The sequence below is a fragment of the Streptomyces sp. NPDC002446 genome (assembly GCF_053595675.1).
In genome coordinates this window covers 1-42,874 of sequence record NZ_JBSFYC010000067.1, presented here as the reverse complement: position 1 = coordinate 42,874, position 42,874 = coordinate 1, and the positions used below count along the sequence as shown (strand labels likewise).

Sequence of the window (42,874 nt, the reverse complement as noted above, 5' to 3'; positions counted from 1 at the left end):
CGGCGGAGGCTGGGCCCGCCCGCGGCATACGAGCCGCCGGGCCTGGTCGGGTGCGTGGGCCGCCGGGGCGAGACCCGGGCCTGGTCAGGCCCGCGAGTCGCCGGGCTGCCTGTGAGCCGTCGGCCTACGGCACCTGTCTAAGCCCGTGAGTCTGTCCAAGCCCATGAGCCGCCAGGCGGAGGCCGGGCCTGGTCGGGCCCGCGAGCCGCCACGCCTTGCCAGTCCTGCCCGCGACCCGCCGGGCCTGCACGGGTTCATGGTCACCGGGGTGAGGCCGAACCTCCTCGGGTCCGCGAGTTGCTTGCCCCTGCCCGCGACCCGCCGGACCGAGGCGTCTGCCCGGCGTACGTGCTGCTCGGGTCCGTGAGTCGACGGGCTGCCCGCGACCCGCCAGGCCGAGTGTGAGCCCTACTCGCCGGAAGACGGCCGAGCCGTCATCACCCTCAGCCCCCGGTCCGCGAACTCACGACGGATTGCCTCCTTTGCGCCGCCGTCCGTGATGAACGTGTCGAAGACGTCCGCATCGCCGACCCGGGCGAAGCAGCGCTCGCCGATCTTCGACGAGTCCGCGACGACCACGGCACGCCGAGCACGTTCGGCCATGAGCCGGTTGACCCGGGCCTCCGCCTCATCGTGGACCGTGGCGCCCATCATCGGGTCCATTCCATTCGCCCCGATGAACGCGATATCGATCGAGATCTGTTGCAGCACCAATTCACTGAACGGACCGACCAGTTCAAACGACCGCGAGTGTGCCACCCCGCCCGTGAGCACGATCTTGATCTGCGGCCGCACGGCCAGCTCATTGGCAATGTTGAGGGAATTGGTGACGATGGTCAGGTGCGGTTGCGGTCCTGCCTCCGCGAAGTCCGGACGCGTGGCCAGCACCCGGGCGATCGCCGTGGTCGTCGTGCCACCGCTCAGCCCGACCACATCCCCCCGCTCGACCAGCTTCGCCGCGGCCTTCGCCACTGCCTCCTTCTCCTCCGACCGGTGCGCATGCTTGTAGCGGATCGGCAGGTCGTACGCCACCGAGCTGAGCACCGCCCCGCCCCGGGTGCGGGTCAGCAGCTGCTGCTCGGCGAGGGCGTCCATGTCGCGCCGCATCGTGGCGGCCGAGACCTCCAGAGCGGTCGCCGCCTCCTCGACATCTACCCGACCGCGGTCCCCGAGCAGCTCAAGCAGTGCGTTCATCCGTTCATGGCGCTTCATGGCGCGAGCCTAATTCGTTTCCTGTGACCACGGTGACGCCCGCTAGGGGCCCTGGTGATCCACCACCTTGCTTCCTTTCTGCTCGTTCTTGCAGACGTGGGAACGGCTGTCTCAAGCGGGGGGGGGCCTGCGGCGGTCCGAGCTTGTTGTTGCCTCACCCCCGAGCTGGTGCCTGGGCCGCGAACTGAACGGGAACCGTCGCCGGAGCGCCCAGGACGTCCAGCAGCCTCGCGGCTTCCTCGGCCACTGCCTCGCGGGCCGGCTTGACGTACTTCCGGGAGTCGATGAGTGACGGGTCGGCGCCCAGTGACTGCCGTATTGAGTGGGTGAAGACGGAGACCAGATGAGTGGAGATGTTGATCTTTGTCATCCCGGCGGCGATGGCGCGGCGCAGCTCCTCGTCCGGCACCCCGGAGGAGCCATGAAGTACCAGCGGCACCGGCAGGGTGGCGTGCAGCGTCGTGATGAGTTCCTTGTCGAGTACGGCCGTACGCTCGTGCATCGCATGTGACGAACCGACGGCCACGGCGAGGGCGTCCACACCGGTCGCACGGACAAAGGCCAGAGCCTCATCGGGGTTTGTACGTGCCCCTGGTGCGTGCACGCCGTCCTTGCCGCCGACCTCGCCGAGCTCAGCCTCGACATAGGCACCCCGGTCGTGGCACCAGGCGGTGAGCTCGGCGGTGGTGGCGACGTTCTCCTCGTACGGGAGCGCGGAAGCGTCCACCATGACCGACCCCACTCCGGCTCCGATGCCTTGGTGGACAAGTTCCGCATCGGTGATGTGGTCGAGGTGTACCGCGATGCGGGCGGTGGAGTCCTCGGCGAGAGCGAGGGTGGCGCGGGTGATGGGCAGCAGGCTGCCGTGGTAGCGGATGCAGTTCTCGCTGATCTGCAGGATCAGCGGGGTCCCGGTGCGTTCGGCGGCGGTGACCAGTGCCTCGGCGGTTTCCAGATGGATGACGTTGAATGCCGCGGCGCCGACTCGGGCCTCGCGTGCGGCGTCGACGATGGATGAGGTGGGAACGAGTGGCACGGGAATCTGACTCCCTTGCGGGCGAGGCGGGTTGAAGGGGTTGAAGTGGTTGAAGCGTGGGGTGAGGTGCGGAGGTCAGCGGAGAGCGCGGAGGTAGTCGCTATGAGGCGGCGGCCGAGGGCTCGAGCATCACCGAACGGGTCAGGCTGCGTGGGTTGTCCGGGTCCAGGCCGCGGGCGCGGGCCCGCTCCAGCGCGACCCGTTGGACCAGCACCAGATCGGCCAGCGGATCGCGCGCGTGGCAAACGAAACGCGCTCCGGTCCGCACCACATCGGCCTCCAGTCCTTCCGGAGCCCTGCCGAACAGCCAGGTCACCCGGCCGGGTGCGGCTATCGCGATCGGACCGTGGCGGTACTCCATCGCGGGATAGGACTCCGTCCAACTCTGCGATGCCTCCCGCATCTTGAGCGCCGCCTCGTTGGCCAGGCCGAAGGTCCAGCCGGTACCGAGGAAGGAGAACTGCTCGGCGTCCACCCATTCCTTGTCCAGCGGCGCGGCCAACGCCTCCCGCGCGTCGCTCACCGCCTGCGAAACGTCCTCGCCCAGGTGCGCGCGCAGCAGCGTGAGAGCTGTTGTCGCGAAACGGGTCTGCACCACGGACTTCTCGTCGGCGAAGGGCAGCGCGACCGTCTTGTCGGAGGTCGCCACCGCGGGAGTCTCGGGGTCGCCGATGATCGTCACCGTCGGGATGCGCCCCTTGACCGCATCGAGCACGCGCAGCACCTCGGTCGTGGTGCCCGAGCGGGTGATGGCCACCACAGCGTCGTAGCCGCGGTCGCTGCCGAGGAACGCTTCGGATGCGGCGAAGGGATCCGTCACGCCCAGTCCCGCGCCCTCGCGCAGCGCCGCATACGACTGCGCCATGAACCATGAGGTGCCGCACCCGATCACGGCGACCCGCTGTCCTGCCGTGGGCAGTGTGTCGACGGCCGCGCCGATCCGCGCTGCCTCCTGCCAGGTCTCCGGCTGACTCAGCAGCTCCTGCTCCATGTATGAGGTCTCACTCATGACCCACCCTCCCGTGACGCATGAACCGGTTCCGAACCGAGATGCTGTCGTGTTGCGAGAAACTGCAACTTTTGGCTTCGTTACAATCGACTGTACGCAGACTCTCGCTCGCAATCCATCCCTCGTACGGGTGGATGCGCCATAGGGGGTGACGGTTGGATCTGTGCTGGCGGGGCGGGGTGAGGGCTGATCGAAGCCCGTTTGCGGGCCTCTGGGTGCGGCCGAGTGTGGCGGACGCGGAGGTAAGGGCCAGGGAAAGGGAGGGGTGGGGATGTGCTGTTGACAGGTGCGTGAAAGAGGCGGGATATTCGCAAGATCACGCACACAAGTCCACCACACTGTCAGCAGTCCCGCAGTCCCGCAGTCCCGCAGTCCCGCAGTCCCGCAGCACTCATGCGCCTTACGGACATCGGTCAGCCAGGCGCCCGCCGCTCCGCCGCACAAAGGACTTCCCATGTCCATTGCCACGCACTCCGCGACGCCCCCGCCCCCGCCGCCGTCACCCCGGACCGCAGGCCGTACCGGCAGGCTGTTCGCGCTCACCGGCGCCGTCGTCGGTGTCATCTATGGCTACGACACCGGCAGCATCTCCGGTGCCCTGGTGTTCCTGAGCAAGGATTTCCACCTCACCGAGGCCGAGAAAGGCCTGGTCAACAGCATCCTGGTGTGCGGCTCCATCGTGGGCGCGCTGATCGGCGGCAAGCTCGCGGACGCCCTGGGCCGTAAGGCCGCCATGCTGATCGTCGCCGGCTCCTACGCCGTGTTCGTCGCACTCTCCGCCCTCGCGCCCAACGTCGTCGTACTGGACGCCGTCCGGTTCCTGCTCGGCATCGCCATCGGCATCTCGATCGTCGCGGCTCCGCTGTATGTCGCCGAATCGACCCCGGCACGGATCCGGGGCGCCTCCGTAGCCGCCTATCAAGTGGCCACGGTCGCCGGCATCGTCATCACGTACTTCGTCAACTGGGGCCTGTCCGATGGAGGCCACTGGCGCTGGATGCTCGGCCTCTCCGCGCTTCCGGCGGCGCTCGTCCTGATCCCGCTGCTCCGGTTGCCGGACACCCCGCGCTGGTATGTGCTCAAGGGGCGTACGGATCGAGCCGTCGAGGTCATGGCGATGACCGACCCGGACGTCGATCCGCGCGCCGAGGTAGCCGCCGTGAGTGCCGCACTCGCCGAGGAGAGCGGCGGATCGGCGCGCTCCCTGTTGCGCAGGCCGTACGCCCGCGCCGCCTTCTTCGTCGTCGGCCTCGGCTTCTTCTGCCAGATCACCGGCATCAACGCGGTGACCTACTACAGCCCGCAGATCTTCGAGGAGATGGGCTTCACGGGCGACGGCCAGAACTTCCTGCTGCCGTCCTTCGTCCAGCTCGCCTCGCTGGCCGCGACGGTTCTCGCGATCCTCGTCGTCGACCGGCTCGGCCGCCGGCTGGTGCTGCTCTGCGGCATCGGCACGATGGTGATGATGCTCGCCGTCCTGACCGCGGTGTTCGGCGCCGGGGATCTGCGCGGTGCCACGACCTGGATCGGCTTCGGTGCCATCCTCCTGTTCACCGCGGCCTTCAATTTCGGCTTCGGATCACTGATCTGGGTCTATGCCAGCGAGGCGTTCCCCGCCCAGCTGCGCTCCACCGGGGCGTCGGTGATGCTCACCGCCGACTTGGTCGCCAACCTCCTGATCGCCCAGTTCTTCCCGTCCGTGATGGCCTGGGCCGGTGCGGCACTCACCTTCGCGGGCCTCGGTGCCCTCGCCCTCGCCGCCCTGCTCTTCGCCTCCGTCACGGCGCCCGAGACCAAGGGGCGTCAGCTGGAGGAGATCAGGGACTACTGGCAAAACGGGGGCCGCTGGCCCGAGCCGCCCGAGCCCGGCACCGCAGACCTCGTCCCGCTCGGGACGTCACCGGCGTCGACGACTACCTCTTCATAGACTCGGCCCGTGGGTGTTTCCTGAGCTGACGGACAGCGAACGAGAAGCCCGCCCGGCGGCGGAGAGGCAGCTAACGGGGGGTGTCCGTACCTCGTGTCCGCACCTCGACCCCTGCCTCTGATGCCCGCTCGGGCATCGACCGTCGGATTGAGCGGCTACGGCAGCTGCTCCCGGTACGCCTCCAGGGCAGGTGCGGTCGACGTCGCCACGAACTCGGTGATCCGGTACTCGCACACCCCGGCAAGGGTGAACGGGTCCTCGGCCACGATCCGCTCCACGGTCGCCCGGTCCACTCCGGCGGCGAGGATCACGCCCCCGTTACGCGGGACCTTGCGGCCGGCCGCGATGAAATGCCCAGCGGCGTACTCCTTCTGCAGCCACTCCACATGTTCTTCAAGGGCGGCGTCGACGCGTTCGATGGGCGCGGTGTAGGTCAGTTCCAGTACGAACATGGCTGCAATATATGCAATGGGGGTGGCACCGGGGCGGGTCAGGATATGGGCAGGTCGGGGCGGCGTCGGCCGTGCTGCGTGGCGCGCTCGTAGGCATGGCCGGCCTGGAGGACCGTGAGGTCGGCGCGCGGCGCGCCGACGAACTGCAGGCCCACGGGCAGGCCGCCCGGCGTGAACCCCGCGGGGACCGAGAGGGCGGGCACACCGAGGAGGGAGATCAGGTAGGCGGACCGCATCCAGTCCAGATACGTGTGCGTGGGCCGGCCCGCGACCTCCCGCGGGTACTCCAGCTCCGCATCGAACGGCGTGACCTGGCTGACCGGGGCCAGGAGAAGGTCGTACCGGGAGAAGAAGTCCAGCGCGTCGAGGTGCAGTCGACTACGGGTCGCGGTGGCGGCGTTGAGGTCGGCTGCGGTCAGTCGGCGGCCCTGCTCGATGTTCCAGACGAGGCTCGGCTTGAGGGCTTGCCGATCGGAGTCGAGGAGGTCGCCGAGCGCCAGATCGAAGCTGTGCGCCCGCAGTGTCCGGAAGGCCTCATCGGCTCCGGTCAGGTCCGGGCAGGCGGAGTCGACCTGGCAGCCGAGCTCCTCCAGGACGCTCACCGCGGGCTCCAGTACGGCGAGGACGTCCGGGTCGGCCGGTGCGCATCCGCCCAGGTCGGGGGTCCATGCGACACGCAGTCCGCGCAGGTCGCGGTCGAGCGGTACCCGGAAGGCGTCGCCGGGAGTCTCCAGGCTGATGGGGCAGCGGGGATCCGGGCCGGCCATCGCCGACAGCAGCAGCGCGGTGTCCGCGACGGTCCGCCCCATGGGGCCGGGGACCGTAAGGGTGTCCCAGAGGTTGACACCCGGGTGGGGCGGGACGCGGCCCGGTGTCGGCCGCAGTCCGACCACGTTGCAGAAGGAGGCGGGGTTGCGCAGCGATCCGCCCATGTCACTGCCGTCGGCGAGGGGCTGCAGCCCGGCCGCGAGCGCCGCGGCGGCGCCTCCACTGCTGCCGCCCGCCGAGCGCGTGGTGTCGTACGGATTGCGGGTGGTGCCGAAGACCCGGTTGAACGTATGCGAACCGGCGGCGAATTCGGGGACGTTGGTCTTGCCGAGGCGGATGGCGCCGGCCCGTTGCAGCCGGTCGACCAGCAGGTCGTCCTCGTCGGGGATGTGCTCGGCGAAGAGCGGTGAGCCGAAGGTGGTGCGCATGCCGCGCGTGAGGTGGGTGTCCTTGAACGCGATCGGCAGGCCGTGCAGCGGCGGCACGGCGTCCCCTCGGGCGAGCCGTTCGTCGGCCTGCGCGGCAGCGGCGAGCGCGCCCTCGGGGTCGAGGGTGACGATGGCGTTGAGGGTGGGATTGACCTCGGCGATGCGGTCCAGATGGGCCTGCACGACCTCCCGGGCGGAGATGTCGCGACGGCGTAACCGGGCGGCGAGGTCGGTGGCATCGAGCTGGTGGAGAGCGTCGGACATGAGGGCCTCTGGTGGTCTCAGGGGGCTGGTGGTCTGTGGTCGGTGGTCTCCGGGGCAAGGGGATGGGCGGGGTGGCCGTACAGGAGTGTTCGGGTCAGTCAGCGTCGTCGGATCGGCCGGCGCGGATTCAGCCGGTTCGCATGCGGCTTGGTTGAGCGTCTGCCGGGTTCGATTCGGCCGGAGCAACGTCGGCGGGGTCCACGCTCCTCACCGTACCGACCGCCACTGACAGTGAGCGGCGCGCTCGGCGAACGGGGCGTGCAGCGCCGGACGCGGGCGCATCGACCGGCGGATCATCGCCCGAGCACCGGTTCGGTAGCGTTGTGGACACCATGGACACTTCCCGAACGATCTCCTGCGACGAGGAACTGCGGCACTGGCCGACCGACGAGGCCCAGGCGCGCGCCGTCCAGGACCGGTTGCGGTCCCACGTACTGCTCGACGAGTCGGGGCCGGAACCGGGCTTCGAGGGCATCGTGGCCGGGGTGGACGTCGCCTACGACGACGAGCGGGATGTGGTCGCCGCGGCCGCCGTCGCGCTGGACGCCCGCACCCTCGCCGTCGTCGACGAGGCCACCGCCGTCGGGCAGGTCTCCTTCCCGTACGTCCCGGGGCTGCTCGCCTTCCGTGAGATACCCACCGTGCTCGCCGCTCTCGACCGTCTCGCCCGCACCCCCGACCTCGTGGTCTGCGACGGATACGGACTCGCGCACCCGCGCCGCTTCGGGCTCGCCAGCCATCTGGGGGTGCTGACCGGGCTGCCCACCATCGGCGTCGCCAAGAACCCCTTCACTTTCCGGTACGCCCCTCCGGGGCCGGAGCGCGGCGCGACCTCTCCGCTGCTGGACGGCGACGAGGAGGTCGGACGCGCCCTGCGCACCCGAAAGGGCGTCAAACCGGTCTTCGTCTCCGTGGGGCACCGCGTCGACCTGGACCGGGCCTGCGTGCATACGCTCCAACTGGCGGCCGCATACCGGCTCCCGGAGACGACCCGGGCCGCCGACGCGCTGTGCCGCAGGGCGCTGGCCGCCGCCTGACGACGGCACGATGGGGGCCCGGGCACCGGGTCACTCCTCGTGGACCACGCGGAAAGTGAGGCCTGCCTTTTGGAGGCGGGCCGTCAGCGCGTCCCCCATGGCCACCGCGGTCGTCACCTGGCCCGAGACCTCCGGGAGGTCGTCGAAGGCCAGGCTCAGTGCCGATTCGGCGAGCATCTTCGCCGTGTCCTCGTAGCCGGGGTCGCCGCCCGAGACCTCGGTGACCAGGCGTTTTCCGCCACCGGAGGCGACGAAGCGGACGGCGAACCAGCTGCGTGCGCGACGCTCCGGGCTCGGGCCCTCGCCCGGCTCCAGGCGGCCGGAGATCCAGCGTCGTGCGGGCGGCACCTGGGCGAGCGCACACAGCGCGCCCAACCCCAGGGCCCCGCCGACGGCGACCGGAAGCCTCCGCACGCCGGCGTAGTGGCGGTAGCGGAAGTCGGGCCCGTAGCGGTCCAGCGCGGCGGCCGAACGGGCGACGATCTGCGGGTCGAGGGTCGGCAGCGGCACGCCCCAGGTGCGTGTCTCGGCGCTCCGGACCGGCGGGCCGAACGGCGCTCGGACGGTACGGCCGGCCGGTCGGGGCTCGGTCCGCTGGCGCGCGCGGGCGGCTTGCGCCATGGCGACCGGGCGGGACACGGCGGTCAGTGCGGAGGCCAGCGTGCCGCCCGAGAACGTCGCGTTGGTGCGGACGAAGCCGTCGATGCGCAGCGGGACTCCCTCAGGGAGCAACCCCACCGTGTAGTGCACACCCAGGTCGTGCGGGACGGAGTCGAAGCCGCTGGCGTGGATGAGGCGCGCGCCGGAGGAGCGGGCCGTCGCGTGGTGCCGCACGTACATGCGGTCGATGAACTCCGGCTCTCCGCACAGGTCGAGATAGTCGGTTCCGGCTTCGGCGCAGGCGGCGACCAGCGGCTCACCGTGGATCACGTACGGGCCGACCGTCGTCGCCAGTACCCGGGTGCCGGCAGCCAGGGCGCGCAGCGCTTCCCGGTCGCCGCTGTCGGCCTGCAGCAGCGGCAGGTCGGCGCAGGCCGGGTCGATCTTCGCCAGCCGGTCGCGCAGTTGCTCCAGTTTGGTGCGGTTGCGTCCGGCCAGTGCCCAGCGGAGGCCCTCGGGGGCGTGCTCGGCCAGATATTCGGCCGTGAGGGCGCCGGCGAAGCCGGTCGCACCGTAGAGGACGAGGTCATGGGTCCGTCCGGAGGTGTCCTGCCGTCGCATCGCGCATCCTCTCAAGAGCCCCGTTGACCTGGTGTCCGGACCCTAGGCAGTCGCTGCCGCCGCGTCAACGACCGGCCTCGGACCTCCCGTTGGCCCGATCCGTTCCGTCGGCCCTCCTGTGGCGGGACGGGGTGCGGTGTGCGGCCTTGACAGGGTGTCGAGGGCCGGTCAGATTCACCGTGAGCGCCGATGACATGGGACGTCCCATGTCCCGTACACCGCGGTCGTGCTTCCTTGGTGGCCGTTAGCCCGTCGTCGCCTCCGCCAGCCGTTCCTCAGCCGTTCCTCAGCCGTTCGTCGCCCCGCACCGAACCGTCCGCCGACTACTGGAGGAGGCCGGGTTGCTGTGACCGTGCGCCCCATGGAGAGCCCTGAGGGGACACAGAGCTGGTACCGGGAGGTCACCGCACGGCAGTGGAAGGCGATGGCCGGTGCCTGGTTCGGCTACCTTCTCGACGGGTTCGACTTCGTCCTGATCACACTGGTACTGACCGTAATCGCCGAGGACTTCCACCTCAGCACCGCCACCGCCGCCTCGCTCATCTCCGGTGCATTCATCACCCGGTGGCTGGGCGGCGCCGTGCTGGGCGCCCTGGGGGACCGCTACGGCCGCAAGGCCGCCATGATCGCCAGCATCCTGCTCTACTCGCTGGGCACCTTCGCCTGCGGGTTCGCCTGGGGGTACACCAGCCTGTTCGTCGCCCGACTGGTGATCGGCCTGGGCATGGCGGGGGAGTACAGCGCCAGCGTGACCTATGTGCTGGAGAGCTGGCCCACCCGTTGGCGCAACCGCGCCTCCGGGTTCCTGATCTCCGGCTACGCGGGCGGCACCGTTCTCGCGGCCGAGCTGTACAAGTGGGTGGTGCCGCAATGGGGCTGGCGCTGGATGTTCTGGATCGGCGTACTGCCCGTTCTCGTTGCCCTCTGGGTGCGCAGGTCGCTGCCGGAGGCCGGGGACTGGCAGAAGGAGGTCGGTGCCGCCGCGGGCCGCCCGGACGGGGAGCGTCCGCATCCGTTCCGGCCGTTGTTCACCGGCCGTATCCGGTCGTGGAGCAACGCGGTCCTGGCAGCGGGGGCCTCGGTCGCGCTGTTCTGCGTCTTCACACCCGTGGGCGCGGGCTACGTCCCCTGGCTGTCGGCCGTCGCGGCGCTGTGCCTGATCGCCTTCGCCGTGCAGCTCGGCGGCCGCCGGGGATGGCTGCTGTACGTGTCCCTCATGGTGACGGTGTTCTGCGCCTTCCTGTACAGCTGGCCCGTCCAGGCCCTGCTGCCCACCTACCTCAAGACCGGTCTCGGCTACGCCCCCGGGCAGGTCACCGACGTGATGTCCTTTGCGGGCTTCGGCACGATGGCCGGCTGCTGGCTGGCGGGCTACGTGGGGGACCGGCTCGGTACCCGGCGCGCCTATGCGTGCACCCTGCTGGCCTCCCTCGTCTTCGTCTTCCCGGTCTTCGCGGTGCGGGACAGCCTGCCGCTGCTCGGAGTGCTGGTCTTCGGGCTGCTCGCGCTCAGCCAGGGCATCTCCGGCATCCTGCCGAAGTACCTCGCCGGCCACTTCCCGACCGCGCGCCGCGCCGCCTCGCTCGGCTTCGTCTACAACGTCGGGGCCCTGGGCGGCGCCGTCGCCCCCGTCCTGGGCGCCCATCTGGCCGAGGGCATGCCCCTGGGGCGGGCGCTCGCCGTGCTCACCTTCGGGCTGACCCTCGTCGTCATCATCCTGGTGGGCGGCGATGTCCCCCAGCGGCTGGGAAGACTGGTGGACCGTCAGGCGCCCGGAGACCACCTCGTACCGGAGGCCGGAGAAACGAAGGCCGCTTCGCCGCCGGCGCCGCCCGGCTCCACCGCAGGAGAGGCGTCGCCCGGCTCGGCCTAGGGCCGGTCCGATGGGCCTGGGTCGGAACGGCCCTAGCGGCACTCCGGCGGGCTGAGGGACGCCCGGGCGGGCGCCGGGCTCACTCCGTACGGTCACTCTGCCGCTCTGCCGCTCTGCCGCTCTGCCGCCCTGCCGCCCCGGCGTCACCCGGCGCACGCCGTCCAGCCGACAGCGTCTCGACCAAGGGGTGCGCGGTGGCGGGGCCCTCCAGACGGAGACGACGATCAGACCGCCACCGATGAACCCGACGCACGAGACGGCCTGCGCGGCGACGTGGGACGGGGTGGGCGCCACGCCGTCCGTGCTGACCTGTGTGGAAGGCGAACAGCGCGGTGGCGAGTTGCGAGTCGGACAGGGGGGTGATTGTCCCTCTGCGGGTCCGGCGCTCGGCGCTGCGCGGGCCGTTGTCAGTGGTCGCGGTTAGCGTGGGAGGCGTTGATCGGCCCGCACGCGGCGCGCGCGGAGCCGTACGGGGGAACGGACGTGGAGGAGCTCATGGCGAAGGCGTCGGATCCGGCGGTGGTGCGGGAGCGGGTGCGGGAGTTCGCGCTCGGGCTTCCCGGCGCCGTGGAGGAGTTTCCCTGGGGCGAGAGCGTCATCAAGGTCAACAAGAAGGTCTTCGTCTTCCTCGGCGTCGAGGACGGCAGCCATCCGCTGGGGGTCACCCTCAAGCTCAAGGAGCCGGACGCCCATGCCCATGCGCTGAGCGCGCCGGGTGCCGGACCGGCGGGGTACGGACTGGGCAGGTCCGGATGGGTGCAGGTTCCGCTGGAGGAGAAGGGCGCTCCGCCGGCCGAGCTGCTCTGCGACTGGGCGGAGGAGTCCTATCGCGTCATAGCCCCGAAGAGGCTCATCGCCGAGCTCGACGGGGGATAGCGGCGCAGCGGCAGCAGGCGCGCAAAGGCCCGTGGCGGCGATGGCAGTTGAGCATCGTCGGCGCGGGCCTTTTCCGCGGTTGCCACTTGGCACGGGGGTCTTGTGGAAAGTGGAACACGTTCTTAACATCACGGGTGTTACATCAGAAGTGTCACAGTGCGGAAGGGCATGGGGCGCGATGACTGAGCCGGACAACGGCCCGCTGAGCGGGGTGCGGGTGGTCGAACTCGCAGGCATCGGCCCCGGCCCGTTCGCGGCCATGCTGCTGGCCGACCTCGGTGCCGATGTCGTGCGCGTCGACCGGCCCGGCGGCGCGGGGCTGCGCATCGACCCGGCGTACGACCTCACCAACCGCAACAAGCGCTCGGTGCTGGTGGACCTGAAGAGACCCGAAGGGGTGGCCCAGGTCCTCGAACTGGTCGAGCGCGCCGATGTGCTGGTGGAGGGGTACCGCCCCGGTGTGGCCGAGCGGCTGGGCGTGGGCCCGCAGGAGTGCCTCGCGCGCAACCCGCGGCTGGTCTACGGGCGGATGACCGGCTGGGGACAGCAGGGCCCGCTGGCCGACACCGCGGGACACGACATCGGCTATATCGCCATCACGGGCGCCCTCGGCATGATCGGCCCGCCGGACGGTCCGCCCGCTATCCCCGCCAACCTCATCGGCGACTACGCGGGCGGTTCGCTCTATCTCGTCATCGGCGCCCTCGCGGCCCTCCAGCATGCCCGCACCGAGGGCGGAAAGGGCCAGGTCGTGGACGCCGCGATCGTCGACGGCACGGCCCATCTGACGGCGATGATCCACGGCATGCTGGCGGCCGGCGGCTGGCAGGACCGGCGCGGTGCGAATCTCCTGGACGGCGGGACACCGTTCTACGGCGCCTACGAGACCGCCGACGGCGGCTATATGGCGGTCGGCGCGCTGGAGAAGCGCTTCTACGGCGAGTTCATCCGTCTGCTGGGCATCGATCAGGAGGCGCCCAGCCGGGACGACCTCGCGGCCTGGGGCGAGCTGCGCACCGCCATCGCCGCCCGCTTCAGGACCCGTACGCGACAGGAGTGGACCGAGGTCTTCCAGGAGTCCGACGCCTGCGTGGCGCCCGTGCTCTCGCTGCGCGAGGCCCCGCAGCACCCGCACCTCGCCGCCCGCGGCACCTTCGTCGACCACGGCGGGATCACCCAGCCCGCACCGGCGCCCCGCTTCTCGCGCACCCCGGGCGCGGTACGCCGACCGCCCGCCCGGCCCGGCGCGGACACCGAGGAGATCGCCCGGGACTGGCAGGCGCCCAGCCTCCTCGCCCCGACACCGGTCGACCGCGCCGGCGCCCCGGCCGCTTCCCCGATCCGCATCGAGCAGAAGGACGCCGCCGGCTGATGGAACTCTCCACGACACTGCAGTACGCGGGAGATCCGCGCCGGGCGGCCGAAGAGGCCGCCGCCCTGGAACGGGCGGGCCTGGACGCCATCTGGGTCGCCGAGGCCTACGGCTTCGACTCGCCCACGATCATGGGATTCCTGGCCGCCCGCACCGAGCGCGCCAAGATCGGCTCGGCGATTCTGAACGTCTACTCCCGCACCCCCGCCCTGATCGCCCAGACCGCCGCCGGGCTCGACGCCGTCTCCGGCGGCCGGGCACTGCTCGGCCTGGGCGCCTCCGGACCGCAGGTCGTCGAGGGCTGGCACGGCAAGCCGTACGACAAGCCGCTCGGCCGCACCCGCGAAACCATCGAGCTGTGCCGCCGGATCTGGCGCCGCGAGGTCATCGACCACCACGGCATCACCGATATGCCGCTGCCCCCGGAGAAGGGCGGCCGGCTGGGCAAGCCCCTCAAGATCCTCACCCGGCCGGTGCGCCCCGCCATCCCCGTCCATGTCGCGGCGCTCGGCCCGGCCAACGTCCGGCTGACCGCAGAGATCGCCGACGGCTGGCTGCCCACGCTCTTCATCCCGGAGAAGGCCCACGACGTGTGGGGCGCCCCGCTCGCCGAGGGCGCCGCCCGGCGCGATCCGGCGCTCGGCCCGCTGCAGACCGTGGCCGGCGGCCTGCTGGCCATCGGCGAGGACGCCGCCGCGGCCCGGGACCTCGCCCGCCCGACCATCACGCTCTACGTCGGCGGCATGGGCGCCAAGGGGAAGAACTTCTACCACGCCCTCGCCGTCGCCTACGGCTACGGGCAGGCCGCCGACCGGATCCAGGAGCTCTACCTCGCCGGCCGGAAGCGGGAGGCCGAGGCGGCCGTACCGGACGAATTCTGCGAGCTGATGTCGCTGTGCGGGCCCGCGGGGTACGTCCGCGAGCGGATCGAGGCGTTCCGGGAGGCGGGCGTGACGATGCTCAACGTCCACCCCGTGGGACCGGAGCCCGCCAAGCTGATCGAGACCGTCAAGAACTGGCTCTGAGGAGGGCCCGCAGAGATGACCGCCCAGATGAAGCGCCAGATCTTCACCGAGGATCACGAGGCCTTCCGTCAGACCGTGCGCACCTTCCTCGCCAAGGAGGTGACGCCGCATTACGACCAGTGGGAGAAGGACGGCATCGTCAGCCGGGACGCCTGGCGGGCGGCCGGCAGGCAGGGACTGCTGGGCCTGGCGGTGCCCGAGGAGTACGGCGGCGGGGGCAACGCCGACTTCCGCTACAGCGCCGTCCTCGCGGAGGAGTTCACCCGCGCCGGCGCGGCCGGTCTCGCGCTGGGCCTGCACAACGACATCATCGGCCCCTACCTGACCTCGCTCGCCACCGACGAGCAGAAACGCCGCTGGCTGCCCGGCTTCTGCACCGGCGAGATCATCACCGCCATCGCCATGACCGAGCCCGGCGCCGGATCCGACCTGCAGGGCATCCGCACCACCGCCGAGGACCGGGGCGACCACTGGCTGCTGAACGGCTCCAAGACCTTCATCTCCAACGGCATCCTCGCCGACCTCGTCATCGTCGTCGCCAAGACCACACCGCAGGGCGGTGCGCACGGGTTGTCGCTGCTCGTCGTCGAGCGCGGGATGGACGGTTTCGAGCGCGGCCGCAACCTCGACAAGATCGGCCAGAAGTCCCAGGACACCGCCGAGCTGTTCTTCAACGACGTACGGGTTCCCAAGGAGAACCTCCTCGGCGAGCTCAACGGCGCGTTCGTGCATCTGATGACCAATCTCGCGCAGGAGCGCATGGGCATAGCCGTCGCCGGGATCGCCGGCGCCGAGCATCTGCTGGAGATCACCACGCAGTACGTCAAGGAGCGTGAGGCCTTCGGGCGGCCGCTGGCCAAGCTCCAGCACATCCGCTTCGAAATCGCCGAGATGGCCACGGAGTGCGCCGTCACCCGCACCTTCCTCGACCGCTGCATCGCCGATCACTCGGACGGCACGCTCGACGCCGTTCATGCCTCCATGGCCAAGTGGTGGGCCACCGAACTCCAAAAACGCGTCGCCGACCGCTGTCTGCAACTGCACGGCGGATACGGCTATATGACCGAGTACCGCGTCGCCAAGGCCTTCACCGACGGCCGCATCCAGACCATCTACGGCGGGACGACCGAGATCATGAAGGAGATCATCGGTCGCTCCCTGCTCGGCTGACCCGCCCGCTGTGTCCTCCCGCTGTGTTTTCTCGAAAGGCGCTTACCCAGTGAGTACCGAAGCGTACGTATACGACGCGATCCGCACCCCGCGCGGCCGTGGCAAGGCCAATGGCGCGCTGCACGGCACCAAGCCGATCGACCTGGTCGTCGGCCTGATCCACGAAGTACGCCGCCGCTTCCCCGGACTCGACCCGGCCGCCATCGACGACATCGTGCTCGGCGTCGTCGGACCGGTCGGCGACCAGGGTTCCGACATCGCCCGGATCGCGGCGATCGCCGCCGGACTGCCCGACACCGTCGCCGGCGTCCAGGAGAACCGCTTCTGTGCCTCCGGTCTCGAAGCGGTCAACATGGCCGCGGCCAAGGTGCGTTCGGGGTGGGAGGACCTGGTCCTGGCGGGCGGCGTGGAGTCCATGTCGCGGGTCCCGATGGCCTCCGACGGCGGCGCCTGGTTCGCCGACCCGATGACCAACTTCGACACCGGCTTCGTCCCCCAGGGCATCAGCGCCGACCTCATCGCCACCATCGAGGGCTACAGCCGGCGCGATGTCGACGAGTTCGCCGCGCTCTCGCAGGAGCGCGCCGCCGAGGCCTGGAAGGACGGCCGCTTCGAGCGCTCCGTCGTCCCGGTGCGCGACCGCAACGGCCTGGTCGTCCTCGACCACGACGAGCACATGCGCCCCGGCACCACCGCCGACTCGCTCGCCGGCCTCAAGCCGTCCTTCGCCGCCATCGGTGACGCCGGCGGCTTCGACGCGGTCGCCCTGCAGAAGTACCACTGGATCGAGAAGATCGACCATGTCCACCACGCCGGCAACTCCTCCGGAATCGTGGACGGCGCGGCGCTGGTCGCCATCGGCTCCAAGCAGGTCGGTGAGCGCTACGGCCTGACCCCGCGGGCCCGCATCCTCTCCGCCGCGGTCTCCGGCTCCGAGCCGACGATCATGCTCACCGGCCCCGCGCCCGCCAGCCGCAAGGCCCTGGCCAAGGCCGGGCTGACCATCGACGACATCGACCTGGTTGAGATCAACGAAGCCTTCGCCGCGGTGGTGCTGCGCTTCGTCAAGGACATGGGCCTGAGCCTGGACAAGGTCAACGTCAACGGCGGAGCCATCGCCCTGGGCCACCCCCTCGGCGCCACCGGCGCGATGATCCTGGGCACCCTCGTCGACGAGCTGGAGCGGCAGGACAAGCGCTACGGCCTGGCCACCCTCTGCGTCGGCGGCGGCATGGGCGTCGCCACCGTCATCGAGCGCCTCTGACCCCTCGTCCCACCCACTACGGAGTACGCACCATGAGTGAATCCGCAGCTTTGTCGACCATCCGCTGGGAACAGGACGAGACCGGCATCGTCACCCTGGTCCTGGACGACCCCGACCAGTCCGCCAACACCATGAACAGCGCCTTCAAGACCTCCCTCAGCGCGGTCGCCGACCGCCTGGAGGCCGAGAAGGACAGCATCCGCGGCATCATCTTCACCTCCGCCAAGAAGACCTTCTTCGCCGGCGGCGACCTGCGCGACCTGATCGCCGTCACCCCCGCCCAGGCCCAGAAGGCCTTCGAGGCGGGCAACGGCATCAAGCGTGATCTGCGCCGTATCGAGACGCTCGGCAAGCCCGTCGTCGCCGCCATCAACGGCGCGGCGCTGGGCGGCGGTTACGAGATCGCGCTCGCCTGTCATCACCGCATCGCGCTCGACACCCCCGGTACCAAGATCGGCCTGCCCGAGGTCACCCTCGGCCTGCTGCCGGCCGGCGGCGGGGTCACCCGTACGGTCCGGCTGCTCGGCATCGCCGACGCGCTGCTGAAGGTGCTGCTGCAGGGCACGCAGTACAACGCCACCCGCGCCAAGGACGCCGGGCTGATCCACGACGTCGCGGTCACCCCCGAGGAGCTGCTCGCCAAGGCCCGCGCCTTCGTCGACGAGCACCCCGAGTCCCAGCAGCCCTGGGACGTCAAGGGCTATCGCATCCCCGGCGGCACGCCCGCCCAGCCCAAGTTCGCGGCCAACCTCCCGGCGTTCCCCGCCAACCTCAAGAAGCAGCTGGGCGGCGCGCCGTACCCCGCCCCGCGCAACATCCTGGCCGCGGCCGTCGAGGGCTCCCAGGTCGACTTCGAGACCGCGCAGACCATCGAGGCGCGGTACTTCGTCGAGCTGGTGACCGGCCAGGTCTCCAAGAACATGATCCAGGCGTTCTTCTTCGACCTGCAGGCCGTCAACTCGGGCGCCAACCGGCCCAAGGACATCGAGCCCCGCAAGGTAGAGAAGGTCGCGGTCCTCGGCGCCGGCATGATGGGCGCGGGTATCGCGTACTCCTGCGCCAAGGCCGGGATGCAGGTCGTCCTCAAGGACGTCTCCCTGGAGGCGGCCGAGAAGGGCAAGGCGTACTCGGAGGGGCTGCTGGCCAAGGCGCTCTCGCGGGGACGGACGACCGAGCAGCAGCGCGATGAGCTGCTGGCGCGCATCACGCCCACCGCCGAGCCGGCCGACCTCGCGGGCTGTGACGCCGTCATCGAGGCGGTCTTCGAGGACGTCGGTCTCAAGCACAAGGTGTTCAAGGAGATCCAGCACATCGTCGCGCCCGACGCGCTGCTGTGCTCCAACACCTCCACCCTGCCCATCACGCTGCTGGCCGAGGGTGTCGAGCGCGACCAGGACTTCATCGGGCTGCACTTCTTCTCGCCGGTCGACAAGATGCCGCTGGTGGAGATCATCAAGGGGGAGCGGACCGGCGACGAGGCGCTGGCCCGCGCCTTCGACCTGGTCCGCCAGATCAAGAAGACCCCGATCGTCGTCAACGACTCGCGCGGCTTCTTCACCTCCCGCGTCATCGGCCACTTCATCAACGAGGGCGTCGCGATGATCGGCGAGGGCCTGGACCCGGCCTCCGTCGAGCAGGCCGCCGCGCAGGCGGGCTACCCGGCCAAGGTGCTCTCCCTGATGGACGAGCTGACGCTGACGCTGCCGCGGAAGATCCGCGAGGAGACCAAGCGGGCGGTCGAGGAGTCCGGCGGCACCTGGCAGCCGCACCCGGCCGACGAGGTCATCGACCGGATGGTCGACGAGTTCGGGCGCACCGGCCGCAGCGGCGGCGCCGGCTTCTACGAGTACGGCGAGGACGGCAAGCGGGCGGGCCTGTGGCCGGGGCTGCGCGAGCACTTCGCCGAGGAGGGCGCCGGCATCCCGTTCGTCGACATGCAGGAGCGGATGCTCTTCGCCGAGGCGCTGGACACCGTCCGCTGCTTCGAGGAGGGCGTGCTCACCTCCGTCGCCGACGCCAACATCGGCTCCATCTTCGGCATCGGTTTCCCGGGCTGGACCGGCGGCGTGATCCAGTACATCAACGGATACCAGGGCGGGCCAGGGCGGGAGGAACTCGTCGGTCTGCCCGGATTCGTGGCCCGCGCCCGCGAGCTGCAGGCGGCCTACGGCGACCGGTTCGCGCCGTCGGCGCTGCTGGTCGAGAAGGCCGAGAAGGGCGAGAAGTTCAGCGACTGACCCGGCACGGGGCGGGCCTCGGCGGCCCGCCCCGTCACTCCTGGGGGGTGTGCCGGGACGGAGCGGCCTGTGGGGTGTCGTCCCGGCGGCCCGTCTCACCCTCCTTGCCGAACCACTCCCGCAGCTCCTGCTTCATCGACCGCTGGAAGGCGGTGATCAGCGCCTGTACCACCATGGGCTGCATATGGGCGGAGAGCGACTTCATCCGTGCCACCTCCTCCTCGTCCGGCCCGCCGTCCCGGTACGGCTCCCATACCTCGTCCTTGAAGAGCCGGCTCAGCTCGCGGGCCGCCGAGCGGGTGTGCTCGATGACGACGCTGCGCGCGGCGAGGATGGTCTCCAGCGTGATCGGGACGTCCAGCAGCCGGGTGCCCAGGTGCAGCAGCCCGGGGTCGACCCGGAAGACCCGCGGGTCATCGGTCCGTACGAGCACGCTCATGGCCGCCAGCCGGTCGAGGTCGTCCTCGGTCAGCTGCCGGCCGACCCGCCGCTCCAACTGCTCCCGGCTGGCGTCCTCCGTCTTGTCCGGGATCCAACTCGCCACCAGGGCACGGTGGATGGCCAGGTCCTGGGCGCTCAGATCGGGTGGCAGCTGCTCCAGGTAGCGTTCGATCGCGGAGAGCGTCAGGCCCTGGTGCTGGAGCTCCTCGATGAGCGCGAGCCGCGAGAGGTGGTCGGGCCCGTAGCGGCCGACGCGGCGCGGACCGATCTCCGGCGGCGGCAGCAGACCGCGGGTGCTGTAGAAGCGGATCGTGCGGACCGTGATGCCGGCGCGGGCGGCAAGCTCGTCGACGGTCAGGCCGGTGGCGGACTCCCTCATGTTCAACAGTATTGCTGTCTCACCATTCTTGTGAAACCTTCTGGCTCCGTCCCGGCCGCACCGCACCCGCGGCCGGGTTCCCGGTTCGGTCCGCAGATCAGGCCCTCACCACCAGGAGGCCGCGTTGACCATGATCCTGCGCATGCCCGGTGAACCGGACGAACTCACCCTCCCCGACCTGCTGTTACGCAACGCCGAGGACCATGGCGAGCGGCCGGCGCTCTCCTGGCGCAGTGCCGGAGCCATCGGCTGGCACACGCTGACCTGGGCCGAGGTCCGCCGGCGGGTCGCGGAGCTGGCCGCTGGCAGCCGCTGCTCGGCGATGCCACCGCCCCGCTGCAGGGGCTGGTGATCGTCGAGGCGGGGGAGGCCGGCGAACACGAGACCTATGCGGCGCTGGCCGCGCGGGGCGCCGAGGCCTACGACCCCGAGGCGTTCGAGGAGGGCCGGCGGCGGAGCGGAGCGGCCGACACGCTGACCGCCTCCCCAAGGAGCGGCGGTCGGCCGTCGAGGAGGCCACTGGGTGCGCCCATGCGTACGTCGCCTGCCAGGAGCGGGGCGCGCGCCCCTCCGGACCGAGACGTCGGGGGTGGCCACGGCGAACGGCCCCGGCGGGTTCCGGCTCGGTTCGGTCGGCCGTCCGATCGGCGGGGTGGAGGTGCGTACGGCCGCGGACGGCGAGATAGAGGTCCGGGGCCGGACGGTGTGCGAGGGGTATCTGCGGGCGGACGGATCGGTGGAGCCGGCGACCGACGCCGATGGCTGGTTTGCGACGGGCGACATCGGCCGGGTCGACGAGGACGGCTTCCTCTGGCTGACCGACCGCAAGAAGGAAATGATCGTGACCTCGACGGGCAAGAACGTCTCGCCCGCGCTGGTCGAGAACACCCTCAAGGAGCATCCGCTCATCGGCCAGGCGCTGGTGCACGGCGACGGCCGCTCCTATCTGGTCGCGCTGCTGGTCCTGGACGCGGAGCTGGCTCCGGCCTGGGCGGCGCGGCACGGCACGGCATCGAGGGGACGCTGCGGGAGCTGGCCGGGCATCCGGAGGTACGGGCGGAGGTCGAGCGGGCCGTCGCGGCGGCGAATGCGCGCCTGAACCGAACTGAACAGGTCAAGAAGTTTTCGCTGCTGAGCGAGGAGTGGGGTCCGGATTCGGGTGAACTGACGCCCTCATTGAAATTGCGGCGCCGGGCAATATTGGTCAAATACGGACAAATCTTGGATGGCTTATACACGCTGTGATCTTCCCCACAGACGGGGGGCCACTCTTCGGGGAAGGTGTGCCGTCGGCCGTCCGCGCGATCCGCAGGATTCGGCCCATCGCTCAAACGCCTGCCCCAAGGCAAGCGCCTGCCCGAAAGCGAGAACCACCAGCAGTGAGCACAGAAACCGTCACCGAGACAGCCCACAGGTCACCTGACGGGGGGAGCGGCGTACAGCAGGACGCGGGCGACGCGGGCTACAGCAAGGGCCTCAAAGGCCGGCACATCAACATGATCGCCATCGGTGGAGCGATCGGAACCGGCCTTTTCCTGGGCGCCGGCGGCCGACTGCACTCCGCCGGACCCGCGCTGGCCGTCGCCTACGCCGTCTGTGGCCTGTTCGCCTTCTTCGTCGTACGAGCCCTGGGCGAGCTGGTGCTGCACCGCCCTTCGTCCGGTTCGTTCGTCTCGTACGCCCGTGAGTTCCTGGGGGAGAAGGGCGCCTACGTCGCCGGCTGGATGTACGTCGTCAACTGGTCGACCACCGGTATCGCCGACATCACCGCGATCGCGCTCTACACCCACTACTGGAGCCTGTTCACCGACATCCCGCAGTGGGTGATGGCGCTGATCGCGCTGGCGGTCGTGCTGTCGGTGAACCTGATCTCGGTGAAGATCTTCGGTGAGCTGGAGTTCTGGTTCGCGATCATCAAGGTCGCCGCGCTGGTCCTCTTCATGTTCATCGGCATCTTCCTGCTGGCCACCCAGCACCCGGTCGACGGCCACACACCAGGGCTGAATCTGATCACTGACCACGGAGGCATCTTCCCGACGGGCCTGCTGCCCGTGGTGATCGTGCTCCAGGGTGTCGTCTTCGCCTACTCCGCGGTCGAGCTGGTCGGTGTCACCGCGGGTGAGACCGCGGACCCGCAGAAGGTCGTGCCGAAGGCCGTCAACTCCATCATGTGGCGGGTGGGCGTCTTCTACGTCGGCTCGGTGGTCCTGCTCGCGATGCTGCTGCCGTGGGAGAAGTACACCGGCAGCGAGAGCCCCTTCGTCACGGTGCTGTCCAACGTCGGTGTCCCGGCGGCGGGCGATGTGATGAACCTGGTCGTGCTGACCGCGGCGATGTCCAGCCTGAACTCCGGTCTCTACTCGACCGGCCGCATTCTGCGCTCGATGTCCATGGCGGGCTCCGCGCCGAAGTTCGCCGGCCTGATGAACCGCAACCAGGTGCCGTACGGCGGCATCATGCTCACCTCCGCGGTGTGTGTGCTGGGTGTCGGGCTCAACTACTGGCTGCCGGGCCAGGCGTTCGAGATCGTGATCAACATCGCGGCGCTGGGCATCGTCAGCACCTGGTGCACGATCATGATCTGCCACATGGTGTTCGTGCGCCGCGCCAAGGCTGGTCTGGTCGAGCGCCCGCGCTTCAGGCTCCCGGGCACGCCGGTCACCGACATCGCGACCATCGTCTTCCTCGTCGGCGTCATCGTGCTGATGTGGTTCGACGGCGGTGTCGGCCGGCAGACCGTGATGCTGATCCCGGTCATCGCCGCCGCCCTGGTCGTCGGCTGGTTCGCGGTCCGCGGCCGGGTGGCCCGGATCGCCAAGGAGCGCGAGCTGGCGCAGTAGCCGAGCAGTAGCCGGCGCCTGAGCAACATCAGGGCGGTCGCGGAGGCCAGGAGGCTTCCGCGGCCGCCCTCGCGCTTGTCCGGTCCGGTCGGCCGGCGGGGCGCGACACGGGCTGCCCGGGGTGCGACACGGGCTGCCGCCGCAGAGGCGGTCAAAAGTGATCCGGCGCGTCGTCGACTGGTTATGGGATATGTCGTATTAGCCTTCAGTAACTGTACGAAGTCGATCGCTCACAGATCGCGTCCGTTCAACTTACCGGAGATGAAAGATGCGCAAGCTTCGTAAGGCTGCCGTTGTGGTCGCCGCTCTCGGCAGCGTCGCCTTCCTCGGCGCCGGCACCGCCAACGCCCACGGCGGCAAGGGCGGGGGCGACTCGTGGAACATCAAGTCGGGCAGCTCGTGCCGGTCGCACGACCTGAACGTGGACGTCCTCGGCGAAGTGGGGATCCTCAACGGCGTGCTGGGCAACGCGCTCAACGGTGAGGGTGCCCCGGGCGCGCAGTCGACCCCGATCGGTTCGAGCATGGGCTGCATCAACAGCGTCGGCGGGCACGGCGACAAGTAACGGAAACGGGCCCCGGTGCCAAGGCGCAGGCCTGGCACCGGGGCTCCGGTCTGACCGTCGGCGGACGGGTCGGCCGTCCCGGTCGATTGTCAGTGCCCGCGCTTACGGTTGACCCATGACTGAGAACACGGGGATCTCTTACGTCAAGGGGGACGCCACCGCGCCGCAGGGCAAGGGCGTCAAGGTGATCGCGCATGTCTGCAACGACCTGGGCGGCTGGGGCAAGGGCTTCGTGGTGGCGGTCTCCTGCCGCTGGCCGGAGCCGGAGGCCGCCTACCGGAAGTGGCATCGCGAGCGCGCGCGGAACGACTTCGGGCTGGGGGCGGCCCAGTTCGTGCAGGTCGGCGACCGGTTGTGGGTCGCCAATGTGATCGGCCAGCGGGGTATTCGCAGGGGCAGTAAGGGCGTCCCGGTGCGGTACGAAGCCCTCGCCTCCGGGCTCGGGCGGGTCGCGGCCAAGGCCGCCGAGCTCGGGGCGTCGGTCCATATGCCGCGGATCGGCTGTGGGCTGGCGGGCGGCAAGTGGTCCCGGGTGGAGCCGCTGATAGCCGAGCGGCTCGTCCAGTGCGGCATACCGGTGACGGTCTACGACCGCTGAACTCGCCGCCCGCAGACCGGAGTTCGGTCGCTCAGCCGCCGACTACGGGGTAGTGGTCGGAGAGGTTGGTGTAGGTGTACTCCTTGCCCCAGCTGGAGACCGTCCAGGGCGCCGACTCCTCCTTGATCACCTCGTTCTGCCATCCGGCCGGCCGGGCATGGCCGTTGCGGTGCAGAACGTAGTCCAGGTCCTCGCGGGGGTCGTCCGGGTAGCGGTACTTCGCTATGGAGTTCTCCTGGGTGTCGAAGGAGTACGGGTGGCCCGTGCGGCTGTCGGCGGGGGCCAGATCGGCGTTGCTCAGCAGCGCGCCGTACTCGGCGCTGTGTGAGTCGACGTTCAGATCGCCGGCGACCATCACCTCCTCGTCCGCCGGGATGTCCTTGGCGTCGAGGAAGGCGTCCAGCTCCTTGAACTGCTTGGCGCGGTCCGCGGCGGCCTCCCCCGCCGCGCAGCCGGAGTCGGTGGACTGGGCGTGGGTGCCGACGATGTGCACCTTGGCGCCGTTGACGTCCAGCACCGCATAGACGAAGCCCTTGTTGGAGTGGGAGTCCGAACCGCAGGCGTCCTTGTAGATGTACTGCTCCTTGCGCAGCACCGGCCACTTGCTCAGCAGCGTCACCCCGCCGTCCTCCGGGACGACGGCCGAGTAGGCGCCGCCGGTGGCGTCCCAGCCGCTCTTGCTGCGGCCGACCACCGGGGTCTGATGCGGGTACTGCGCCGAGGCGCGGGACTTCAGGGCGTCGGAGGAGGAGTTGTCGAACGCCTCCTGGAGGATGACGACGTCATTGCCCTGGAAGAAGTCCGCGGCCGGAATCGCCTGCGCGCGGTGGTCCTGGCCCCAGTTGGGGTAGAGGTTCTTGCTCATGAGGAAGGCGTTGTAGCTGAGCACCTTCAGTTGCGGGGCGGTGGCGGCCGACGCCGTGGGGGAGGTTGCGGCGAGGGCGACGGCGGCCAGGGCGGCGACGGTGGCGGCGGCCCGGGAAGTGCGCAGCGCTGGGTGCAACACGGGGACTCCCTGTGGGGGTGGGGGTGAGTTCCGGCGAGGCACATCCAATCAGCTGTGGTTACTTCGAGGTAACCATCGGGGAGCAACGAGATGGAGGGGAACGGGATTTACGGACCGAGTGCTGCCCTGCGGGGTGCCGCGACGGCTGTTTGGTAGTGCGGCTCCCCCTGCCCGCGCGCCTGCGCGCCCGCGTGCCTGCGCGCGCCCACACGCCTGCGTGCCCGCGCCCCCACGTGCCCGCGTGGCACCGGGAGCCCGCCGTATCATGAGTAATGCCATGAATACGGAAGAAGACCATCCAAAGCCCCCGCCGGCCGGAGGTGTGCTCTGGTCGCTGGTCGGGGACATCCGCGCGCTGCTGACCCTGCCGTCGGCGATGACGATGCAGGTCGCGCACCCGGCGGTGGGCGCCGGAGTCGACGATCACTCCGTCTTCCGTACGGACCCCTGGGGCCGCGGTGAGCGCTCGCTGACCTCGGTGCAGCTGTGGGTGTACGGCGGCGAGGCCGCGGCCGAGGAGGGGCGCCGGCTGCGGCAGCTGCACAAGGCCGTCCAGGGCGTCGACGCCCACGGCCACCGGTACCACGCGCTCACCCCCGCCTGTTACGCCTGGGTGCACGCCACCGGCTACCCCGTCTTCCGGCACGCCCAGCGCTATCTCGGCCGCCCCTTCACCGAGGCTCAGGAGCGTCAGCTCTACGCCGAGTGGCTCCAGGTCGGCCGGATCCTGGGGATCCACGACCGCGATATGCCGCAGACCATCGAGGAGTTCTGGCCGTACTACCGCAAGGTCCTCGACTGTGAGCTCGAAGAGACCGTGGTGGTACGGGAGTTGATCGCGACGGACCCGACGCTGCCGGCTCCCGACCGCGGTCCGCGCTGGCTGCGGCTGCTGCTCCGGCTGACCTGGCCGTGGCTCTGCCCGTGGTTCGCCCGCTTCCGGCGGTTCCTCACGATCGGGCTGATGCCGCCGGACGCCCGGCGTGCCATCGGCCTGGAGTGGACGGATGCGCAGGAGCGCCGGCTGCGCCGCTTCGGGCGGGTCGTGCGGGTGGCGGTCCCGCTCCTGCCGGAGCGGCTGCGCTACATGCCGGTCGCGCGCCGGGCCCGCCGGGCGGCGCGCCAGCAGGGCCTGCCCCGACGCTGACCCGCAGGGCCTGCCCGACGCTGACCCGCAGAGCGCGTGCCGAGCCGCCCGGCGCGCGCTGGACAACGGGGCATGACGTGGGCCGACCCGGTTGCCCTGGGCCGACCCGGCTGCCCTGGGCCGACCGGCACGCCTCGGACCCACCGGACAGCCCCCAGTCGCGTACGGACGGAGCCGGGGGACGGGATGCCCGATTCCCCCGGCTCCGGATGGATCATCACCGCTCGGTGAAGGGCCATCGGTACACCGTTGTGCGATGCGCCGTTGCGCGATGCGCCGTTTCGCGATGCACCGCTTCACCGGCCCGCCGGATCAGTGGCCGTGTGCCTCGTGCACGTGGTGCGTGGCCGCGATCTGCTTCCACGACTTGGGCTCGGCGACCGGGCCGTGCTGCGCGCCCAGCGCCCGCTTGGCCGCGCCCGCCGCCGGCTTGGACGGCTGGAAGAGCCAGGTGTCGAAGAAGTCGGCCAGCTGCTTGCCGGACTTCTGCTCGGCGAACTTCACGAAGTCGGCGACCGAGGCGTTGCCGTACTTGTTCTCCGTCTGCCAGGACTTGAGGATGCCGAAGAAGACCTTGTCGCCGACCTTGTTGCGGAGCGCCTGGAGGGTCAGCGCACCGCGGTCGTAGACGGCACCGTCGAACTGGTTCTCCGCGCCCGGGTTGCCCGGCTTGACCGTCCAGAACGGGTCGTCGGCCGGGTGCTGCGAGTAGACCCAGTCCGCCAGCTCCTGCGCGGTGCCCTCGCCCTCCTTCTCCGACCACAGCCACTGGCTGTAGGTGGCGAAGCCCTCGTTGATCCAGATGTCCTTCCAGTCCTTGAGCGAGACGTTGTCGCCGTACCACTGGTGGGCCAGCTCATGCACCACGACCGAGACGTTCGTGCCGCGGTCGAAGGCCTTCTTGCCGTAGAACGGGCGGGTCTGGGTCTCCAGCGCGTACCCGGCCGGCACGTTGGGGACATAGCCGCCGACCGCGTTGAACGGGTAGGGACCGAAGACGCTCTCCAGCCACTCGGTGATCTCGGTGGTGCGCTCGATGCTGGCCTTCGCCGAGCCCTCGTTGGCGCCGAGGTCCTTGCTGACGGCGTTGATCACCGGCAGGCCGTTCGCGGTCTTGTCGGTGGTGATGTCGAACTTGCCGACGGCCAGCGTCGTCAGATACGTCGCCTGCGGCTTGTCCGAGCGCCAGTTGTAGCGCGTCCAGCCGAGCTTGGAGGACTGCGAGGCCAGGACGCCGTTGCTCAGCGCCTGGGTGCCGTCCGGGACCGCCACCGAGATGTCGTAGGTGGCCTTGTCCGTGGGGTGGTCGTTGCTCGGGAACCACCACACGGCGGAGTCCGGCTCCTGCGCCACCACACCGCCGTCGGGCGTACGGGCCCAGGCGGAGTAGCCGTCTATCTTCAGCTCGGAGGGCTTGCCCGCGTAGCGGACCACCACGCTGATCTGCTTGCCCTTCTCCAGCGGCGTGGCCGGGGTGACCTCCAGCTCGTGCTTGCCGGACGTGGCGAAGGCGGCCTTCTTGCCGTTGATCCGGATCTCGCTGACCTTGAGGCCGAAGTCCAGGTTGAAGCGGGAGAGGTCCTGGGTGGTCTTGGCGAGCAGCGTCGCTGTGCCCTCCAACAGGTCCGTCTTCGGCTGGTACTTGAGCCGCAGGTCGTAGTGGGAAACGTCGTATCCGCCGTTTCCGCTCTCGGGGTAGTAGGTGTCGCCCACGCCCGGAGCGCCGGGTGAGAAGCTGGCCGCCGATGCCGGGATCGCCAGCAGCAGGCTGAGCGCGGCCGCGCCCGGGACGAGGAGTCTGTGACGCACGAGTCCTCCAACTCGTAGGGGGATGGCTCTCGTCAGACCCTATGCAGTGCATCGGACCGGCGTCATGTACATGGCCCGATCTGACACATGACCGACATGAACCACCATCTGCCCCGGTGGCCGCCCGCTCCACCGGCACCCCCACCTGTCACCGGCTGCACTGCCGCCGTCACACGCACCCTTACGCTTGCGAGTTGAGGCGCGCTACCGTCCGCCCGTGACGATTCCTGCGCGGTTCCCCCGTATCCCCTTCACAGCACTCGTGTCGGCGGCCGTGCTCGCCCTGCTGTCCACCCTGATCGGGCCGGCCGCCGCGCAGGCGGCGCCGGGTGAGAGCAGACCCGTGTACTCCTACGACCGCGCGATACGCGAATCGGTCTGGGTGGACACACGGCTCGACGGCGACGCGGACGGGAGGACCGACCGCGTCGCCGTCGACATCGTCCGGCCGTCCGAACCCGCCCAGCAGGGCCGCCGCATACCCGTGATCATGGACGCCAGTCCGTACTACTCCTGCTGCGGGCGCGGCAACGAGAGCCAGAAGAAGACCTATGACGACCGGGGCCGGCCGGTCCAGTTCCCGCTCTACTACGACAACTACTTCGTGCCGCGCGGCTATGCGACGGTCCTCGTCGACCTGGCGGGCACCAACCGGTCGGACGGCTGTGTCGACGTGGGCGGCCGCTTCGACATCCAGTCGGCCAAGGCCGTCGTCGACTGGCTCGGCGGCCGGGGCCGTGCCTACACCGCCCCTGCGGGAGGCGATCGCGTCGCGGCCGACTGGTCCGACGGCAGCACCGGCATGATCGGCAAGAGCTGGGACGCCACCATCGCCAACGGCGTCGCGGCCACCGGCGTCAAGGGCCTCAAGACCATCGTCCCGATCGCCGGTATCTCCTCCTGGTACGACTACTACTTCGCCAAGGGCGCCCCGCTCTACGACTCGGGCCCGGACGCCCTGGCGCACCTGGTGGAGAGCACCGCAGCGCAGAAACGTTGCGGCGCGGTACAGCAGAAGCTCGTCGAGGGTGCGCCGCGCAGCGGTGACTGGACCGCTCTGTGGACCGAACGGGACTACGTCCGCTCCGCCGCCAAGGTCCGGGCCAGCGTCTTCATGGTGCACGGCATGCAGGACCTCAACGTCCGTACCCAGCACGCCGGTCAGTGGTGGGACGCGCTCGCCCGGCACGGCGTCGAGCGCAAGATCTGGCTCTCCCAGACCGGGCACGTCGACCCCTTCGACTACCGCCGGGCCGACTGGGTCAAGACCCTGCACCACTGGTTCGACCACTATTTGATGGGCTACGACAACGGCATCGACCGCGCCCCCATGGCCGATATCGAACGCTCCCCGGGCAGTTGGTCCACCGACCCGCAGTGGCCCGCCCCCGGCACCGCCGCCACCACCCTGCGGCCGCGCCCCGGCAGCGCCCCCGGCGTCGGCGTCCTGGGCACCGAACCGGCACCACCGGGCGCGACCGAGACCTTCACCGACGACCCGGGGCTGAGCGAGGCCGACTGGGCGGCCCGCATCGACGAACCGACGGCGGCCAAGGCCGGGTTCACCACCGGGCCGCTGCGCGCACCGCTGCGCCTCTCCGGCGCGGGCACGGTGACCGTGACCGCCACGCCCAGCACCACGACCGCCCACCTCTCCGCCGTCCTGGTGGACCTCGGCCCCGACACCATCCGTGACTACGCGGCCGAGGGCGAGGGCATCACCACCCTCGACCGGCGCACCTGCTGGGGCCAGGGCACCACGGGCGACACCGGCTGCTTCAAGGAGACCGCCGCCGACACCCGGCGCGTCGCACACACGGTCTTCAGCCGCGGCTGGGCCGACCTCGGCAACTACGCCGACCCCCACCAGGGCGGCCCGCTGACCCCCGGAAAGCCCTACACCCTCACCCTGGACCTGGCCGCGAGCGATCACATCGTGCCCGCCGGACACCGGCTCGCGCTGATCGTGGCCGGTACCGACGCCGGTCTGATCGACCCGCCCGCCTCCCGGCCGCGGCTCACCCTCGACCTGTCCCGTACCTCCGCCGAACTGCCGCTGACCGGCGGCGCCCCGGCCTTCGCGAAGGCCACCGCGGGCGCGCCGCGCGCTCCGCGGAGCGACGGGCCGCTGCACGGGATCACCCCGCCGCGCTCGATCAGCCGGATGCCGGACGCGGGATGACCCCCGGGGCCGCCCGCAGCGGCGGCCCCGACCCCACCCCGACCCGACCCCCACTCCACCCCCACCTCACCCCCACCGCTCAACCCAAGGGAGGCACCCCTCGTGATACTCCGCTCCCGCCGCCTCGCCCTGGGGGCCCTGGCCCTCGCCCTGACCGGCACGCTCGGCGCGACCCTCCCGGCACCACCCGCCGGCGCGGCCGGAAACCGGGCACCCCGTACGGGATTCGAGATCAGCCATGGCGCCCGCTGGACCGGCCAGCACGAGGAGCAGAAGTTCCTCGCCGCCGTCGACCGCGCCACCCCGCGGGTACGGATCGACCGGATCGGCACCACCGGGCAGGGCCGCCCGCTGCAGCTCGTCCGCATCGGAAACCCGGCCCCCGAGCGCCCGGCGGACGTCCGGCGCGGCAACTCCGTCCTGCTGATCTGCTCCCAGCACGGCGACGAGCCCTCCGGCCGCGAGGCGTGCCTCGCCACCGTCCGCGACCTCGCCTACGCCAAGGACCGGGCGACCCGGCGCTTCCTGGAGCGCACCAGCGTGCTGGTCGTACCGACCGCCAACCCCGACGGCCGGGCCGCGGACACCCGGGGCAACGCCGACGGCGTGGACATCAACCGCGACCACCTCGCGCTCCGTACCGCCGAGGCCCGCGCGATGGCCGCGGTCATCCGCGACCACCGTCCCGACACCATCTACGACCTGCATGAATACGGCCCCACCGCCCCGTACTACGTCAAGGACGTGCTGTCGCTGTGGCCGCGCAACCTCAACACCTCCGACGCGGTACACCGCGAAGCCACCGCGCTCTCGCAGGACTTCCTCGCCCCCGCCGTCCGCGAAGCCGGTTGGAGCACCGGCGTCTACGGCATCTGGACCGACCCGGAGACCGGTGACCCCGTCAAGCAGGTCGCGGGCGACGGCCAGGAGCGCATTCTGCGCAACACGGCCGGTGTGAAGGGATCCCTCGGGATGCTCGTCGAGACCCGCGTCGACCCCCTCACCGACGCCGAGAAGGCCGACCCCGACCTCAACAACAGGCGCCGGGTCGATTCCCAACTCACCGCCCTGAAGGGCGCGTTCACCTTCTTCGACCGGCGCCGCCCGTACGTCGAGGCGGCCACCACCACGGCCCGGCTCGCCGGATACGCCGACCACGGACCGGTCTACCTCGGCGGCGCGGACAACGACCCCGCCCCCGACGGCCGGATCCTGTCCGACCCGCCCTGCGCCTACCGCCTGGACGCGGCGCAGTTCGCCGCGGTCAAGGACGAGCTGGCGCTGCACGGTGTGGCCGGCGTGCGGGACCGGGACGGCGGCGCCGTCGTCCCGCTGCGCCAGCCGCTGCGCGGCCTCATCCCGCTGCTGCTGGACGGGCGGGCCGATTATCACCTTACGGTCGCGGCGCCCATGAACGTCTGCGGCGGTGTGGTAGGGGGTAACGGGTAAGGAAAATATGGGCTATTGAAAGGTTGACTACGTGTCGAACGCAGACAAGGGGACGGGAGACGGGGGTGGCGCGCCATCGGTGGCGGACCTCCCCGACGACCCGCTGCGGACCGGGCGCCCACGCACCGACCGGGTGGTCTTCGGTGTGACCTCGCTGCTCACCCTCGCCTTCATCGCCTGGGGAGCGACTTCCACCGCATCGCTCAAGAACGTGTCGACCACGATGCTGAACTGGGTGATCGACAACGGCGGCTGGGCCTTCGTCCTCTCCGCCTCCGGCTTTGTGATCTTCGCGATCTGGCTGGCCGTCAGCAAGTACGGGCGGATCACCCTCGGCAAGGAGGGCGAGGAGCCGGAATTCCGCACCGTGTCGTGGATCGCGATGATGTTCAGCGCCGGTATGGGCATCGGCCTGATGTTCTACGGCGTCAGTGAGCCGCTGGGGCACTTCACCACGCCACCGCCGGGCACCGACCCCCAGGACGCCGCCCAGGCGATGGACACGGCGATGGCCACCACGCTGTTCCACTGGACGCTGCACCCCTGGGCCATCTATGCGGTCGTGGGTCTGGCCATCGCGTACAGCTGCTTCCGGCGGGGGAGGCGGCAGACGATAAGCGCGGTGTTCACCCCACTGATCGGCGTGCGGCGGGCCAGCGGCTGGGGCGGCCGGGTCATCGACATCCTGGCCATCTTCGCCACCCTCTTCGGCTCCGCGGCCTCCCTGGGGCTCGGCGCGCTGCAGATCGGCAGCGGGCTCAAGGTGCTCGGCTGGATGGACAGTGTCAGCAGCGGCCTGCTGGTCGGCGTCATCACCGTGCTGACCATCGCGTTCATCCTGTCCGCGGTCTCCGGCATCGCCAAGGGCGTCCAGGCGCTGTCCAACATCAATATGGTGCTGGCGCTGATCCTGGCGGTCTTCGTGTTCGTGGTCGGACCGACCATCCTCATCCTCAACCTCGTGCCGACCTCCCTCGGATCCTTCATCGGTGAGCTGCCGCAGCTGGCCGGGCGTACGGAGGCCAGCAGCGGCGAGGAGGTGGGCGGCTGGCTGCGCAGCTGGACGGTGTTCTACTGGGCGTGGTGGATCTCCTGGACGCCCTTCGTGGGCATGTTCATCGCCCGGATCAGCCGCGGCCGGACGATCCGTCAGTTCATCGGCGGGGTCATCCTCGTACCGAGCGTGGTCAGCCTGCTGTGGTTCGCCGTGTTCGGCGGCTCGGCCATGCACCTCCAGGCCGCCAAGAAGCTCAGCGGGTCCACCACGCCGGAGGGCCAGCTCTTCGACGTACTGCACCAGTACCCGGTCGCCACGGTCACCAGCATCATCGTCATGATCCTGGTCGGCATCTTCTTCGTCTCCGGTGCCGATGCCGCCTCCATCGTCATGGGCACCCTCTCCCAGCGGGGAACCTTCGAGCCGAGCCGGCTCGTGGTCGTCTTCTGGGGGGTGGTGACCGGCGCGGTCGCCGCGATCATGCTGCTGATCGGCGGCGGCTCGGGCGATGCGCTCACGGGTCTGCAGAATCTGACGATCCTGGTCGCGGTGCCGTTCCTGCTGGTGATGCTCGTCATGTGCTGGGCGCTGATGCGGGACCTACGCAGCGATCCGCTGATCGTGCGGGGACAGAAGGGCGAGGAGGCCGTCGAGCTGGCCGTCATCGCGGGCCATGAACAGTACGACGGGGACTTCGAGTTCCAGATCGGACCCGGCAGCGGCAGCGGCGCCACCGCCGAGACGAAGAGCGACGGCTAGTTCCGCGCACCCCAGCGCGGACTTTGACGGAGGGCCGGCGGCCGGTGCCGCCGGCCCTCCACGCGCTCCGGTGAGCCCGCGGCGCCCGCGGTGTCCGGCTACGCCGCGCCCGTGCCGTTCCGTGCCTCCCGGACCAGGCGCACCACCTCGTCCGCGCATCCCCACGCCACGGTCACCCCCGCACCGCCGTGCCCGTAGTTGTGCACGGCGAGCCCGCCGCCGGGCAGCCGCTGTGCCGCCAGCCGCACGGACGGCCGGGCGGGGCGCAGGCCCACCCGGTGGGCCAGGACCCGGGCCCGCGCCACCTGGGGGAAGTACCGTGCGCAGCGCGCCACGATCGCCTCGGCCACCGCCGCCTCGGGCTCCCGCGACCAGGCGTCCTCCCGCGCCGTACCGCCCATCACCAGGCCGTACGGCTGCGGCAGCACATACGCCGTCTGCGACGCACCCGAGCCCGCGGCCACGAACCACTCCTCGATCCCCGGGTTCTCCACGATGACCAACTGCCCCTGCACGGGGTGCACCTCCGCGTCCGGTACGAGCTCCCGCGCGCCCAGCCCGGAGCAGTTCACGACCACCTCCGCCGCCCGGCCGGCCTCCTCCAAGGACCGCAGCGCGCGCCGCTCGACGCGTCCGCCCGCCGCGGCCAACCGCCGCTCCAGATAGCGAAGATGGGCCGGCATGTCCACCAGTGGCGTACGGGCCCGCCACCCCGACGCGCACCCCTCGGGGAGCTCGCCGGGGTCGGCCCGCCGCAGTCCGGGCACGGTCTCGTACCAGGAGGCGAGGCCGTCATCGGCGGTGCGCGGGTCCGTCCCTGCGTCCGGCACGGTGTCGGCCATCGTCCCCGTCACCATCCGGACGCCCGTCTCGTCGGGTCTCCGGGCCAGCTCGGCGAACACCTGGAAGGAGCTGACGGACCACCGCACCGCGCGTGCCGAGGGCTGGATGCGATACGGCCAGCACAGCCCGCCGGCCAGCGCAGACGTCGTGGCGTCCGCGGCGTCCCGGCTCACCACCCGCACCCGGTGCCCGTCCTCCGCCAGCGCGATCGCCGACGTCAGCCCGATCACGCCACCGCCGATCACCCATACGTCGTCCATGTCGACCGTCATACCGGGATGCTACGAGCCGGTCCGGCGCGGCCGCCGCCCCTTCCACCGCTCTTGATCTTGCGGTAACCCTCCGGCAGTGGTGCGGACAAATCCGGACCTTAGGCTGGTAGCAGCACCGTCGGCCGATGTCGCCCCTCGGATTCCGCTTGTGTCCGTCCGTACGCCGTCGTCTGAGGAGACCCATGCTCCGCGCGCCGCGCGCCGTGCCCGCCTGGTTGGCGCATCCGTTCCGCTGGCAGCGGCTGCCGGTGCCCTGGGCCGCCGTCGCCCGCGGTGCGCTGTGCGCGGGGCCGCTGCTCGGCGCGGGCATCGCGACCGGCCGTACGGCGCCGGGTGTGCTGGCCGCGCTCGGCTCGATGCTGGCCGGCGTCAACGACCGCCCCGGAACCCGCCGCACCGGCATCGTGCACATCGGCCTGCCCGCGCTCGCCTCGTCGCTGGGCATGCTGATCGGCGCCTCGCTGCAGGCGGCGGGCGCGGGCTGGTGGATCGTGCCGGCGCTCTTCGCGGTCGGCTTCGTCTCCGGCGCGGGCAGCGTGGCGGGGCCGGTGCGCTCCAACGCCGGTATGCAGATGCTGGCCACCACCGTCCTCGGCGCCGGAATGCCGCTGCCCGGGACGCCCTGGGCGAAGGCCCTCTACGTCCTCGCCGGCTGCCTGTGGCTGCTCGTACTGCGCCTCGTGCTGCGCCCACCGCGGCCCGTGGGCGGTGCGCTCAGCGGCGAGCGGGCCGCGGTCGCCACCGTCTTCGACGCGCTCGCCGACGCCCTGGGCGCGGTCGGCGGACCCGGTGCCGAGCCCGCCAGACGCCGGCTCACCGCCGCACTGGACCGCGCCGACGAGGCCCTGCGGCTGCGCCGGCTGACCAGTCGGCTGCTGCACCGGCCCGCCCGTACGGAAGAGCTCCTGCTGCGCGAGCGGTTCGCCGCGGCCACCGCGCTGTGCGAGGCCAGCGTCGCGCTGCTGTGGGAGGCCCGCCCGCTGCCGTCCCGGGTCGCCGAGAGCCCCCGGCGGTTCGCCGAGGCGCTGCGCAGCGGGCGGCTGCCGGGCCGGCTGTCCGCCCCCGAGACCAGCACGGCCGCGCGCGGCGCCTTCGACCAGGCGCTGCTGGACGCGGCGGTGGCGTTCGCCCGCCGCGAGCCGCGGTCCCGGCCGGAGGCCGCGCCACCCCCGCCCGGCGCCCTCGTCGAGCGGCGGACCCGGCGCGGCCGAAGCCTGCTCGGGCCCGCCGGGCGGGACTACGGCCTCCGGGTCGCGGTGTGCATCGCCGCGAGCGCCGCGGTGGCCCTGCTGCTGCGCGCCGACCACTGGTACTGGCTCCCGGTGACCGCCACCTTCCTCGTCAAGCCGGACCTGGGGCCGCTGTTCTCCCGTACGGTCAACCGCTTCGCCGGGACCGTCGCCGGGGTGCTGGTCTTCGCCGGGGCGGGGCTGCTGTTCACGGGTGCGTGGTGGCCGGCGCTGGTGGCCGGTGCGGGCGGGGCGCTGCTGCCGTTCGCCACCCGGCACTTCGCGCTGCAGACCGTGGCGATCACCCTGATGGTGCTGTCGTTCGTGCACGTCGGCGGGGATCCTCAGGCGGCCGGCGAGCGGATCGTCGACACCTCCCTCGCCTGCGGCATCGTCCTCGTCGTCGGGCATCTGCCACGGCTGGCGGACCCGCGCCGCCGGGTCGGCCAGCGTGTCACCGCGGCGCTGCACGCCGCCGAGCGGTTCCTGCGGCACGTCCTGGAGTCGGAGCCGGCAGCGAAGCGAGAGGGGGGTACCCCCGGCCGAAGGCTGGGGGAGGACCCCACCCAGCGGCTGGCGCTGCGCCGGGCCGCCTACCGGGCACTGGGGGAGGCCAGGGCCGCGGCGGAGACCGCCGCGGCCGAACTCCCCGCCGCCCGGGACCGCCACCCCGACTGGCTGACCGTGGTCACCGCCGCCGAACGCATCGTGGACGCCGCCACCGCCTGCGCCGTACGCCTCGACCACGGCGCCCACCGTCCCGGCGCACAGGAGTCCGAGCGGCTGTGCCGGGCGCTGTCCGCGATGGCCGACGCCCTCGAAGACCCCCGGCGCCGCGACACCGCCGTAACGGACCCTGATCTGCGGCCGGTTCCGGACTGCGCCACGCTCACGGACGTGGCGGCGGAACTGGAGCGGATGCGCGGGTACGCGGGGGCGGGCTGAGCCGGTCCCCGGCACGGGCGCGGCACCGGGACACTCCTCGGGCCGCGCCTGCCGTCACGAGGGCGAGCGCCACCAGCAGCGCGCTGACCCACACCGGCGCGCGGTAGCCGAGGCCGGCCGAGAGGGCGAGGCCGCCCAGCCAGGGGCCGAGCGCCGCGCCCACGTTCAGCGCGGCCGTGGCGAACCCGCCGGCCAGGGCCGGCGCCCCGGTGGCCGCGTAGAGCGCCTGCGAGATCAGCGTGGAGCCGACGGCGAACGAGAGGGCCCCTTGGACGAGGACGAGCCCGACCGTCGCGGCCGGACTCCCCGCCGCCAGCGCGAGGACGCTCCACCCGAGGAGCAGGGCCACCCCGCCCGTCACCAGCACCGGTACGGGACGGACATCGGCCAGCCGCCCGCCGACGGTGACGCCGGCGAAGGAACCCAGCCCGAAGAGCGCCAGCACGCCCGGCACCCAGCCCGCCGCGATTCCGGCGACTCCGGTGACCAGCGGCGCGAGGTAGGTGAAGGCGCAGAAGGTCGCGCCGTTCACCAGGGCGCCCAGCAGCAGGGTCACCAGCAGCCGCGGCCGGCGCAGCGCGCGCAGCTCGCCGTGCGCGGCCGCCGGACGGCACGGGCCCGGCCCGCCGTCCGGGCCTGCCGCGGCGTGCGTGCCCGCCCCGTCGGGGGTGTTGGCCCGGCCCGGTCCGGACGGGACCGACCGGAGGATCGCCACGACGGCGGGAAGGGAAACCAGGGCCACCGCCCAGAACGCCGAGCGCCACCCCCACAGCCCGCCCAGGAAGGCACCGGCCGGTACGCCCGCGACACAGGCCATGGTGGTGCCGCCGAGCAGGACGGCGGTGGCGCGGCCCTTGGCGTTCGGAGCCACCGCGGCGGTCGCGGTGGCCAGGGCCACCGCCAGGAACCCGGCGTTGGCCAGCGCCGCGACGACCCGCGTGGCCAGCAGTACGCCGTAGCTGGTGGTGAGCGCGCCGAGGACATGGACCAGCAGAAACGTGATCAGGAAGACCAGCAGTGCGCGCCGGCGCGGCCAGCGCAGGCTCAGCAGCGCCATCAGCGGCGCGCCGACGATCATTCCCACGGCGAAGGCCGAGGTCAGCGCTCCCGCGGCGGAGAGCGAGATCCGCAGATCGGCGGCGATGCCCGGGAGGAGCCCGGAGAGCATGAACTCGGACGTGCCTTGCGCGAAGACCGCCAGTCCGAGCAGATAGAGGAAGAAGGGCACAGCAACACTCCGCAACCACAGGGGGATCGATACGGTGCGGCGGCAGGCGTGCGGCGGGACACCGCGGCTACCGCGCGAGAGGACGACCTGGGGCAGCACGCGGGGGAGCGCCCGGTCAGGTCGGAAGACAGCCCGTAGTACGGCGATCCGGTGGCAGGGGCGGCGCGGTCATCGAGACGAGCGCGCGACGAAGCGGCGCGGCCCGGCGGGACATTGCGGGGCGCCGGCCAGACGATGCGGAAACACACCGCATGGCGCGGACACGCCCTGGGGCCGGGCGACGCGAGGAGCCACCGGAGGACCGGTGGCTAGCGTCTTGACGCCTCGGGGCTGGACATGGACGGCAGGCTAAGGGGGCCGGCGCGCCCTGTCCACGCAATTAAGTGCCCGTCCGGCTCAGGTCGTCCGGGCCCGCCCGGCTCAGGTCGTCCGGCCCCGTCAGCCCCTCCGTATCAGCGCGAACACCTCGATCCAGAACCGCTGGGCAGCACCTGACGCGCCCACCAGATACGTGGCACGCAGCTTCGGCGGGAGCAGCGCGACCAGCCGGGCCACCGCCGCGCGCTGCTGCTTGAGCTGCGACAACTCCGCGTTCGCCAGGATCTGATGGACCAGATCGCTGTCGTTCGTCCCCTCGCTCGACGCGGCCGCCGCCTTCCGCAGCCGCGCCTCCCAGGCGTCGATGTCCTCGGCCAGCTCCCGAAGGCCGGTGACCGGGCGGCCCTTGAGCCGGTCGATGAGCGCGGTCAGCGACACGGGGGCGTACTCGCCGTCGCCGAGGTAGACCATCCCCATCTCCAGCGGCAGCCCGCGCTGATGGAGTTTGATCAGGCGCTCGATGGTGCGCTTGGTGATCCAGGCGCGGCCGTCCTCATCGATGTCGTGCTTCCACCACTCCAGGACCGTCTCGGCCACGGCGCCGTACTTCGCGATCAGCCACTCATTGGCCGGGATGTCGCCCGGCTCGACCGTCAGCGAAACCGTGAACCGGGTCGCCTGCGCGATGTTGTTGCGCGCGACCAGCAGTTTGCGCCCGAGGTGGTACGGCGGATTCTGCACCGCTATCTGGGCCCGCAGATTCTCGATCCGGTGCCCGGCCAGCGACCACTCCTGAGTGATCTCCATCAGCTTGGCGAACGCCGCCTTGTCCTTGGGGCGGTTGTACTCGTCCCACACGATCGCCTTGGGCTCGGGGCCCAGGAACGGTCCGGCCAGGAGGTTGTCCAGCGAGCCGTCGGCGGTGGGCACCGGCGCGCAGAGGTCCTCGACGTTGGTCACCGGCAGGGAGAAGTACAGCGGTTCGCGTCCGCCCAGGCCCTCGCGGACGGTCTCGCGGACCAGCTCCGTCTTGCCGCACCCGGGCGGGCCCTGGAGCAGCACCGACCAGCGGTTGCGCAGCGCCGCGCGGACCACCGCGCGCACCGGGTCGGGGAGGGAGGCGGGATTCGCGGCGCCGACCGCCGCGGCGATCCGCTCCAGCACCTCGCCCGTACGGTCCCTGCCGGGCCTGCCGTCGGCCTTCCGCTCGACCAGGCGCAGCCGCTCGCCGTTGACCAGCGGCAGCCCCCAGCGCAGCGGAAAGCCCTCGCGGGCGTTGGCCAGGATGTGGTCGAGGGTGCGCGGCGAGAGCAGCTCCCGCAGCGCCGGGGCGAGGGACGCCCAGAGCGTGAACACCTCACGCAGATCCCAGTCGGGGTACTCGGCCGCGAGCTGCTGCCGCCAGGAGGTGTCCTTGGCGGTGATACGGATGGTCACCATGCGGTCCAGGACGGCCAGATCGCTGCGCCGGGCCGCGGTCTCGGCCAGCGATTCGTTGTCCGTCAGGAAGACGCCGATGCAGCCCAGCTCCCGCAGGTCGTACTCGCCCAGCGTCCAGTTGCAGGCGATCTGCATCAGCTGGGACTGGATCGCCGCCCCGGCCTGCAGCGAGTCGTCGATCAGCAGCACGAACGGCCTGCCGGGGCGCAGCTGGCTCATCACCAGCTGCCGCAGCACCAGTTCACCGGTCCGCGCGTCGCGCACCGGGGCGTTGGCGAGCAGATCGTCCGGGGTGAGGTTGGCGGCCGGGACGAAGACCAGCTCGGCATCGGGGTACGCCGCGGGCAGATGGGAGAAGAACGTGGCCGTCTTGCCGATGCCGTGCTCACCGAAGATCTGGCCGGTCTGGCCCATGTCGATCATCGCGTCGATGAACGACTCCAGCTGGGACGGGACCGGCCGGCCCTCGGACGGCTCGGGGTAGGTGGCGGTCGGCCGCCGGCGCGCGGGACGGGCCGGTCCGGCACCCGCGGCGGAAGCGGGCGGGGCGGGCGGCGCGGTCCGCGTGGTCGTGCTCATCGCTCTCCTGTCGTCACGCGGTGGCAGGCCATCGGCGTGGTGTGGTGGTCGGGCCAGTCGTCCCCGCCGGCGGTGATCAGCCAGATCCACTTGTCCGGCTCGGCGGGGGTGATGTGCGGGGCGTAGCCGTCGGTGAGGACCACCACGGCGTCCGGTATCTCCTCGAAGCGGCTGCCGTTGACCGCCGTGCGGCCCTCGACGTAGTCGGCCACGGCCTGGAAGCTCGTGCCCCCGCCGCCGTACACCGGCTCGCCGGAGCGGAACGGCGTCACCTCGGTGTCGAACGACAGCCAGTGGGCCGCGACCCCGTCGATCGCGCCCACCAGCTCCGTCAGCCAGCCGACCACCTCGTCGGGCATCGACCCCGAGGCGTCATACGCGATCACCAGGACCTTCTCGCGCACCGGGCCGCGCCGCGACAGCATCGGGCCGTGCCCCAGCGCGGCCAGCAGCGCGCCGCGCTTCTTCGGGTAGACCAGCCGCTCGCCCTCCCGCAGCTTCGAGGCGAGGACGTCGACGAGCCAGCGCTGCCACCAGTCGACCTTCGCCGTACGCGGGGTCTCGCCGCGCAGCACACCGGCGCCCAGCCGCCCCCACACCCGGCTCGCGCACTCCGAGGTGCCGTCCGAACGGTCCATCAGGTCGAGCAACTCCCGCTCCGCGCCCGGGTGTCCGCGCCGCGCGGCGAGCAGGGTGTTGAGCAGCGCGGAGGACACCGCCTCGTCGATCGTGCCCTGATCGCCGTCCGCCACCCGCGGATCGCTCAGATTCGGGCAGACCGCCGCCGGCACGGGAGGCCGCCGCATGCGCTTGAGCTCGCTGAACACGGTCATGTCGGTCTCGACGAAGGCGCCGTAGCCGAGCGGATCGAGGCCCTGGGCGGACAGGTCGGTGACATAGTCCCGGTGGACCTCGCGGGGGTCGATGCCCACAGGGCCGCCGTCGGCCGACGGCAGTTCCCCGCGGCCGAGCCGCACCATCGCGACGTGGTTGACGGCGACCTCGGCGGCGAGCGTGAAGACGGGGTCCGCGCGCAGCTCCGGATCGGCGAACAGATGGCGGTGCACCAGATGCCGCGCCTCGTGGAAGAGGACGAACTTCACGCCCTCCAGGCCCAGTTGAACGAAGAAGCCGGGGTTGTAGAGCAGCGGGAAGGTGCCGTCCCCCAAGGCCAGGACGGCGGCGGTGTCCACGGCCGTCGTGGGGATCTGATGCGCGCACCTGGCGTAGATCCAGGACGCCACCACGGACTCCGTCAGCCCGAAGTCCAGCAGCGCGGCCTCCTTCAGCCGCCGCGCCTCCTCCGCCACCGCCGGCTCCGCCGGCCACCGGCGCTCCAGCTCCCGCAGATCCGCCAGGCCGGCCACCGGCCGGTACCCCGCGGCCGTCGTGTCGTACGCCATGCCCCAACCCCCGTTCTCAGCTGCTCCCTTCGTACCAGGCAGCACTGACAACGGCTGTGCGCGGCGGTCCTGCGCACCGCGACCGAGGGGGCGGGGCGGGGCACCCGCGGTGTGCGCGAACCCCGCCCCGGATCACGGCGCGCTCAGCGCCCGCCCCGCTCCTTGCCCAGGAGCCCGGCCCGCCGCAGGGCGTCCGCCATCGCGTCATTGGCCGGCCCCGCGTCGCGGCCGCCACGGCGCTCCTCGCCGCGCCGTCCGCCGCCCTGCCGCGGCCGCGGCGCACCGCCCCGGCCGCCCTCGCGCGCACCGCGCCCGCCGCCCGCCGTGCCGCGGCGCTCACCGCCGCCGGCCGGCGCGCCCTTGCCGTGCTCGTCGTCCAGCCGCAGCGTCAGCGAGATCCGCTTGCGCGGAATGTCGACGTCGAGCACCTTGACGCGCACGATGTCGCCCGGCTTCACCACGTCCCGCGGGTCCTTGACGAAGGTCTTCGACATCGCCGAGACATGGACCAGCCCGTCCTGATGGACACCGATGTCCACAAACGCCCCGAAGGCGGCGACATTGGTCACCACGCCCTCCAGGAGCATCCCCGGCTGCAGATCGCCGATCTTCTCCACGCCCTCCTTGAAGGTCGCGGTCTTGAAGACCGGACGCGGGTCGCGGCCCGGCTTCTCCAGCTCCTGCAGGATGTCGGTCACCGTGGGCAGACCGAAGGAGGCGTCGACGAAGTCCGCGGGCTTCAGCGCGCGCAGCACCGACGTGTTGCCGATCAGCGCGCCGACCTCGGTGCCCGCCGCCGTCACCATCCGGCGCACCACCGGGTACGCCTCGGGGTGCACGCTGGAGGCGTCCAGCGGGTCGTCGCCGCCCCGGATCCGCAGGAAGCCCGCACACTGCTCGTACGCCTTCGGGCCGAGCCGCGCCACGTCCTTGAGGGCCTTGCGGGAGCGGAACGGGCCGTTGCTGTCCCGGTGCGCGACGATGTTCTCGGCGAGGCCGGAGCCGATGCCCGAGACCCGCGAAAGCAGCGGCGCGGACGCCGTGTTGACGTCGACGCCGACGCCGTTCACACAGTCCTCCACCACCGCGTCCAGGGAGCGCGACAGCTTCACCTCGGACAGGTCGTGCTGGTACTGGCCGACACCGATCGACTTCGGGTCGATCTTGACCAGCTCGGCCAGCGGGTCCTGCAGCCGGCGGCTTGCCGGCCATGGGGTGCGTGCCGAGGTAGCCGGTCAGGTCGCAGCCCATCGCCTCCAGCTCGCGCCGCGGAC

General features: G+C 71.3%; 31 protein-coding genes and 2 pseudogenes. 19 read left to right on the top strand and 14 right to left on the bottom strand.

All coding sequences use genetic code 11. From position 1 onward, the window contains the following. Positions 1–408 precede the first annotated feature (408 nt). The 3 genes from ACWD6P_RS29425 to ACWD6P_RS29415 all read right to left on the bottom strand — a co-directional run bounded on the left by ACWD6P_RS29425 (position 409) and on the right by ACWD6P_RS29415 (position 3,257). Positions 409–1,212 carry a DeoR/GlpR family DNA-binding transcription regulator gene (locus ACWD6P_RS29425; protein WP_451447205.1) on the bottom strand — a complete coding sequence of 268 codons (804 nt, stop codon included), beginning with the start codon at positions 1,210–1,212 and terminating at the stop codon, positions 409–411. A gap of 154 nt (positions 1,213–1,366) precedes the next feature. Beyond that, positions 1,367–2,248 (bottom strand): class II fructose-bisphosphate aldolase, encoded by an 882-nt coding sequence (locus ACWD6P_RS29420; RefSeq protein ID WP_451447204.1) that lies wholly within the window; start codon positions 2,246–2,248, stop codon positions 1,367–1,369. Between the two features lie 100 nt (positions 2,249–2,348). Beyond that, entirely contained in the window at positions 2,349–3,257 is a 909-nt protein-coding gene (locus ACWD6P_RS29415) for an SIS domain-containing protein (protein WP_451447203.1), read from the bottom strand. 454 nt (positions 3,258–3,711) lie between these two features. Here ACWD6P_RS29415 and ACWD6P_RS29410 point away from each other — a divergent pair, with 454 nt between their 5' ends. After that, the gene (locus ACWD6P_RS29410) at positions 3,712–5,184 is read left to right on the top strand and encodes a sugar porter family MFS transporter (protein WP_451447202.1); all 1,473 of its coding nucleotides are present in this window, start codon (positions 3,712–3,714) and stop codon (positions 5,182–5,184) included. A 155-nt stretch (positions 5,185–5,339) separates the two neighbouring features. Here the strand turns inward: ACWD6P_RS29410 and ACWD6P_RS29405 are convergent, their stop codons facing one another. Together ACWD6P_RS29405 and ACWD6P_RS29400 are read right to left on the bottom strand one after the other, a co-directional pair. Further along, positions 5,340–5,636, bottom strand: a complete 297-nt coding sequence (locus tag ACWD6P_RS29405; protein ID WP_451447201.1) for a YciI family protein — start codon at positions 5,634–5,636, stop codon at positions 5,340–5,342. A 38-nt stretch (positions 5,637–5,674) separates the two neighbouring features. Continuing rightward, positions 5,675–7,096, bottom strand: a complete 1,422-nt coding sequence (locus tag ACWD6P_RS29400) for an amidase (protein ID WP_451447200.1) — start codon at positions 7,094–7,096, stop codon at positions 5,675–5,677. Between the two features lie 332 nt (positions 7,097–7,428). On the opposite strand from ACWD6P_RS29400, the gene nfi reads away from it, so the two are divergent. Beyond that, positions 7,429–8,133: a deoxyribonuclease V gene (gene nfi, locus ACWD6P_RS29395; RefSeq protein WP_451447199.1), complete on the top strand. Its 705-nt coding sequence runs from the start codon at positions 7,429–7,431 to the stop codon at positions 8,131–8,133. 30 nt (positions 8,134–8,163) lie between these two features. Here the strand turns inward: nfi and ACWD6P_RS29390 are convergent, their stop codons facing one another. Further along, positions 8,164–9,354, bottom strand: a complete 1,191-nt coding sequence (locus ACWD6P_RS29390; RefSeq protein ID WP_451447198.1) for a saccharopine dehydrogenase family protein — start codon at positions 9,352–9,354, stop codon at positions 8,164–8,166. A 361-nt stretch (positions 9,355–9,715) separates the two neighbouring features. On the opposite strand from ACWD6P_RS29390, the gene ACWD6P_RS29385 reads away from it, so the two are divergent. The 7 genes from ACWD6P_RS29385 (at position 9,716) to ACWD6P_RS29355 (ending at position 19,171) form a co-directional block, all read left to right on the top strand. After that, positions 9,716–11,227, top strand: a complete 1,512-nt coding sequence (locus ACWD6P_RS29385) for a sialate:H+ symport family MFS transporter (RefSeq protein WP_451447197.1) — start codon at positions 9,716–9,718, stop codon at positions 11,225–11,227. Positions 11,228–11,722: 495 nt separating this feature from the next. After that, on the top strand, positions 11,723–12,103 hold the full coding sequence (locus ACWD6P_RS29380) for an MmcQ/YjbR family DNA-binding protein (protein ID WP_451447196.1): 381 nt from the start codon (positions 11,723–11,725) through the stop codon (positions 12,101–12,103). Positions 12,104–12,281: 178 nt separating this feature from the next. Further along, positions 12,282–13,475: a CaiB/BaiF CoA transferase family protein gene (locus ACWD6P_RS29375; protein ID WP_451447195.1), complete on the top strand. Its 1,194-nt coding sequence runs from the start codon at positions 12,282–12,284 to the stop codon at positions 13,473–13,475. Beyond that, complete coding sequence (locus tag ACWD6P_RS29370; protein WP_451447194.1) at positions 13,475–14,500, top strand: LLM class F420-dependent oxidoreductase; 1,026 nt, start codon at positions 13,475–13,477, stop codon at positions 14,498–14,500. The genes ACWD6P_RS29375 and ACWD6P_RS29370 overlap by 1 nt, the downstream gene beginning before the upstream one ends. Positions 14,501–14,527: 27 nt before the next feature. Then, entirely contained in the window at positions 14,528–15,670 is a 1,143-nt protein-coding gene (locus ACWD6P_RS29365; protein ID WP_451447207.1) for an acyl-CoA dehydrogenase family protein, read from the top strand. A gap of 49 nt (positions 15,671–15,719) precedes the next feature. After that, positions 15,720–16,934 carry an acetyl-CoA C-acetyltransferase gene (locus ACWD6P_RS29360; RefSeq protein WP_451447193.1) on the top strand — a complete coding sequence of 405 codons (1,215 nt, stop codon included), beginning with the start codon at positions 15,720–15,722 and terminating at the stop codon, positions 16,932–16,934. A 32-nt stretch (positions 16,935–16,966) separates the two neighbouring features. Beyond that, on the top strand, positions 16,967–19,171 hold the full coding sequence (locus ACWD6P_RS29355) for a 3-hydroxyacyl-CoA dehydrogenase NAD-binding domain-containing protein (RefSeq protein WP_451447192.1): 2,205 nt from the start codon (positions 16,967–16,969) through the stop codon (positions 19,169–19,171). 34 nt (positions 19,172–19,205) lie between these two features. Here the strand turns inward: ACWD6P_RS29355 and ACWD6P_RS29350 are convergent, their stop codons facing one another. Then, the gene (locus ACWD6P_RS29350) at positions 19,206–19,991 is read right to left on the bottom strand and encodes a MerR family transcriptional regulator (RefSeq protein ID WP_451447191.1); all 786 of its coding nucleotides are present in this window, start codon (positions 19,989–19,991) and stop codon (positions 19,206–19,208) included. A 124-nt stretch (positions 19,992–20,115) separates the two neighbouring features. Between ACWD6P_RS29350 and ACWD6P_RS29345 the strand changes: the two genes are divergently transcribed. The 5 genes and pseudogenes from ACWD6P_RS29345 to ACWD6P_RS29325 all read left to right on the top strand — a co-directional run bounded on the left by ACWD6P_RS29345 (position 20,116) and on the right by ACWD6P_RS29325 (position 23,994). After that, on the top strand, positions 20,116–20,343 hold the full coding sequence (locus tag ACWD6P_RS29345) for a hypothetical protein (RefSeq protein ID WP_451447190.1): 228 nt from the start codon (positions 20,116–20,118) through the stop codon (positions 20,341–20,343). A 222-nt stretch (positions 20,344–20,565) separates the two neighbouring features. Then, positions 20,566–21,236, top strand: a pseudogene (locus ACWD6P_RS29340) (long-chain fatty acid--CoA ligase); the annotation flags it as partial. A 134-nt stretch (positions 21,237–21,370) separates the two neighbouring features. Beyond that, complete coding sequence (locus ACWD6P_RS29335) at positions 21,371–22,831, top strand: amino acid permease (protein ID WP_451447189.1); 1,461 nt, start codon at positions 21,371–21,373, stop codon at positions 22,829–22,831. Positions 22,832–23,099: 268 nt separating this feature from the next. After that, positions 23,100–23,396, top strand: a complete 297-nt coding sequence (locus tag ACWD6P_RS29330; RefSeq protein ID WP_451447188.1) for a hypothetical protein — start codon at positions 23,100–23,102, stop codon at positions 23,394–23,396. 115 nt (positions 23,397–23,511) lie between these two features. Continuing rightward, positions 23,512–23,994, top strand: coding sequence for a macro domain-containing protein (locus tag ACWD6P_RS29325; protein ID WP_451447187.1), 483 nt, complete (start codon positions 23,512–23,514; stop codon positions 23,992–23,994). A gap of 31 nt (positions 23,995–24,025) precedes the next feature. Here the strand turns inward: ACWD6P_RS29325 and sph are convergent, their stop codons facing one another. Next, complete coding sequence (gene sph, locus ACWD6P_RS29320; RefSeq protein WP_451447186.1) at positions 24,026–25,000, bottom strand: sphingomyelin phosphodiesterase; 975 nt, start codon at positions 24,998–25,000, stop codon at positions 24,026–24,028. Between the two features lie 277 nt (positions 25,001–25,277). On the opposite strand from sph, the gene ACWD6P_RS29315 reads away from it, so the two are divergent. Continuing rightward, entirely contained in the window at positions 25,278–26,147 is an 870-nt protein-coding gene (locus ACWD6P_RS29315; RefSeq protein WP_451447185.1) for an oxygenase MpaB family protein, read from the top strand. Between the two features lie 312 nt (positions 26,148–26,459). Here the strand turns inward: ACWD6P_RS29315 and ACWD6P_RS29310 are convergent, their stop codons facing one another. Then, positions 26,460–27,956 (bottom strand): M1 family metallopeptidase, encoded by a 1,497-nt coding sequence (locus tag ACWD6P_RS29310; RefSeq protein WP_451447184.1) that lies wholly within the window; start codon positions 27,954–27,956, stop codon positions 26,460–26,462. 217 nt (positions 27,957–28,173) lie between these two features. Between ACWD6P_RS29310 and ACWD6P_RS29305 the strand changes: the two genes are divergently transcribed. The 3 genes from ACWD6P_RS29305 (at position 28,174) to ACWD6P_RS29295 (ending at position 33,343) form a co-directional block, all read left to right on the top strand. Next, positions 28,174–30,138, top strand: coding sequence for a Xaa-Pro dipeptidyl-peptidase (locus ACWD6P_RS29305; RefSeq protein WP_451447183.1), 1,965 nt, complete (start codon positions 28,174–28,176; stop codon positions 30,136–30,138). Between the two features lie 102 nt (positions 30,139–30,240). After that, positions 30,241–31,587, top strand: coding sequence for a M14 family metallopeptidase (locus tag ACWD6P_RS29300; protein WP_451447182.1), 1,347 nt, complete (start codon positions 30,241–30,243; stop codon positions 31,585–31,587). 79 nt (positions 31,588–31,666) lie between these two features. Further along, on the top strand, positions 31,667–33,343 hold the full coding sequence (locus ACWD6P_RS29295; protein WP_451447206.1) for a BCCT family transporter: 1,677 nt from the start codon (positions 31,667–31,669) through the stop codon (positions 33,341–33,343). Between the two features lie 98 nt (positions 33,344–33,441). Here ACWD6P_RS29295 and ACWD6P_RS29290 read toward each other — a convergent pair whose 3' ends face one another. Beyond that, on the bottom strand, positions 33,442–34,458 hold the full coding sequence (locus tag ACWD6P_RS29290) for an NAD(P)/FAD-dependent oxidoreductase (protein WP_451447181.1): 1,017 nt from the start codon (positions 34,456–34,458) through the stop codon (positions 33,442–33,444). 182 nt (positions 34,459–34,640) lie between these two features. On the opposite strand from ACWD6P_RS29290, the gene ACWD6P_RS29285 reads away from it, so the two are divergent. Continuing rightward, a complete protein-coding gene (locus tag ACWD6P_RS29285) occupies positions 34,641–36,632 on the top strand; it encodes an FUSC family protein (protein ID WP_451447180.1) in 1,992 nt (663 codons plus the stop codon). On the opposite strand, the gene ACWD6P_RS29280 is transcribed toward ACWD6P_RS29285, so the two are convergent. The 4 genes and pseudogenes from ACWD6P_RS29280 to ACWD6P_RS29265 all read right to left on the bottom strand — a co-directional run. Further along, positions 36,577–37,860, bottom strand: coding sequence for a Cmx/CmrA family chloramphenicol efflux MFS transporter (locus tag ACWD6P_RS29280; protein WP_451447179.1), 1,284 nt, complete (start codon positions 37,858–37,860; stop codon positions 36,577–36,579). The two genes, ACWD6P_RS29285 and ACWD6P_RS29280, sit on opposite strands and share 56 nt — an antisense overlap. A 438-nt stretch (positions 37,861–38,298) precedes the next feature. Beyond that, positions 38,299–40,197 carry an AAA family ATPase gene (locus ACWD6P_RS29275; RefSeq protein WP_451447178.1) on the bottom strand — a complete coding sequence of 633 codons (1,899 nt, stop codon included), beginning with the start codon at positions 40,195–40,197 and terminating at the stop codon, positions 38,299–38,301. After that, a complete protein-coding gene (locus tag ACWD6P_RS29270; protein WP_451447177.1) occupies positions 40,194–41,600 on the bottom strand; it encodes a DUF2201 family putative metallopeptidase in 1,407 nt (468 codons plus the stop codon). The genes ACWD6P_RS29275 and ACWD6P_RS29270 overlap by 4 nt, the downstream gene beginning before the upstream one ends. 143 nt (positions 41,601–41,743) lie before the next feature. Beyond that, positions 41,744–42,802: pseudogene (locus ACWD6P_RS29265) on the bottom strand (helix-hairpin-helix domain-containing protein); the annotation flags it as partial. Positions 42,803–42,874 lie beyond the last annotated feature (72 nt).

Bases quoted from the DNA above. Each gene is read 5' to 3' on its own strand.
- ACWD6P_RS29425 (WP_451447205.1), bottom strand. From the start codon at position 1,212: ATGAAGCGCCATGAACGGATGAACGCACTGCTTGAGCTGCTCGGGGAC.
- ACWD6P_RS29415 (WP_451447203.1), bottom strand. From the start codon at position 3,257: ATGAGTGAGACCTCATACATGGAGCAGGAGCTGCTGAGTCAGCCGGAG.
- ACWD6P_RS29410 (WP_451447202.1), top strand. From the start codon at position 3,712: ATGTCCATTGCCACGCACTCCGCGACGCCCCCGCCCCCGCCGCCGTCA.
- ACWD6P_RS29405 (WP_451447201.1), bottom strand. From the start codon at position 5,636: ATGTTCGTACTGGAACTGACCTACACCGCGCCCATCGAACGCGTCGAC.
- ACWD6P_RS29400 (WP_451447200.1), bottom strand. From the start codon at position 7,096: ATGTCCGACGCTCTCCACCAGCTCGATGCCACCGACCTCGCCGCCCGG.
- nfi (WP_451447199.1), top strand. From the start codon at position 7,429: ATGGACACTTCCCGAACGATCTCCTGCGACGAGGAACTGCGGCACTGG.
- ACWD6P_RS29390 (WP_451447198.1), bottom strand. From the start codon at position 9,354: ATGCGACGGCAGGACACCTCCGGACGGACCCATGACCTCGTCCTCTAC.
- ACWD6P_RS29385 (WP_451447197.1), top strand. From the start codon at position 9,716: ATGGAGAGCCCTGAGGGGACACAGAGCTGGTACCGGGAGGTCACCGCA.
- ACWD6P_RS29380 (WP_451447196.1), top strand. From the start codon at position 11,723: ATGGCGAAGGCGTCGGATCCGGCGGTGGTGCGGGAGCGGGTGCGGGAG.
- ACWD6P_RS29375 (WP_451447195.1), top strand. From the start codon at position 12,282: ATGACTGAGCCGGACAACGGCCCGCTGAGCGGGGTGCGGGTGGTCGAA.
- ACWD6P_RS29370 (WP_451447194.1), top strand. From the start codon at position 13,475: ATGGAACTCTCCACGACACTGCAGTACGCGGGAGATCCGCGCCGGGCG.
- ACWD6P_RS29365 (WP_451447207.1), top strand. From the start codon at position 14,528: ATGAAGCGCCAGATCTTCACCGAGGATCACGAGGCCTTCCGTCAGACC.
- ACWD6P_RS29355 (WP_451447192.1), top strand. From the start codon at position 16,967: ATGAGTGAATCCGCAGCTTTGTCGACCATCCGCTGGGAACAGGACGAG.
- ACWD6P_RS29350 (WP_451447191.1), bottom strand. From the start codon at position 19,991: ATGAGGGAGTCCGCCACCGGCCTGACCGTCGACGAGCTTGCCGCCCGC.
- ACWD6P_RS29330 (WP_451447188.1), top strand. From the start codon at position 23,100: ATGCGCAAGCTTCGTAAGGCTGCCGTTGTGGTCGCCGCTCTCGGCAGC.
- ACWD6P_RS29325 (WP_451447187.1), top strand. From the start codon at position 23,512: ATGACTGAGAACACGGGGATCTCTTACGTCAAGGGGGACGCCACCGCG.
- ACWD6P_RS29315 (WP_451447185.1), top strand. From the start codon at position 25,278: ATGAATACGGAAGAAGACCATCCAAAGCCCCCGCCGGCCGGAGGTGTG.
- ACWD6P_RS29290 (WP_451447181.1), bottom strand. From the start codon at position 34,458: ATGACGGTCGACATGGACGACGTATGGGTGATCGGCGGTGGCGTGATC.
- ACWD6P_RS29285 (WP_451447180.1), top strand. From the start codon at position 34,641: ATGCTCCGCGCGCCGCGCGCCGTGCCCGCCTGGTTGGCGCATCCGTTC.
- ACWD6P_RS29275 (WP_451447178.1), bottom strand. From the start codon at position 40,197: ATGAGCACGACCACGCGGACCGCGCCGCCCGCCCCGCCCGCTTCCGCC.
- ACWD6P_RS29270 (WP_451447177.1), bottom strand. From the start codon at position 41,600: ATGGCGTACGACACGACGGCCGCGGGGTACCGGCCGGTGGCCGGCCTG.